The following is a 43,733-nucleotide window of genomic DNA, read 5'->3' as shown; positions in this document are numbered from 1 at the left end:
CCCCCAGCAGCTGTGACTGCTGGGGGCGAGGGCCTTTATTATGTGGTCGAAGTGCGAGGGCCGCGAAGGAGGGCACCTGAGGGATATCCATCAGCAGGCTGAGGGACGTCAGTCCCTCAGCCGAGGGATACCTGTCAGAGAGCTGAGGGGTATCCCTGCCGAAGCTCGCCCTAAGCGATCAGCTCGCCGCGCCTTCGTACAGCGCTTGCTGGCAGGGGCTTGGCCTAGAGCCACAGCTTCCGTGCAAGCAAGCTCATAGTCTAGTAGGACAAGACTCCCGCCTTGCCGAGCACTAGCTTACTTCGCAGCGAAAGCGCGCTAGACAGCGGGGAGATTCATCCCCGTGAGGCGACGATAGAGGTCAAGAGCATAGAGGTCCGTCATACCCGAGATATAATCCAGCGCACACTGCACCTTGCCGTAGAGCGTCGTCTGCGCCGTGTCGTACTGGCTGCTGACGCGGCTCAGGAGCGTACGGCTGTAGAGGTGGTCGGGCTGCTCCATCGCCTTGATCAGTTCGTCCAGCAGGGCAGAGAAGATGCGATGCCCCGCCAGCTCGACATCCACCACCTCGCGGGCACGATAGATACGGGCACGTGCGACCTCCGAGCAAGCCTCGTAGGCACGGCGCGTATGCGGGGAGGTGAGCTGGATGAGCGGCTCGGCGAGCGTGCCCGCCAGCAGCTCCGCTTCACAGTCGAGGAAGGCCGCAGCACACTCCTCGACCAGCAGGTTGATGACCTTACTCCTCAGGTAGCCGAGGCGCTCATTGTCATCCCCTATCGTACGACAGACGGAACGGACGTCTCGGAGCTCCTCATCGGTAAAGAAGGCCTCCAGTAGCGCCGTCGCCTCGCTGTAGGGCAGCAGGTGGAGCTTCGACGCATCCTCTATATCCATGATCTGATAGCAGATGTCATCGGCCGCCTCCACGAGGAAGACCAGCGGATGACGCACGTAGCTGAGCGGCGCGCTGGAGCGCTGGATGAGGCCCAGCGTCCCAGCGACCTCACACATCGTCTCCTCCTCGCTCTGGAAGAAGCCGAACTTACCCTTCGTCCCCGCCTGCTCCGAGCTATAGGGATACTTCACCGTGCTGGCGAGCGTGCTGTAGGTGAGGGCGAAGCCCCCTTCACGGCGACCGTGGAACTGATGCGTCAGGAGGCGGAAGGTATTGGCATTGCCCTCGAAGTGGACAAAGTCCTCCCAGCGCCCACCCTCGGCACGCACCTGATCCTCCAGCCTACGCCCAGCGCCCTCCGTAAAGTAGGCGCTGATGGCACGCTCCCCACTATGTCCAAAGGGCGGATTGCCCATATCGTGCGCCAGTGAGGCCGCGCTGACGATGGCGCTTAGCCCCGAGCGTAGCGGCACCTCGCGCGCCTCGGGATGACGCTCGGCGAGACAGTCGCCGACCAGCGAACCGAGGGAGCGCCCCAGGCAACTAACCTCGAGGCTATGCGTCAGTCTGTTGTGTACGAAGACCTTGCCCGGGAGGGGGAAGACCTGGGTCTTATTCTGCAGGCGGCGGAAGGGCGGCGAGAAGACGAGGCGATCATAGTCGCGCTCGAAGTCGCTGCGGGCGATGGAGCGCGAGGCGGGGCGGCTGCTGGCGCTCGCCCCGAGGCGTCGATCGGAGAGTAACTGTTCCCAAAGCATAAGCGTGTGTTTGAGCGCCTAGCGGCGTCGTGTGAAGAGCTGCTTGGCGTAGTAAATGACGCGCAGGACCAGTGCGGCCGTCCCGAGCGACTGGAAGAGCAAGGGCTGCGTATGGCGGTAGAGGAAGAAGGCCACGAGCGCTCCGCCCGCTAGGATGAAGAACCAGAGGGTGAGCGCCGAGTCTATGCGATCGTGCTGAGGGCGCTGGCTAGGGGTAGGCATAGTATATAGCGGGTGAGATGATGGATACTGGGTAAAGAGCTAGAGCCCACGCTCGGCCGCAGCTCGCTGCGGCGTGAGACGTAGGCTCTAGCACTATAGGGGAGATGGGGAGGACTAGCTGATGCTGTCGAGCGTCTTCTTGAGCTCGATCTCCTCGTAGGCCTCGATGATGTCGCCGACCATGATGTCGTTGTAGCCCTCGATATTGAGACCACACTCCTGGCCCATGACGACTTCCTTGGCGTCGTCCTTGTAGCGCTTGAGCGAGCCGAGCTCCCCAGCATACTTGACGATACCGTCGCGGATGAGGCGAATCTTGTTGTTGCGCTTGATCTTCCCATCGATGACCATACAGCCGGCGATGGTACCGACCTTGGTGATCTTGAAGGTCTGCTGTACCTCGAGGTTGGCCACGATGTTCTCCTTGATCTCGGGCGAGAGCATCCCCTCCATAGCGGACTTGATGTCCTCGATCGTATCGTAGATGATGGAGTAGGTACGGATCTCGACGCCCTCGCGGTCTGCTAGGCGGCGTGCAGCCTGGCTGGGACGCACCTGGAAGCCCAGGATGATCGCCGAGGAGGCAGAGGCCAGCACGACATCGCTCTCGGAGATCTGACCGACGCCCTTGTGGATGACGTTGACCTGGATCTCCTGGGTGGAGAGGCGGATGAGGCTGTCGGAGAGCGCTTCGATCGAGCCGTCCACGTCGCCCTTGATAATGACGTTGAGCTCCTGGAAGTTGCCCAGAGCGCGGCGACGTGCCAGTTCGTCCAGCGTAAGGCCCTTCTTGGTGCGGTTGTCCTGCTCGCGCTTGAGCTGCTCGCGCTTGCTGGCGATGCTGCGGGCCTCCTGCTCGCTCTCCATGACGTTGAAGGTCTCACCAGCCGTAGGTGCTCCATCGAGCCCGAGGATCAGCACGGGTTCGCTGGGTCCAGCCTTCATGACCTTCTGGTCACGCTCGTTGAACATCGCCTTGACACGCCCGTAGTGGGTACCGGCGAGCACGACGTCGCCCTGAGCGAGCGTACCGTTCTGGACGAGGATCTTGGCTACGTAGCCGCGGCCCTTGTCGAGCGAGGACTCGATGATGGAGCCCACGGCACGGCGCTTGGGGTTGGCCTTTAGCTCGAGGAGCTCGGCCTCCAGCAGCACCTTCTCCAAGAGGGCATCGATGTTGAGCCCCTGCTTGGCGGAGATCTCCTGGCACTGGTACTTACCACCCCACTCCTCTACGAGGTAGTTCATCGCAGCCAGCTGCTCGCGGATGCGGTCGGGGTTGGCGGCGGGCTTATCCACCTTATTGATGGCGAAGACGATGGGCACACCTGCAGCGGCAGCGTGGTTGATGGCCTCCTTGGTCTGAGGCATCACATCGTCATCAGCTGCGACGATGATGATCGCGATATCGGTCACCTTGGCACCACGAGCACGCATAGCCGTGAAGGCCTCGTGACCTGGGGTATCGAGGAAGGTGATGCGCTTGCCCCCTGCGAGCGTGAGGGCATAGGCCCCGATGTGCTGCGTGATCCCCCCTGCCTCACCAGCGATGACGTTGGTCTTACGGAGGTAGTCGAGCAGCGAGGTCTTCCCGTGGTCGACGTGTCCCATGACGGTGACGATCGGCGGACGCGTGACTAGGTCCTCTTCGCTATCGGGCTCGTCGTCCTGGTTGACGGCCTCGACGACCTCGGCACTGACGAAGTCGGTCTTGAAGCCGAACTCCTCAGCGACCATCTCGATGGTCTCAGCGTCGAGACGCATATTGATAGAGACCATCAGCCCAATACTCATGCAGGTACCGATGACCTGCGTCACGGGGACGTCCATCATGCTCGCCAGGTCGCTCACGGTGACGAACTCGGTGAGCTTGAGCGTCATGCTCTCCTCCTGGCTACGCTCCTGCGCATCCAGTGCTGCCGAGCGGGCAGCGTCACGCTTGTCACGGCGGTACTTAGCAGACTTGGCCCCCTGCTGGTTCTTGCCCTGCAGGCGTGCCAGCGTCTCCTTGACCTGACGCTGTACGTCCTCATCGGTGACGGGTGCCTTCTGCTGGGGCTGCTGGTTCTGTCGCTTTGCCTTACGGCCTAGCTTCGGCTCTGTAGCACCCTGACCTGGACGATTAGCCCCACGACCGTTGAGATCTGCGGAGCGACCACTCTGAGCACCGGTGCCCTGGGCGGGCTTCTTAGCTCCCTGCGTCTTGGCGCTTAGCTCGGCAGCCTTGGCCGCCTCGGCCTTGACGTCGACGGGATTCTTGCCGACGCGAGCGCGCTTACGGTTCTTGTCGGTCTTGCTCTTCTTGGAGGGACGCGTGTTGTCATTGATCGCGGAGAGGTCGATCTTACCCACGACGTTGAAGCTGATCCCTGCGCTGGGCGTCGAGGGACGGAAGATCTCGGGCTCACGCTCGGTAGGCACTTCGTCGGCGGGCTGCTCTGCGGCGGGCGCTGCAGGGTTGGGCTCGGGCTTCGCCTCCGCCTTAGGCGCTTCCTCTACCTTAGCGACAGGAGCAGCAGGAGCGGGTTGTGCGGCGACGGGCTCGGGCTTCACTTCGGGCTTAGGCTCTGCCTTGGGGGCTTCCTCCACCTTGGCGGCGGGGGCAGCAGGAGCAGGCTGAGGGGCGGGCTCAGGCTTGACTTCGGCCTTGGGCTGCTCTGCCTTGGGTGCTTCCTCCACTTTAGGAGCGGGAGCAGCAGGGGCAGGCTCGGGGGTGGGCTCAGGCTTAGCCTCAGCCTTGGGAGCCTCGACCTTGGGAGCGGGGGCTGCGGGCTCGGACTTCTGGATGGAGCCGTCGGCAGCCAGCTTACCGACGACCTTGAGACCCTGTCGGCGGCTAGGCTCGGGAGCGGGCTGAGGGGCCTCTTCCTTGGCTGGAGCGGCGGGCTGCTCGGCCTGAGGGGCGGGAGCTGCTGCGGGCTCAGCCTTGGGCGCACCACCCTGCAGCTCGGTGATCAGTTCGTCGATCTGCGTCTTGTTCATCCCCTTGCCATGCTCCTGGATGAGCTGAAGGGCGATATCGACAGGGACGCGGCTATTGGGGTTGATATTGTCGGCGCCTGGCACATTGCGCTTCTCGAGGGATGTCCTGAAGGAGGCTATCCCTACGTTGAGCTTCTTGGCCAGGGTGAAGAGCTTAATTTCTTTTGGCATGTATATCTATTCCTCTTGTTATATGGTGACTCATCGGCTGCACTGGGCGGCTCCCCTACTCTCTATGGGTGTCTCTACTCGCGACGGGAGCTAATAGACAGGGCAGCATACGATGACGATATGGGCACTAGGCCTCTTCTTCCTCTCCCTCTTCGGTGGCCTCCTCGGCGAGCTCTTCTTCGGAGAACTCAGCAGCCAGGACGCTCAGGACGTGATCCAGCGTCTCCTCCTCGAGGTCGGTCTTCTCGAGCAGCTCCTCACGGCTAGCACGGAGCACGGCCTTGGCCGTCGTGTAGTCGTTCTCCTTGAAGCGGCCGAGGATCCACGTATCGATCTCGTCGCTGAACTCATCCAGATAGATGTCCTCCTCGGCGTCCCCGTCGCGGAAGACCTCGATGCGGTAGCCCGTCAGTAGCGAGGCGAGCTTGAGGTTGGCTGCATTCTTACCGATAGCCAGGGGCACCTGGTCGGGGCGCATGTAGATCTCGGCCTGCTTGCCCTCCTCATCGAGGGTGATGGCGGTGGCACGTGCAGGGCTGAGGGCGCGCTGGATGAAGAGCAGCGTATTGGTCGTGTAGGTGGTGACATCGATGTTCTCACCACGCAGCTCACGGACGATACCGCGGATACGGGAGCCGTTGACCCCGACGCAGGCCCCTACTGGATCGATACGATCGTCGTAGGACTCGACGGCGATCTTGGCACGCTCCCCTGGGATGCGCGCTACGGCCTTGATGGTGATCAGGCCATCGGCGATCTCGGGGACGTTCTGCTCCAGCAGGCGCTCGAGGAAGCGACGGCTGATGCGGGAGAGGATGACCTTAGGGTTGCCGTTCTCATTCTCCACACGCTCGATGACGGCGCGTACGGTCTCGCCCTTGCGGAAGTAGTCGCCTGGGATCTGCTCGCTCTTAGGCATGAGCATCTCGTTGCCGTCGTCGTCGACGAGCAGCGCCTCACGCTTCCACACCTGGTAGACCTCGGCCGTGACGAGCTCGCCGACGCGGCCAGCAAAGTTGTGGTAGAAGTTCTCCTTCTGCAGGTCCAGCATCTTGCTCGAGAGCGCCTGGCGGAGGTTGATCACCGCACGACGGCCGAAGCTCTTGAAATCCACCTCGTCGACGAAGTCCTCCCCTAGGTCGATGTCGGGGTCTACGGCCTGTGCCTCGCTGAGCGCGACCTGACGGACGGGATCCTCGACCTCACCGTCAGCGACGACGCGACGGGTACGCCAGATCTCGAAGTCCCCCTTCTTCTCCAGGTTGATGATGACAGAGAAGGTGTCATCCGAGCCGAACATCTTGGACAGGACATTGCGAAGGGAGTCCTCCAGCACCTTGATGGTGGTGTTCTTGTCTATATTCTTCTCCTCCTTATACTCCGAGAGGGCGTCGATGAGATTAGCTTGTTCTTTTTTCTTTGCCATTGTTGGGCTTTATTATTGTTGTATGTTCACTTGCTTGATTGGTGGGCTAGAACTTCAGGATACGCTTGGCCTGCAGCACCTCCTCCATAGGGATGACGAGCGCCTCCTCTACGGCCTGCTTGCGCTTAGCCCCCTCGGGGCGCACCATGCGTACAACCGTGAGGGTGATGGCCTCGGCCGTGGCCGCCGTCAGCAGCCCCTTCTCCTTCACGCCACCCTTACGCAGCACCTCCAGCTCCTCTCCTATGGCCCCCTCGTACTGACGAAGCACCTTGAAGGGGCTGGTAAGCCCCGCCGAACCGACCTCGAGCTCGAAGTCCTCGACCTCACGGTCTAGGTGCGCCTCGATATGCTTGGTCAGCACCACGCAGACATCAATGCTGATGCCTTCGTCTGCGCCCAGCTCGACGACAATCCTATTGCCGGGGTGGACGGCTACGTCTACGATGTAATAGTCGGGATGCTCACTGGCACAGAAGTCCGTGACCAGCTGCTCGATGAGGCTCTTTGCGATCATTCCTTTGCTTTCTTTGCTTGCTCCACCCCTGCGCTCAGCGCATGAGGGAGCTTTATAAAATGAGGCGGAGGAAGCTCTTTGCCTCCTCCGCTCTCTCGTTCTGTATCTTACACTACAAAGGTAGCACAAATTAGTCGCATAGCCAAAGGTCTGCTATAGGACAGCCTATTCCCCCTTCGCGATCTCCCCGAATAAGCACCCCAAGTCCAGCCTCAAATACCTCTCCTCACCAAGCTCCCTCTACGTACGACGAGGGCTGTGCTAAGCCCCAGCGAAGCGCTGCTTTAGGCGGAGCCTCCGTGAGGGATATCAGTCAGCGTGCTGAGGGACGCCCATCACGGAGCTGAGGGACGGCAGTCGCGAGGCTGAGGGATATCCCTCACGGTGAGGCCAGCGAGGCTAGCCTAGTCTAATGGCCAAGTCTCCACAGCTTGGTTACGATCGTTCGCTTGCGGGCAAAGGTAGGCGCTTGAGTACCCCGCGCTTGCCCTGAATGACGAGTTCTCCTTGGTCTACGTAAAGCGCCTGGACGATCTTGGCGAAGACCAGTTCGTCAGGCTCCCCAACACACACGACCTGGGCATCCACCAAGGCCTTGCCCTGAAGGAGCGAATACTCGAGGCTGAAGCTATCAGCAGTCAATCGTCCACGTAGCTGCACCTTGAGCTTCCGCTCCTTATCTATGACCTTACTCAAGATACTCCACGTGTTCTCGCAGCCCTCCGAGCGAAACTGACGGAAGCTCTCCAGCACCTCATGCTGTGGCAGTGCGAAGCGATCACCAGCGATCGCGAAGCCCTCCACGAGTATGCGCTCTATGAAGTCATAGTAGTCTCCCATCGTCGTCAAGCTCTGGTAGCCCGCAAGGTCAAAGGGCAAGACGATCATAAGGACGCCAGGATAAACAAGCTCTGCGCTTCGCTCCATATATGGAGCGTCAAAGCCATACCGAGCGTCGATACAGATGGTGTCATAGTCCGCCCGCTGCTTGAGCTTGCTGAGGCAGGTACGCTCGATGAAGTTGAAGAGGTGCCTACTCTTGAGATAGAACTCGTACGCAAAGTGCGGGTGCGGGGTTTTGCTCTGCTCTAGGCTTAGCTTGATAAGAAGTCTCTTGATTACCATTGTTTAGCTTACTTCTGCTGTACCAAGGCTGCAGCCTCTCTACGACTAGCGCTCGGACTACGCCGAGGCAGGAGGGGGATCTACAGGGTTTAGGGGCGGGGAAGCCGTCTAGGGCTTAGGGTTGCGCGGCGGACTGGGTCAGCAGCATGGGCATGTAGAGGCGCAGCTGGAGCTCGGTGAGCCAAGCGGAATGCCCCACGAGGAAGGCCGCCAGGTAGCCCAGCACCCCAGAGAGCACCAGCAGCACAAGCCCGACGCCGCCGAGATAGAGGAAGGAGGACCACAAGACGCCCCGTGAGAGTCCCTTGATGAAGCTCCGCTCGAAGTCCTCGTAGTCGTCCTTGTGCAGCGCGTAGTAGGCCGCTGTGATCGATCCTCCGGAGACCGAAGAGAGTACGTCTACCTTGTCTAGTAGTCCGAGGCGATGCAGGGCGCGCAGCGTACCAATATGATAGGCTGCCGCTCTATAGCCTCCTCCGGATAAGGCCACCCCTACTTTCTTTCCTGCGATGCTCATGGTCTGGCAATAATGAAGGTGATGCGATGCAAGGTGAAGAAATTATGTACGAAGAACTTAGTCTTGGCTAACACAAACATACTACATTATTTCTACTTTACCGCGAGGGGCGTTTCGGAGCGCCGTCGCCCCCTCCACGCGAAGGCGCTCCGAGGCCCTCGGGGGAGCTCTTTCCTTAGTCCCGATAAGGCTCGCTAAGCCCGCCAGCTCTCGGTGGGAAGAGGTGTAGCGAGGCGACAGTCCTGCCCCACCTCCGTGAGGGATACCCCTGGCCTCACTGACCGATATCCTTCAGAGGCCTGATGGGCGTCCCTCAGCACGCCCACTGATATCCCTCAGAGCCCCTCCCCCTAGCCTCTGAGCGCCGCCCGGGTCTCGGCAGCCGCCTTCCTCCCCTTGTCTACACCTCACGGGAGCGGCGAGCCGACGAGCTGGCGGAGCAGCTAAGACAGAGGCATATACCGAGGCTGGGAATTCAGCGACCCCGCTCGCGTGCGCGTTTCATTAGTGGGCACCAAGGGAGCTACGCTGTGATTACGGAGGACTTTACGTACCTTTAAGGGTGATTTTAGGCGAGGGCACAGGGCGCATTGGCCGAGGCTGTCGGTGCCCGCTCTCGCCTCCATGGACCCACTAGACTCCAACACGTGATGACGATCAAGACACCACAAGCCACCCGCCTGGCTAAACGCATCCTGATAGCAGCTGCTGTGGGAGGCCTCTCCTTCGCCTCCCTCGCTGCCCAAGTCTCTACGCTACGTACCGGACGCCTGCCCAACGGACTGACCTACTACATCAGCCGCGACGCTGGCGCCTCCGAGGGTACAGCGAACTTCTTCCTCCTGCAGAATGTAGGAGCCATCCTCGAGGACGAGCAGCAGAATGGCCTAGCTCACTACCTGGAGCACATGGCCTTCGAAGCCACCGAGCACTTCCCCGGTGGCGTGATGAACTTCCTCCGGGCCCGCGGCCTCTATAGCTTCGATGCTCGCACAGGGACGGACGACACCCGCTACAGCATCATGGATGTACCTACGGCGGAGAAGGGACTTACCGACTCCGTGCTCCTCATCCTCAAGGACTGGTGCAATGGGATCTCCATCACCGAGAAGGATACGGAGAAGCAGCGCGGTATCATCATCGAGGAGTGGCGCCAGCGTGGCGGCATCGACAAGCGCCTCAGTGACAGCATCGCAGGCGTCATCTACAACGGCTCGCAGTACGCGAAGCGCAATGTCATCGGCAGCCTCGACGTGCTGAAGACCTTCAAGTATCGCGACATCCAGGACTTCTACAAGACTTGGTATCGCCCCGACCTGCAGTGCGTCATCATCGTCGGGGACATCGACCCTGTGGCCTACGAGCAGCAGGTGCAGAAACTCTTCTCCTCGCTCCCCGCAGCGCGCAAGGCCAAGGAGCGCCCTGTCTTCACCATCGCGGATAACGAGCAGCCCCTCTACTACCGCTTCATCGACAAGGAGAACCGCTCCCACTCCTACGGGCTCTACCAGCGCGTAGCTACCCCCACCAACCGCCCTACGGCAGAGGCAACGAAGGACTACCTCCTCGGTCAGCTCTTCAATGCCCTAGCGCCGCAGTACTTCGCCCGCCTGCGCAATAGCGGCACCGAGGCCTATATCGCCGCCTCGGTCAGCTACTCACCCCTGGTACGTGGCTACAGCCAGTTCGCCTGGGACTTCGTCCCCTACGAAGGGCAGGATCGTAGAGCGCTCCAGCAGATCCTCATTGCGCGTGCCCAGATGCCCTACTACGACTTCTTCACCAACCAGGCCTTCGAGGCTGAGAAGCAGAAGCTCTACGAGGGGATGAAGGAGGTGCTGAGCGACGACAAGGGTCTGGGGACACCGCAGAACTTCATCGACATCTACCGCAACAACTACCTCTACGGGACGCCGATGCGTGAGTTCCGCCAGCAGCTCGAGGACAACCTCGAGGCACTGGTAGAGCTAGAGTCTGACGACCTACGCGCTTGGCTCAAGCAGCGTGCGATGGGAAACCGCAACCTCGCCTTCGTTGCCTATACCAATAGCCCACAGGCGGAGGCGATCTCCGAGGAGTACTTCCGTAAGGCACTCGTCGCTTATAATGGTCCCGTCTTCGAAGCGCAGGCTCCTCAAGCCATCACGAAGCTCATCGACTTCAAGCTCCCGGCAGGGCGCATCGTTCAGGAGAAGAAGATCCCCGCACTCGGAGCTACCGAGTGGACGCTCTCCAATGGCATGAAGGTCCTCTACAAGCATCTGCCTAAGGAGCTCAAGGGCGAAGTCCTCTTCCTCGCCTCCGCCAAGGGCGGGCAGTCCATCGTGAAGCCCGCTGACCTCCCCTCCTTCTCCGCCATGCAGAGCCTCATCATGGCCTCGGGCCTCTACAAGTACGACCGCAATCAGCTCGCCGAGTGGCTGCGTAGCCGCCCTATGGAGGTCAACCTCTCCATCACGGAGTACATCGACGGGATGCAGGCACGCAGCAAGACCGATGGCGTGGATGATCTCTTCTCCTACCTCTACCTCGTGCTGAACAAGCAGCGCTTCGACCAGCAGATCTTCGACAAGTGGCTCCAGCGCAAGCGCTACATCTACGCCTCGCAGCCCCAGCAGGGCCGTGAAGCCGTAGACCGCGAGATCCGCGAGCTGCTGAGCCCCATCACCGAGGCCAACCCGCGTGAGGACGAAGCCTTCTACAGCAAGATGAAGCTGAGCGATCTGCCCCGCCTCTACGCCGAGCACTTCGGCGACGCCTCGCAGCTGGCAGGCTGCCTCGTCGGGGATATCAGCGAGGCCGAGGCCAAGCGTATCGTCACGACCTACCTGGCGGCTCTGCCTGGCGACCCCAAGGCACCACGTCGCAGCTACACGATCCGCGACCACAGCTCCCGTGAGCGTGTCATCGAGCGTACCTTCGAGGTCGACACCGAAGGGGATCTCGGCGAGGTCGAACTCTCCTTCCTCGGCGACAAGAAGCTCAGCGAGCGTGAGCGCCTCGCACTCGGGCTCCTCGAGCCCCTGCTACAGAACCGCCTCTTCGACGAGCTCCGCGAGAAGGAGCAAGGCACCTACAGCATCGCCGTCAAGACGAGCTATACCGACGAGCCTCTAGCGAGCAGCAACCTCTCGATCCACTTCATCACCTCCCGAGCCAAGGCCGACCACCTCAAGGCGCGCACCTATGAGATCCTCCGCTCCATCGCTGCGGGCAAGATCGACCGCGACGAGTACAAGAAGGTGCACATCCCTCAGGTCCTCGACGAAGAGGCCGAGGAGAAGGCTGCAGGCAATGAGCTAGGGCTCGGCGACTGGATCGCGCTGCTGAACGCCTATGCCGAGACGGGCAAGGTGCCCGACCTCTCCAAGAAGGCTACAGGGCAGGAGGTCAAGGTATCGGCGGTCACCGCCCAGGACCTCTCCGCACTCCTGAAGAAGCTCCTCGACGAGGGCAAGCGCCGCGACATCGTGGTCAAGAGCATCGCCCCCGAGGCCAAGACCTGGGAGCACTAGCAGCCTCATCGAGATAGCGAGATACATTATATATATGTATAGCACGACACCGATCGTCTAGCGACGTCCAGTGGAGGCGCCTAAGTGAAGCTGCCCTAGGGTAGCAGTCTAGGCGCCTTCGCTGGAGGCTCGCACTGCTATACATAGTCCCCATCCCCCCGAATAGATAAGTCATAGTCCATACCTATTCTCCATGCGACAACCATTACATAGTACACGTCGGCGCCTAGCCCTTGGGCTGTGCCTCTGTACGCTCGGCCTCTCCACACCGACGGAGAGCTGGAGCCAGAGCCCCACGCCGACCGTCTCGATCTCCTTCAAGGACAAGGAGATCGCCTCTATCCTAGACTTCATCGCCAAGAGCTCAGGCTACAAGATTGACTATGAGCCCGAGCTCCGCACAGCGGGCTACAAGGCCACGGTCTCCTTCGATGAGGTGAGCCCAGAGAAGGCCGTCGAAGGTCTGCTCAAGGGCACGCCTTTCGTCTTCGCCGTAGACGGCAAGACCATCCGCATCTTCCGTCCCCAGCAGCAGGCCACCGCTAAGGGGCAGCTCACGGGGGTCGTCAAGGACGCTCGAGGCGAAGCTGTCATCCGTGCCAACGTCCGCATCAAGGGGACGAAGCTCGGCGCCCAGACCGACATCGAGGGGCGCTTCACCATCCTCACGGACAAGACCTCTGGTGAGCTCCAGGTGAGCTGCGTCGGCTACTACGACGGTAGCGCCTCCTTCTCTGCAGGGCAACCCGTGACCATCGTCCTCAAGGAGAACGTCAAGGCCCTCGACGGTGTCACGGTCATCGCCTACGGACGCCGCAACACGCGCGAGCTCGTCGGAGCCGTCAGCTCGATCAAGGCCGACCAGCTCAAGGACGCCCCCGCACCCAGCCTCCAGTCCCTACTGCAGGGGCAGATGTCTGGGCTCTCGGTGACGAACCAGTCTGGCTCCCCTGGGGGCGGCGGTACGCGCATCAACATCCGTGGGATCAGTTCGCTCAACGATCAGGGGATCAACGATGGCTCGCCCCTCTTCGTCGTCGACGGAGTGCCCCTCTCGAAGGTCTCGGCTGAGTCTACGGGCGGGATCAACGCGCTGGCTGGGCTCGACCCCTCGACCATCGAGTCGGTAGAGGTGCTCAAGGACGCTGCCTCCGCTTCACTCTATGGCTCGCGCTCGGGCAACGGGGTCGTACTGATCACCACCAAGAAGGGGAAGTCGGGTAAGGCAGAGTTCGGTCTGAACTTCTCCCAGTCCATCTCCTTCCTCCCCGCTACACCGCTGCAGATGCGCGGCAACGGCGAGCGCCTCGTGCACAACCTCCTGGCACGCCACCAGCGCATCGGGCACAACGACTACACGACCAACCGCTACACCCTGCCCCGACGCTACGGCCAGTCCTATGGCTGGGAGCCTACGCTGGACGGCGCCTACGACTACTTCTGGGGTAATGGGAATGTACTAGCCAAGGACAACCAGCCCCCCGCCTCGGCACAGGACTCGCTGAATAGCTTCTACAACAATGACACGAACTGGTGGAAGTATATCTTCCAACTCGGCCGTGTCAGCTCAGGCGACCTCTATGCCTCGGGCGGGAACGACAACGTACGCTACCTCGTCAGCGCTGGGCTCTACGATGAGCGTGGAATCCAGATCAACTCGGGCTTCAAGCGTCTGAGCTTCCTCTCCAACCTCGACCTACGCCTCACGCCGAAGGTCAACGCCTTCACGCGCCTCAACCTCGCCTACAACAAGCAGGACGCCATCAGCGGCTCCAACATCCAGGGGCTCGATGTCGACCCCAAGGAGACGCCCTCGGTCTATCCTGGTCGCGGCTCAATCGCTGAGCAGCTCACCCTGCAGAAGATCCGTGATGTGCACGCACGCAACGGGATGTTCAACGCCCGTCTCTCCGTCGGGCTCGACTATGCGCCCATCTCGGGGCTGAAGTTCGCCACCTCGGCCTCAGGGGACGCCTACTTCTCCAACAACCACGTCTTCCGCCCCTCCTACCTCAATAATAATAACCTCTCCTCCGTGGAGGCCTCGCGCTCGATGGTCGCCATGCTGCAGTGGGAGAACATCCTCTCCTATCGCTTCAACCTCCGCGACCGCCACAACTTCGACGTCATGGCCGGGGTCACCACAACCTACGACCTGATGGAGAACATCAAGGGCAAGGCTGCAGGGGGCCCGACGAATAAGATCTACGAGATCGGGGACGGCTGGCCTCAGGCACGCTCGGTAGAGGGACGCGACGAGTACCTCCAGCGCGTGACGACCGACCGCCAGGAGCAGATCATGCTCAGCTACCTGGGACGCGTCGCCTACAACTTCGACAAGCGCTACATGCTCGAGGCGTCGCTCCGCTACGACGGCTCTTCCGTCTTCGGCCGCGATGTACGCTGGGCTGCCTTCCCCTCGCTCGGTGCTGCCTGGGCCTTCTCCAAGGAGCCCTTCATGAAGGACTTCTGGTTCCTCAGCTTCGGGAAGCTCCGCGCCTCCTGGGGTAAGAGCGGGCAGAAGTTCCAGGAGGCCTACCTCGCGCACGGGCTGATGGAGGAGTCTAACTCCTTCCTCGGCCAGCCCGGGCTCCAGCCCAGCGCCATGGCCAATAGCCACCTGACCTGGGAGAAGAGCGACCAGTACGACCTCGGGCTGGACCTCGACCTGCTCAACTACCGCTTCAAGGTCAAGCTCGACTACTACTATAAGCACTCCTACGACCTGCTGATGCAGGTGCCCACCCCAGGGAACTTCTTCATCTCGAAGACGACCTGGACCAATGCCTCCGCCATCTCCAACGAAGGTCTGGAGCTCGACCTCTCGGCCGACGTGATGCGCCGTAAGGACTTCAGCTGGACGCTGCGCTTCAACATCGCACGCAACTGGAACCGCTTCCTCGCCTCCTATGACGGCAAGGACCTCGGGGACAAGGTGCTCGGTCGTCCTATCTATGGGATCTATACCTACAAGGACGAGGGCCTCGTACAGCGTGAGTCCGATATCCCCTACTACTACGACCAGACGGGCCAGCGTGTGCCCCTCTCCTTCGGCTCACTCGCCTATCCGCTGCGTGTCGGTGCCCGCAAGATCAAGGACCAGAATGGCGATGGCTACATCAACAGCGAGGACCTCTACTACGCGGGCAGTGCCATCCCCAAGGCCTACGGGGGGATCACCAATACCTTTACCTACAAGCGCCTTGCGCTGAACGTCCTGCTGACCTACACGCTCGACCAGCGCATGATGAACATGGTGAAGAACGGGGCCTTCCTCTTCAACAAGAAGTTCGGCGTCGTGATGAACGACTTCTCCCGCGCCTCCTTCTGGCAGAAGCCCGGGGACGAGACGCAGTACCCCTCCCTGGAGTTCTCCGATGACGGCTACACGGGGCAGTTCGATGGCGACATCGACAGCAACATCGAGCGTGTGAGCTACCTGCGCCTCAAGCAGCTGAGCCTCTCCTACACGCTCCCCGAGAGCTGGACGAAGCGCCTTCGCCTCAAGGACCTGCGTATCTACTTCGCAGGTGAGAACCTCTTCCTCCTGACCAACTACTCTGGGCTAGACCCCGAGATCGTCGACCCGGCTACGGGTAAGGATACGGGGCGCATGTATCCCCTCAATCGTAAGCTGACCCTTGGTCTCAATCTGAAGTTCTGATGAAACGCTATATCCTACCCGCCCTAGCGATCAGTCTGCTGGCCTCCTCCTGCACGCTAGACCTGACGCCCGAGAATGCCATCACCTACAGCAACGCATTCTCCTCTGAGGCTGAGCTCAACACCACGACGAGCACCATACACTTCTACCTCGACAACTGCATGGATGCCTTCACGCCCCTGACGAAGATCGGCCTCCTCGCCGACGAGACGCAGGACGACGGGCAGCTCCGTGAGGGCAACCCCCGCAGCATCATCGAGGCAGCCGCCGACTGGGAGTACGTCTACCGTATGATCTTCGAGGCGAACCTCCTGCTGGACAACATCGACAAGACCCAGGGCCTCTCCGAGGAGCGCTATGCCTACCATGCAGGGCAGGCGCACTTCGCCCTCGGCTTCGGCTACTTCATGCTCTCCCGCGCCTATGGTCAGGCCGTCGTCACCGACAATGCCAAGGACCTGAAGCTCTACGGGCTCTCCACCCAGCAGCAGGTCATCGATGCGGGGATAGCACATGCCCTCAAGGCCTTCGAGCTGCTGCCTACCTACGACAAGCTCCGTACCGCCTCGGGCAGCCTCGCCAGCTACAAGCAGTACGGCAGCAAGGGGAACTCTGCAACGCTCCTGGCCCACCTCTATGCCTGGAAGGGAAGCATGGCCGAGCTCTACTCCGACAGCTCGGTAGATGCTGCGGCAGCCTACCGCAAGAGCATCGAGTATGCCAGCAAGGTCATCAACGGCGAGGTCGGTGCCTACAGCCTCGTCTCCACGCCCGAGCAGCTCTGCCAGCTACTCTCGGATCCCAGCGCGACCAACCCCGAGGAGATCTTCTCCCTCGTCTATGACAAGAGCCGAGGCAATGAGTCGACCTCCAAGAACGAGGTGGCCAATCTCTTCGCTACCTGGCCCGTCAATAGCACGCTGACGCAGGGGAACCTAGCGCAGGCCTCCTTCCGCCTCAAGAAGACGACCATCGAGAAGCTCTACCCCGATACGGATGATGCACGTCGTACGGCCTTCTTCTATGAGTTCGACACCGACCACGAGGTCTCGGGCGTGAACTATGCCGTGCCCTACAAGTTCCGCTCCGCTGTCTACACCGTAGACCAGAGCTCCGACTCGGGCAAGAGCTTCCTCAGCATCAATGCCAACTATGTCTACTGGCGTCTGGCGGACGTCTATCTGCTGCGTGCCGAGTGCTCCGCCAAGCTCGGCGACAATACGAGCGCTATAGCTGACCTCAACAAGATCCGCTCCCGCGCTGGTGCTGCTAGCTACCCCGCCTCTGGGGAGAGTGACCTGAAGAAGGCCATCTTCCGCGAGCGCGAACGCGAGTTCATCCTCGAGAACGATAGCCGCTACTACGACATCCTGCGCAACGGCTACCACAAGACCGAGCTCAAGGGTAAGTTCCCCATGCTCACCACAGCGGATATCGCCGGCGGTGCGCTCAACCTGCCCATTCCCTCGAGTGCCCAGCGTGACAAGGATGGCAAGGTCATCAACGGCCTCATCCTACAGCGTCCCTACTGGTTCCGCTACATGTAGTACTTACTAAGGATCTATCCATTATGCGTACGATCAAGCACCCTCTCTATCTACTCGCCCTACTCTTCCTCACGATATGCTCCTCCTGTACCAAGTATGACTTCGTCGAGACGGGCAAGGCCAAGGCCTACCACGACACGACGATGTGGGAGTACTTCCAGACCGATAGCTATAACTGGAGCTACCTAGTCTATATGACCAAGCGTGCTGGCCTGGAGGATCTCTTCCAGGGCAAGAGCACCCAGTACGGGCCCAATATCACCTTCCTCGGGATGACCAATCACAGCATCCGTCGCTACCTCTACCGCACCTATGGCATCAAGACCGATGGTTCGGAGTCGCCGGAGAATGCCGTCGATCCCAGCAAGCTCACGGAGGAGGAGACGATGAAGCTTATCGACCGTATGAGCGTCGCTACCTGCCGTAGCCTCATCCTCGACTGCGTCATCCCCAAGGAGAAGATCCTCCTGGAGGACTTCCCTGCTGGCCGTAGAGCGGCCGATGGGAGCGCCGTCGGTACGGGGGGGAAGACCTATACGATGGCCTCAGGCAAGCAGCTATGGCTCTATACCTTCCGCGACACCTATGCAGGGGTAGCGGGCGCTGGGGCCAACCGCCTGCACGTCGTCTCACCCACGACGAGCATCTCTCGCGACATCGCCTCGCACAATATCCAGACGCGTACCGGCGTGGTGCACTCACTCCAGTACGACTTCACGCCTACGGACTTCTAATACATTCTCCTGACCGATGACAGCAAGATCCATCTATAGCCTGCTCCTCGTGACGCTCCTAGCGCTTGCCCTACCCTCTTGCCGCAAGGTGACGGTGGGCTACCTCGACACGACGCACGCCACCTTCGCCACCAAGCAGCTCAAGGTCTACCGCACCGTAGCAGACGACGATCCCCACAGCCTCAAGCAGAAGTACCCAGCTCCCTGGACCTCCCAGCGTATCCAAGGCGTCTCGGGGACGAACCCTGTGAACTACCAGTTCCTCAGCGTCGACGTCGCTGACGGAGGCGACGCGACGAAGTTCGCCGCCGCCGTCCAGGCGGGCAAGATCACCGTCAATGGTGGCACGATCAACCTCTTCCCTGAGGCCGTGCAGAGCCTGCCGAACGGACGCTACACCGTCAATCTCCGCGTCTATAATGAGGGCTACAGCCGTGAGCTGCGTGGCCTCTTCACCTTCATCATCCAAGACGAAGCCTAACACTCCCTCCCTATGAGATACCTCAAGTACATGACCTCCGTGGTCGTCGCGCTCCTTGCCTTTGCTCTGGTCTCAGCTCAGGAGACCGCGGGCATCCGCTTCTTCAAGGGCAGCTTTGCCGAGGCTCAGGCCGAGGCACAGCGTCAGGGCAAGCCCCTCTTCGTAGACTTCTACGCCACCTGGTGCGTCCCCTGCAAGAAGATGGAGAAGACCATCTTCACCCAGCCCGAGGTCGGCGCCTTCTTCAATGCTAAGTTCGTCAACCTCCAGCTCGACGCCGAGGCGCCCGAGAATGTAGAGATCGCCAAGAAGTACAAGATCGAGGCCTTCCCCACCCTCGGCATCATCGCTGCCGACGGCAAGGCCATTCAGATCAACGTAGGCTTCATGAAGGCAGACGAACTCCTCGAGATGGCCAAGACCGCCGTCGGTGAGATCAAGGGCTTCGAGGAGCTGTACAAGGAATACCGCGCTCAGCCCGACGACCTCAAGATCCAGCAGGAGCTCCTCACCATCGCTCCCCGCTTCCTCACCACGCAGGACGGCATGGATGCAGAGAAGTGGGTCGTCCGCGTCCGCAAGCTCTACAAGGAGTACCTGGCGAAGAAGATGGCCGACGGCAGCCTCATCAACAAGAAGGACTACCTCATCATCAGCAACCTCGGTGGCGATGATGCCGACGAAGTAGCCCGCGTCGTCGAGTACATCAATGCCAACCTCGACGCTTGGATCGCTGCCGTCGGTGAGCCCGCCGCCTACTACGTCATCGAGAAGAATGATGAGCGCATGCTCGATCTCGTCAAGAAGGGCGACGAGTCCTACAAGACCTACCTGGAGAAGATCCGCACCGACTACAAGAAGGCCTACGACGTCATCAAGTTCAAGAAGGTCACGCCCTACCAGAAGTCCGTCGACTACTACGGCGCGCTCTACGCCATCTACAAGAGCAAGGACGTAGCCCGCTACATCCAGCTCATGTCCAGCTACCTCAACGGCCTCGGCGAGGACGCCAACGCTGCCGACTACGGCATCGCAGCCCAGTCGCTCTACAATGCCGCGGGCAACAAGCTCACCGCTGCCGACCACAAGCAGGCCATCGCTTGGCTCCAGAAGGCCATCCCCAGCGAACGGACGCTGATGAATAAGATCAACTTCCTCGTCATGGTCGGCGACTCCTACCGCGAGCTCAAGGACTACAAGCAGGCACGTGAGTATTACAACCAAGCCTACGGCGAGTCCCTCCAGATGGGTGAGGCCGAGCAAGCCCAGCAGATGATCCAGGCCTCCATCGTCTACAAGCTCTCCACCCTCGAGCTCCTCGAGAAGTAAGCCACCCGCCCTACTTCGGGCCCTTCCCCACCGAGCCCCGAGCGTCCCTCTTGGGACGCTCGGGGCTTGCTCTTTCTTCGGGCTACCGCTCCCGCCCTTGCCCTGTTTTCGCCGCTCCTTTACTTATCCCTCAGCGCGCTGACTGACGTCCCTCACGGCGTCGACTGGCGTCCCTCGGCTCGCTGACTGATATCCCTCACGACGCTGACTAATCGCTCTCACGAGCCTTCTCCCTAGCTCTAGGTAAAGTTTGCTAAGGCTGTCAAGGCTTTGAACGACCAAAGGACGGACTGCTGAGGGACTTAGCAAGCAAGCTAAGGGAGGCCTCCGAGCGAAGTTCTTAAGCCGTCTGCGGAAAGTACCTTATGAGTCAAGAAAAAGTGGCTAATCTTTTGCGCAAAAGTTTAGCCACTTTTTCCGAAAAGATTAGCCACTTTTGGGAGGAAGATTAGGGACTTCGTCTCGAACCTGCCTCAAGCGCCCTTGCGAAGTCCTTCGACATCGCCAGCGAAGACCTTCGACCTTGCCAGCAAAGACCAGCGACTTCTTTCGTCCTTAGCCTAGTCCAAGGGAATGAAGCGGCTGAAGGAAGGCTTAGAAGCCTCCTTACCTCCGCCACCTAATGACTGGGCTTCGTGGCGTCTTCGCAGCCCAAGCCAAGCGGCGGGCGCTGTCGCGCCTTCGCCTTATCGAGGCTGAGGCAAAGCAAACTTACCATCTTTGCCGTAGGCAGAAGGGCTACAGAGCCTTTGTTGGAGCGCTGGGACCACCATCAGCGCTGACGGATCATGTTGGTCGAAGGACCCACTTGCGTAGCTTTGCTGAGGACTTCGGCGGGATTCGATAGAGACTTCAGCGGGATTTGTTAGTATCTTTGTGCTATATGAATCTAGCACAACTACAGACAGGACAGCGAGCAGTCATCCTACGTGTCGGTGGCTCTGGAGCCTTCCGCAAGCGCATCCTTGAGATGGGCTTCGTCCAAGGCAAGGAGATCATGGCCGTACACAACGCACCGCTCAAGGATCCCATATACTATAAGATCCTCGACTACAACGTATCCCTGCGACGCAAGGATGCCCAGCGTATCGAGATCCGCCCCCTAGAGGGCCTCAGCACAAGCCCCATCAGTGAGCCCGAGGAGGAGCTCTTCCCCGCCCCGGAGCTGCACAGCCTGCAGCGCATGGACGGCCGTGGCTCCGAGGCCAAGAAGCTCCCCACACTGCGCGTCGCCCTTGTGGGGAATCCCAACTGCGGCAAGACCTCGCTCTTCAACCAAGCCAGCGGCGCGCACGAGCACGTGGGCAACTACAGCGGTGTCACCGTCGAGGCCAAGATCGGGCACATCTACTACGAAGGCTACCGACTGGAGCTCATTGACCTGCCCGGTGCCTACTCCCTCTCGCCCTACAGCCCCGAGGAGCTCTACATCCGTCACTACCTGACGGGCGAGGAGCGTCCCGACCTCGTGCTCAACGTCATCGACGCGACCAACCTCGAGCGCAACCTCTACCTGACCCTTCAGCTAAAGGAACTGGGGCTACCCGTCATCGCGGCGCTGAATATGTACGATGAGTTCCTGCAGCGTCGGGAATGGTTCGACTACCCACGCCTAGCTACCCTGCTGGGCGTACCGATGATCCCGACGATCTGCCGTACGGGGCTGGGGCTCGAAGCACTCTTCGACGAAGTCATCAGCCTAGCCAAGGGGCTTAAGGAGGGCGACGAGACGCTGCTCGCAGCAGAGACGGGCAAGCTCCGCCCGCTACGTATCCCCTACGGACCGCTCCTTGAGCCCATCATCGAGGAGCTGACGGAGAAGGTCAAGGAGCACTCCGAGATCAAGGATCCCATCGCTGCGCGCTCGATCGCGATACGCCTACTGGAGCGGGACAAGGATACCGAGCAGGAGCTACTGGCACGCCATGCCCGCGGCGGCTTCCTCCTCTCGGCACGTGACTACGCCCTACACAAGCTGCAGGAGCACGCCAGTGAGGAGGCCGAGGAGCTGATCACGGACGCACGCTACGGCTTCATCTCGGGCGCACTCAAGGAGACCTACCATCCCAAGCACCGAGGCGAGCGCACGCTGACCGACAGGCTGGATGACCTGGCCACAAGTCGTCTGTGGGGCTTCCCGATCTTCCTCGGGCTGATGATCACGATGTTCTTCGTCACCTTCTCCCTCGGGCAGTACCCTATGGACTGGATCGAGGAGGGAATAGGCCTACTCGGCGGCTGGATCGGCAGCCAGATGAGCGAGGGGCCGCTGCGTGATCTGCTGGTCGATGGTATCATCAAGGGCGTAGGCGGCGTCACCGTCTTCCTCCCGCAGATCGTCCTACTCTACCTCTTCATCTCGCTGCTGGAGGACAGCGGCTATATGGCGCGTGCGGCCTTCATCATGGACAGGCTGATGCACCGCATGGGACTGCATGGCAAGAGCTTCATCCCGCTGGTCATGGGCTTCGGCTGCAACGTCCCTGCCGTCATGAGCACGCGTATGATCGAGAGCCGCAAGAGCCGTCTGATCACGATGCTGGTGCTGCCCTTCATGAGTTGCTCGGCACGTCTACCCGTGTACATCCTGCTGGCGGGAGCCTTCTTCCCCGTCCCGTGGCAGGCGACGCTCGTGCTCTTCTCTCTCTATGTCATCGGAGTGCTGGTGGCCGTCCTCTCGGCTCGGCTGCTGAAGACGGTAGCCTTCAAGGGCGAGGATATCCCCTTCGTCATGGAGCTGCCGCCCTATCGCCGCCCCACGCTGCGCTCGGTAGCCATCCACGTATGGATGCGGGCACGGCAGTACCTGCAGAAAATGGGTACCGTCATCCTCGCCGCCTCCGTCATCGTATGGTTCATGAGCTATTACCCCAGGCAAGAGCAGGTACGCCAGCAGGTGGATCACCAGATCGAGCAGCTGAAGCAGAGCGAGCTCGCCCCCGAGCTGCGTCAGGAGCGGATCGACTCGCTGGAGCAGGCCTTCGCCACCTTCCATCAGGAGCAGTCGATCATCGGGCGTATCGGTCAGGTCTGCGAGCCAGTCATCCGTCCGCTGGGCTTCGACTGGAAGATGGGGGTAAGTATCGTATCAGGCTTGATGGCTAAGGAGGTCGTCGTCAGCACCATGGGCGTCATCTACACAGGCGTAGGGGAGGACGACGATGCAGCTATAGCCCAGCTCTCTACACGCATGCAGCAGGAGCAGCGCGCGGATGGTAGTCCGTCCTTCACGCCGCTCATCGCCTACAGCTTCATGCTCTTCATCCTGCTTTACTTCCCCTGTATCGCGACGCTCATCGCCATCGGGAGGGAGTCGGATGACTGGCGCTGGGGGCTCTTCGCAGCCGTGTATTCCTGCGTCGTAGCCTGGCTCGTATGCTTCGCTGTCTACCAGGTGGGACAACTTTTAGCCTAGCTCCGCGCTTTATTTATCATGGTACAGGAATTTATTGTTTTCGCCATCGTCGGCGTCGTCCTCTTCTTCATCTTCCGCTCCCTTTGGCGCATGCTGCGCCCACCCAAGGGAGGGCAGCGCGGCCCAGGATGTACGGGCTGCTCAGGTAGCTGTGGCGGCTCTTGCTAAGCCAAGGAGCTAGCCACAGCGCATGCACACTCTAAGCATTCATAGCCTATGATACTAGATATACTCTACTTCATCCTTGGGGTCGGCCTGATCATCGGAGGAGCAAATTACCTTACCGAGGGCGCCTCGACGCTCGCTCGCCGCTTCGGCGTATCGCCCCTAGTCGTGGGGCTCACCATCGTAGCCTTCGGCACCTCCTCTCCCGAGCTCATCGTCAGCCTTACCTCAGCCCTCAAGGGCAGCGCCGACATCTCGCTGGGGAATGTCGTGGGAAGCAACCTCTTCAACGTCCTAGCCATCGGAGGGGTCACAGCCCTTGTCGCCCCCATCTCCATCACACGCGGCACGCTGAAGCGCGAGATACCGCTGATGCTCCTGGCGAGTTTCGTCCTCTTCTTCATGGTACTGGACAGAGTCTTCGACCCTACGGCGACGGCCAATGTGATCACTCGCAGCGAAGGGCTGACGCTGCTGGCCTTCTTCCTCATCTTCCTGAGCTATACCTTCGCCATCGCCAAGGGACACCCTGGAGATACCCATGCAGTGAGCGATAGCCCGAATAGCTATCCTCTGTGGCTGCAGCTACTCTTCATCTTCGGTGGTCTAGCGGCACTGGTCTGGGGCGGGGATCTCTTTGTCTCCTCGGCCTCGTCGATCGCCAGCGCCCTCGGGATGAGCGAGAGCTTCATCGGGCTGACCATCGTAGCTGCGGGCACCTCACTGCCCGAGCTCGCCACCTCGGTAGTAGCAGCCCTGAAGAAGCAGCCCGAGATCGCCGTGGGGAATATCGTCGGCTCCAACATCTTCAACATCTTCTTCATCCTCGGCACGACGGCCACCGTACAGCCCATCCGTGCTAGCGGCATCGGGGTGCTTGACCTCGTGGTCATGACAGCAGCCGCGCTACTCCTCTATATCTTTGCGCTACTCTTCGGTGATAAGGTCATCAAGCGCGGCGAGGGCCTTATCCTCCTCTCCTGCTATATCGCCTACACCATCTACCTGATCACCCAGCTCTAAGGGTCAAGACAAGCGACACACCACGCACAGGACAGTAGCTATGGAACAGCTCTATACCGCATTCACCCCTGAGGAAGAGGCGCTAATCGAGCGCGAATACCAAGCACTCATCTACGACTACGTCAACTCCCCGCACCGCAAGAAGACGGAGATCATCGACCGAGCCTTCCGCCTGGCGCGGCATGCCCACGGCCTCGTACGCCGCCGCAGTGGCGAGCCCTACATCCTGCACCCCATCGCCGTGGCGCGTATCGTATGCAAGGAGATCGGGCTCGGCTCTACCTCTATCTGCTGCGCCCTCCTGCATGACGTCGTCGAGGACACCGAGTACACGGTGGAGGATATACGCCACCACTTCGGTGACAAGATTGCCCAGATCGTCGAGGGGCTCACCAAGATCTCAGCCCAGCAGGTCACACAGCCGATCGACAGCCTGCAGGCGCAGAACATCCGCAAGCTGCTGCTGACCATAGGCGACGACGCCCGTGTCATCCTCATCAAGATCGCCGACCGCCTGCACAACATGCGTACGCTCGCCTCGATGAAGCCCGAGAAGCAGCTCAAGATCGCAGGCGAGACGGCCTACTTCTACGCTCCGCTGGCCGATCGTCTGGGGCTTTTCTCCATCAAGACGGAGCTAGAGGACCTGTCCTTCCGCTACGAGCACCCCGAGGCCTACCGCGAGATCTTGCGTAAGGTACAGGAGAGCGAGGCGGGGCGCGAAGACCTCTTCCAGCGCTTTGCCGAGCCGCTCAAGGCGCGCTTCGATGCCATGGGGCTCGTCTACGAGATGAAGGCGCGAGTCAAGGGCTGCTTCTCCATCTGGCGCAAGATGCAGACCAAGGGCATTCCCTTCGAGGAGGTGTACGACCTCTTCGCCGTGCGTATCATCTTCGACAGCTCGGACGGCTACCCCGAGAAGAACCGCTGCTGGGACATCTATACCACCATCACCGAGACCTACCGTAATCGCCCTGAGCGTCTACGCGACTGGATCTCCACGCCCAAGGGCAACGGCTATCAGGCCTTACACCTGACCGTCCTCGGCCCCGACGCCCAATGGGTCGAGGTCCAGATACGTAGCCAGCGGATGAACGAGATCGCCGAGCAAGGGCTAGCCGCCCACTGGCGCTACAAGGGCAACGAGGTGGAGGAGGATCGCGAGCTGACCATCTGGCTAGACACCATCCGCGAGGTACTTAATCACCCCGACAGCGAGGGGATGGAGTTCCTCGACACGGTACACCTCAGCCTGCATGCCAACGACATCACGACCTTCACCCCCAAGGGCCGTACCATCACCCTGCCCATTCAGGCCAGCGTGCTGGACTTTGCCTACGCTGTGCACACCGACCTCGGCGACCGCTGTATCGGGGCTAAGGTCAATCACAAGGTCGTACCCATCTCCCAGGTGCTGACCAACGGCGACCAGGTGGAGATCCTGACCAGCCGCAGCGTACGCCCCGAGCCGAGCTGGCTCGACTTCGTCACCACAGCCTACGCCAAGGTCAAGATCGAGACGGCTCTACGCCGCCACCAGCGCGAGCTGGTCACCCGCGGCGAGGAGCTGCTGGAGGCCGCGCTAGCCGAGACAGGACGCCCCCTCTCCTCCGACATCATCAATAAGCTCACGCATCTCTATCGCTTTGACCGTCCCGACACGCTCCTGAGGCATATCGGGGACGGGACCTTCTCCCTCCCCCAAGATATAGACGCCGTACTGCGCGGCAAGAGCGAGGGGCGCCTAGGGCGTATGTCGCGTGCCATCGGAGGCCTCTTCAGCTCGGGGCGCGACAAGGGTGCTAAGAGCGACACCGAGGCCGAAGGTCAGGAGCACATCGACCACAACCACCGCTTCGAGCTCAACGAGGACGACTACGGCATACGCTACCGTATGGCCCCCTGCTGTCACCCCATCCCTGGAGACGATATCCTCGGGGTCGAGGACGGCTCGGGAAAGGTCGTGGTGCACCGCAGCAGCTGCCCCGAGGCGACACGCTACAAGACGACTCAGGGTGACCAGCTACTGGCCCCCGTATGGGGTGCGCAGCACAGCCCCCTCTTCGAGACCAGCATCGTCATCGGCGGGATCGACAGCCGCGGGCTGCTCAACGCGATCACACAGGTACTGCTCGAGGACTTCAAGGTCAGCATCACCGCGATCCAGATGGTAGCGAAGGATGGTGTCTTCGAGGGCGTCATCAGCCTGCGCACGCTAGGCGTCTCCCAGGTCGAGGCTATCTGCGCCCTGCTGCGACGCAACGAAGCCATCCACGAGGCCTACCGCCTCTCTGAGCTCAGCGAGCGTCCCTAGGCCCTCAGCCTAGGGATGCCCTCCCCTCCCCCTATAATACTATGAGCACCGCCCCAGAGCACCGCCCCATACACGTCATGGCCAAGGCCGCAGGCGCTGCCTGCAACATGCGCTGCGACTACTGCTACTATCTCGACAAGGAGCGCCTGTACAAGCAGGACGAAGACCCGACGCCCCGCACGATGATGCCCGAGGACTTCCTCGAGCGCTACATCCGCCAGTACATCGAGGCGCAGCCCAAGGATGTCCCCGTGACCTTTACTTGGCACGGCGGAGAGGCACTGCTGAGGCCACTTTCCTTCTACCGCAAGGCTATCGAGCTACAGCAACGCTACGGCGAGGGACGCCTCATCGAGAACACGCTGCAGACCAATGGGCTCCTCGTCAGCAAGGAATGGTGCGACTTCTTCCGCGAGCATCACTTCCTCGTGGGGATCTCTCTGGACGGGACTAAGGAGATGCACGACCGCTACCGCAGGACGGTCTCGGGCCTCCCGACCTTCGAGCGTGTGATGCGTGGCGTCAAGCTGCTGCAGGACGGAGGCGTAGACTTCAACATCCTCGCCACGGTCAATCACTTCAACGCCGACGAGCCGCTGGAGTTCTACCACTTCCTCAAGGCCATCGGCAATCCCTACATCCAGTTTGCCCCCATCGTCGAGCGCCTACGCCCTGGAGCTAAGCGCCACGCCTTCGTCGAGGCTCCCTTCATCACGGAGCGCCCCGAGGAGCGTGAGCTGCACGGGGATGATGAGGTGATCCTTGCCCCCTACAGCGTCCAGCCCGAGCAGTGGGGCTACTTCATCACCACGATCTTCGACGAATGGGTACGGCAGGATGTGGGGCGCTACTTCATCCAGCTCTTCGACGCGACACTGGCCAACTGGGTGGGCGTCCCTCCTGGGGTGTGCATCTTCACCTCAGAGTGCGGGCACGCTGCCGCCCTTGAGCATAATGGCGACCTCTACAGCTGCGACCACTTCGTCTACCCGCGCTATCGCCTCGGCAATATCGCCGAGCAGCCTATCCGCAGCCTTATGGACCAGCCCGAGCAGCTACGCTTCGGGCAAGCCAAGCGCACAGGGCTCACGCGCCAATGCCAGGAGTGCGAATACCTCTTTGCCTGCTGGGGCGAGTGCCCCAAGAACCGCTTCGGCTACAGCCTCGAGGGCGAGCCAGGGCATAACTACCTCTGTAAGGGTTACTACCAGTACTGGGATCACGTCGCTCCCTACATGGACTATATGAAGGCCTGCCTCATGCAGGAGCTCCCGCCCGCCCAGGTCATGCAGTGGGCGCGAATGCAGGATGTACGCAATACTTAGCCTTACTAAAGCGCAGGATTTGGTACTTTGCGAGAAAGTATTTACCTTTGCAGGGCAAACGAGAGACAAGCACGCTAAAAGGATGCCAAAGTCTCGAGTGCAGCACCGCGGGATGTAGCTCAGCCCGGTTAGAGTACTCGTCTGGGGGGCGAGTGGTCGCTGGTTCGAATCCAGTCATCCCGACTGAAGGCATCGATAGCAATAGCTGTCGATGCCTTCTGCTTTTTAGGCTCAGTATGGCTGCTCCAAAGGTAGCGCCCTCCCCTCCCTTACTTCTCAAGCCAGCCCCAACAAGGCGGGGCGAGCACTTCCGTCCTTAGCACACTCCCTCCCCAAACCAGCAGACAGTCCTTCCACATACGCTTGAGGAGCTCCCCCACCCTACAAATTGTAACAAAATGCTATATCGCAGGAAAGTTTCGTACTTTTGTAGAAAAGGAACCACAGCAAATAGCAAGATTCAGAGTCCCAATGAAGAAGTTGAACGAACTAGACCTAAAGATCCTGCGTCGGCTGACCGTGAACGCTCGTGTCCCCCTACGCAACGTGGCAGAAGGGGAGAACAGCTCGCGCTCCTCCGTCAATCAGCGCCTACAGCGCATGATCGAGAACGGCGTCATCACAGGACTGAAGTACCACGTCAGCCCCAAGATGCTAGGCTACAACACCTGCACCTTCGTCGGCGTTCGCCTCGAGCGCGGATCGCTCTACAAGGAGGTAGCCGCCCTGCTGGAGCGCATCCCTGAGATCGTCGAGTGCCACTATACGACGGGCCCCTACACCCTGCTCATCAAGCTCTACGCTACGGACAATAACGACCTCATGCGCATCCTCAACGGCACCATACAGGAGATCCCTGGGGTCACGGCCACGGAGACGCTCATCTCGCTGGACGTTAGCTTCGAGCGCAGCATCCACATCCCCAATCAGCCGCCCCAATAGTCCGAGATACGATGGAGGATAGCGCGAACCTCCGCTCCTTCAGCCTCAGTGAGCTCCTCCGCTCGGTGCGGCGCTGCATCGAGTACACCTACCCGACACGCTACTGGGTACGTGCTGAGGTGAGCGACCTAAGGCGCTCTGGCGCGGGAGGCCATGGCTACCTCGAGCTCCTAGAGAAGGGAGCTGGGGGCGATATCGTCGCGCGCGTACGTGCTACTATATGGAGTACAGCCTATCAGCAGATCGAGCGGGCATTCGCCCAGCAGAGGCTAGGTAGCCTCAGCTCGGGGATGAACGTGCTGGCTCTGGTTAGCCTCAGCTACCACGAGCTCTATGGACTAAGTCTCAACATCGCCGACATCGACCCCCGCTACTCTCTCGGCGAGCTCGCACGCCTCAGACAGGAGACCATAGCCCGCCTCAAGCGACAGGGGCTCCTCGAGATGAACAAGGAGCTGGAGCTTCCCGAGCCCCTGCAGCGTCTGGCGATCATCTCCTCGCCCACCGCAGCAGGCTACGGGGACTTCATGCGGCAAATCGAGGCCAATAGTTACGGGGTCAAGCTCTATACCGCCCTCTTCCGCGCGCAGATGCAGGGAGAGCAGACGACGGACTCCATCCTCTCGGCCCTCGAGCGCATACTTAGGTACCAGGAGCACTTCGACGCCGTGGTCATCATCCGAGGCGGGGGCGCCGTCAGCGAGCTCCGCGCCTTCGACGACTACCGTCTGTGTGAGAGCTGCGCCCAGTACCCCCTACCCATCATCACCGGCATAGGCCACGAGCGAGACGTCTCCGTCCTCGACCTTGTGGCTCATAGCTCCTTCAAGACGCCGACCGCTGTCGCCAGCTACCTCATCGAGGGGCTTGCGACCGAGCTAGGACGCGTCGCCTACTGCAGCGAGCGCCTCCCCCGACTCCTAGAGCGCCTCTCGCTGGGGCGCGGCCAAAGCCTGCAGCTGCTCAGCAGCCGCCTACAGCAGACCGCACAGCGCAGCATCGCTCGGGCGCAGTACACCCTCACCCAGCAGCAGTCGCAGCTTGGGCTACAGACCCAGTCCACCCTACGTCGGGCAGACTTCCAGCTTGGACAGCTTGGGCGCCGCCTTCCCGATCTGCTACGCCTACGCCTACAGGAGGCACATCAGGAGCTACACCGCCCACTGCTGCGCCTTCCGCTCCTGCTCGAGCATCTACGCGGTCGCAGCTATCAGCAGCTAGTACACTACGAGCAGGCGATACGGCTCTCCCACCCCGACAACATCCTACGGAGAGGCTTCAGCATCGTCAAGCGCGCTGGCCAGATCCAGACCTCGGCAAGCGCACTTCAGGCGGGAGAGGAGCTGGAGCTCTGCTTCTACCAAGACTCCGTGCGGGTACGCGTAGAGGGCTAGCCCCCAAAGCGATACCAGCACTGAGGTCTCGACGCTCCCTCTAACTTTAGGAGGAGCTAAGGGACGCACAAGCCCTAGCAAAGATCCGAGCATAAGGGAAGCGCTCCTGAGGGATATCAATGCGGGTGCTGAGGGCCATCCGTGGCGAGCGTCAGGGATATCCATCACGAGGCTGAGGGACATCCCTCAGGGAGCTGGGGCAAGGCTGTCACTGCTCTGCGCCTTGTCCTGAGCTTTACCCAGGCCCCCTCGCCCACCGAGCTCACAGCCTGCACTTCGAGGCGCCTCCGACAGCTCGCCGCGGGCTAGCGCTTTGCCCTGACCGAAGGGCTCCCCAAAGGGCTACTCCCCCAGCACTTGAGGCAAATGGAGCGTCCCGACTAGAGCTAGCGCTCCAAAGCCTTGTAGTCTCGGCTTTATTGTATACATTTGTGAAGTGATTCGTCACGGAACTCATCGATCGCAAGATCCACACTCACAGCACCAGGATGCATACAGACAACTATTGCGTCATTATGGGCGGCGGCGTAGGTAGCCGCTTCTGGCCCTTCAGTCGCGAGGCGAAGCCTAAGCAATTCCTAGACATCTTCGGCACAGGACGCACGCTCCTACAGATGACCTATGACCGCTTTGCGCGGGTCATCCCTCGAGAGAACTTCGTCGTCGTGACTAACACGCGCTACAAGGCGCTCGTCCTCGAGCAGCTCCCCGAGCTGCAGGAAAGTCAGATCCTACTGGAGCCGATGCGGCGCAACACCGCCCCCTGCATCGCTTGGGCTAGCTACCACATCCAGGCCAAGAACCCTAAGGCGAACGTCATCGTCACTGCCGCAGACCACCTTATCCTCCATGAGGACCTCTTCGTCGAGGCTATCCGCAAGTCACTGGCCTACGTAGCCGCCCACCCCCAGCTGGCAACCCTCGGGATCCGCCCCTCACGTCCAGAGACAGGCTACGGCTATATACAGACCATCGGGGAGCCCGACCAAGAGTTCTACAAGGTGAAGACCTTCACCGAGAAGCCCAACAGCGAGATGGCCCAGGTTTTCTTCGAGAGCGGGGAGTTCCTATGGAATAGCGGGATGTTCGCCTGGAGTATCCCCAGCATCCTCGAGGCCTTCGGGCAGTACCTCCCCAGCCTCACCACCCTCTTCGAGGAGGCCAAGGACTGCTTCGCCACACCTAGAGAGCAGGAGACCATCAGCAAGGTCTTCCCCGAGTGCCCCAATATCTCCATCGACTACGCCGTCCTCGAGAAGGCGAGCAATGTGATGGTGCTGCCCGTGGACTTCGGCTGGGCCGACCTCGGCACCTGGGGCTCGCTCTACAGCCTCAAGGAAAAGGATGAGCAGGCGAATGTAGCCCTACACACCGAGGCGCTCTTCTACGAGGCCAGTGGCAATATCGTCTCTATGGACGGCACCCAGAGCGAACGGCTCGTGGTCGTCCAAGGGATCGACGACTGCATCATCTCCGAGAGCCAGGGCGCTCTGCTCATCTGCAAGCGCGACCAGGAGCAGCGTATCCGAGAGTTTATGAGCGAGATCTCCCTCCGCTTTGAGAAGAAGTTCGACTAAGCTCCTACACCGCAGATCCTACAGCGAAGCCCCCAGCCCCAGCAGCTATACTCCGACGAGTAGAGCCTCCGGGGCTGGGGGCTTCGATCATCATCGCTAAGAGCAAGGCGCAACCGAAGTACCCCGTGCCTTGTTTTGCCTACAGAGGGTTCATTCAGCTCCTGCCCTCACCCTAGCCGCAGCGATCTAGGCTAGAACAAGCCTACTGCGGCCTCTCCCAAGTGGAGCTACACACTATATATAGCTACAAGATCATGATAGCAACAGAGATCAAGGACTTTGGTCAAGTCATCAAGGAAGAACACTTCAAACTCGTACACGTCAACCTCCCCCAGGGGAAAGTGATCCCCGCACACGACCACCTCGACCACGAGATATATTTCACCATCGTCCGCGGTGAGGTCAAGACTATACTAGACGGCGTAGAGGAGCACCACCTCAGCCCAGGGACCGTACTCAGCTTCCCTGGCGAGGCGACCATCTCCATCGAAGCGCTCGTAGATAGCGAGTTCTTCGTATCCCTAGTCAAGCGCCCCTAAGAGCAGCGAGCATGGAAGATATGAGGAAGCACCTCCCTGAGGTGGATATGGAGAAGCTCAAGCGCGTCCTCGACATCAAGGCTCGCTATCTAGCGGGGCAGCTGAGCCTCTCGGAGGCACAGGCCGAGCTACGCCAGCAGGTCAAAAAGATCCGCCCCTATGAGCTAGCGCTGGCGGAGCAGGAGCTGAAGACCTTCGAGGAGGATGAATGCCGCAAGGAGGACATCCAGCAGATGATGCTACTCTTCGACGGGCTGCTCGACACGGGGCGCCCCGAGCTCGACCCCGAGCACCCCATCATGTGCTACTACCGCGAGAATGACGAGATGCGCAAGTGGCTCAAGGAAGTCGAGCGCCTCGCCCCCTATCCCGTCATCAAGAACGAGTGGCTAGGGCTCTACGACGAGCTGCAGAAGTGGCGCACGCACCTCTCACGCAAGCAGAACCAGCTCTACTCGATCCTAGAGCGCAAGGGCTTCGACCGCCCGACGACGACCATGTGGCTCCTCGACGACTTTGTCCGCGATGAGATCCGTGATGCGCGCCGCCTGCTGGAGGAGGACCAGGATGAGGCCTTCATCGCACAGCAGAAGACCATAGTGGCCGACGTACTCGACCTGATGCAGAAGGAGGAGACCGTCCTCTACCCCACTTCGCTGGCAATGATCAGCCCTCGGGAGTTCGAGGAGATGAAGGCTGGCGACCGAGAGATCGGCTTCGCCTGGATCACAGTGGGAGCCAGTGAGCAGCCCAAGACCAGCGCTCCTACGCAAGGGGCGGAGGCTGCAGGCTTCGCAGGCGAACTGGCTCAGCTCCTCGGCAAGTATGGCTTCGGCGGCGGCTCCAGCCCCGATCAGCTACTCGAGCTAGCTACGGGACAGATGACCCTCGAGCAGGTCAACCTCGTCTACAAGCACATGCCCGTGGACTTCTCCTACGTCGATGAGCAGGAGATCGTACGCTTCTACACCGATACGGAGCACCGCGTCTTCCCCCGCAGCAAAAATGTCATCGGCCGCGACGTCAAGAACTGCCACCCCCGCACCAGCGTGCACCTGGTCGAGGAGATCATCGAGAAGTTCCGCAGCGGGGAGCAGGACTCGGTAGACTTCTGGATCAATAAGCCTGGGTTCTTCATCTACATCTACTACGTCGCTGTGCGCGATGCCGAGGGACGCTTCCGTGGCGTCCTGGAGATGATGCAGGACTGCACACGTATCCGTAGCCTCGAGGGCTCGCGCACGCTGCTAACTTGGGACAAGAGCAATAAGGAGGCAAGCAAGGGCCAGGCTGAGACAACTTCCGCAGCTGCGCCCGAGGTAGTCCAAGAGCCAGAAGAAGGCAGCCCCGAGCCCACGCCTTCGGCCTCCGAGCCCCTAGAGCTAGGCCCCGAGACACGCCTCAAAGCCCTGCTCGAGGCCTATCCCTGGCTCAAGCAAGCTCTCCCAGAGATCAACCCAGCCTTCAAGATGCTCTCCTCTCCCCTGGCACGCATCATGATCCCCAAGGCAACTCTAGCGATGATGAGTGAGCGCAGCGGCATGCCGCTCGAGGAGCTGCGTGCAGCCATCCTCCAGCGTATCACCCAGCATCAGGGCTAGGCTCACCTTGCCTCTCCCTAAACGACCATCGCCCCCTGCGACCATCGGGTCACAGGGGGCGATGCCTTATCGAGACGCTGCGCGCAGCGTACTTTACTAGCGTAGATTAGAACTGATAGCCTACAGAGATATTAGTCGTGAAGAAGCGCGAGGTACCGACATTGACCAGTGCCTCGTGTGCGCCCTTGACCTGACCCATAAGGCTCGTGTCGAAGCCCACACGCAGGAAGGCCTTGCGATACTTGTAGAGGAGACTCACCCCAGCACCGACGTCCATGCGGCGGAAGATCTTCTGCTTGTAGAGGTTGACGCTCTCGCCATGACCAGAGAGCTTAGCGCTCAGGCCATAGGCTACGTAGGGAGCAGCGTTGATATAGAGGTGCTGCTTCTCGTCGAACTCAGCCAGCATCAGCGAGACTTCGAGAGGAAGCTGCAGCGCATAGCTACTGACTTCGTAGGGATCCTTCTGAGTAGCCAGCAGCGAGCCCTGCTTCTCACCACGCCCCAAGAGATAGAGCCCAGGGTTGAAGCTCAAGGCAGTACCCTCGAAGGGCATCACGACGCTACCCCCGACGCGGAAGCTGACAAACTGCTTCCCCTTGTCCCCGTTCATCCCAAGGCCAAGAGCAGAGATCTTAGAGAACGTAGTACCGACCTCAGCACGGTAGCTCAAGGGGCCCAGGACCTGGGCGGACATGCTGGAAGCCCCGATGAGGAGGCCAAGGGCTAGGAGCCCTAGTTTCTTAACACTTACCATTTGCATATTGTTACGATTACACTTACCTGGTGCAAAGGTAGCTAAAAGTCCCCTTGCTATCAAACAGATAGCCTGCCGACTCCAAAACGAAGTCTTACGAATACTAGTCAAAAATCATTATATTTGCTCCATCACAAGCAGGAGGGCAGGGCTCTCCAGTCAGACGACAGCGTATGAGCAAGCATGCATTCCGTGGGCTAGGAGTAGCCCTCGTCACCCCCTTCGACGGGCGAGGAGAGGTAGACTATCAGAGCCTACGCACTCTACTCAACCACCTACTGAAGAATCAAGCGACGGATTTTATCGTCGTCCACGGGACGACGGGCGAATCTCCCTGCTTGACACGCGAGGAGCGTGATCAGGTCACCCGCTTCGTAATAGAGGAGGTGGCTGGACGCTGCCCCATCATGATCGGCCTTGGGGGGAACAACACCCGAGAGATCGGGCAACGCATTGCAGACCTCGACACCGAGGGTATTCAAGGAATACTCTCCGTAGTCCCATACTACAACAAGCCTTCCCAGGAGGGCATCTATCAGCACTTCGCCCACCTGGCTCGCTGCAGCCGTCTCCCCATAGTCCTATATAATGTACCCGGGCGCGTAGGGGTCAATATGGCCTCTGACACAGTCGTACGCCTAGCTCGTGACTTTGACAATATCATCGGGGTCAAGGAGGCCTCGGGCTTCCCTCAGCAGGCAGGACAGATTACCTCAGCTGAGCTTCCCGAGGACTTCGTAGTCCTCTCAGGGGATGACGCCCTCAGCGTCGCCTTCATGCAGCAGGGTGCCCAAGGAGTCATCTCTGTAGTCGGTAACGCCTTCCCCCAGCTCACCTCGGAGCTCATCCATCTGGCGATGGAGCAGAAGTATCCCGAGGCGGACATGATACAGACCGAGATGCAGCAGATCAACACCCTACTCTTCCAGGAGGGGAACCCCGCAGGCATCAAGGCTCTTCTCCTAGAAATGGGGCTCATCGCAAGTGAGCAACTGCGCCTTCCTCTAGTTCCCGTCAGCGAGGAGCTCAAGGCCAAGCTAGGCCAAGCAGCCCAGAGCTTGATCCACTACGAACAAGGGCGGAAAGGCTAGCACGAGGTAAACCGTGAGCGAAGAGCTAATCGAGATAAAGGATAGCTACTGGACGATAGCGGGCGAATCAGAGGGCAACTACTCCGAGAAGCGGAGTAAGTTCCTCTCCTTTGCCTACCCCGTCACGACCGAGGAGGAAGCGCTGGGGCACGTTGCCGCAGTCCGTAGCCTCTACTACGATGCCCGCCATGTCTGCTGGGCCTATCGGCTAGGCCCGGATGGCAGCACAACCCGCGCCAACGATGATGGAGAGCCCTCAGGGACGGCTGGGAGGCCCATCCTAGGGATCATCACCTCCCTAGGGCTGACGGAGGTCATCGTACTGGTGGTTCGCTACTTTGGTGGAGTCAAGCTGGGGACCAGCGGACTGATCGAGGCCTATCGCGAGGCTGGACTGGCCGCCCTCGAGCCCGCCGAGCGAAAGGAATGCATCCTCACCGAGGAGGTTGAGCTCTACTTTGGCTATGAGCTCATGGGTCTCGTGATGCGTCACGTCAAGGAGCTCGAGGCCGAGGTAAAGGCTCAAGATTTCCGCGAGAGCTGCATCCTCCACCTCCAGCTGCGCAAGGCCAAGATTCCAGAGCTAGAGCAGCGGCTCGGAGCTATCTACGGCCTCACTATCAAGCAATCAAGCAAAGACTAACCTCACAGCGATCGGCCCTGCTTCGTGCTCCCGCATCCCATACTAGGCTTACATGGCAAGCAACAAAGAAGAAGAACTTAAGGAGATCCTCTACGACACCGAGGCCTTAAAGCGTAAATCTGTGACAGGCTTTGGCTGGGCAGTACTACAGCAGGGCTTGGGGCGTATCATTAGCTTCACGGTCATGCTGCTCCTAGCTCGCTTCCTGACGCCAGAGGACTTCGGAGCCTTGGCAGCCGTGGCTATCCTGACCGACATAGCACGCGTCCTATCGGATGGGGGCTTCGGAGCCTCGCTTATGCGATCACCTGAAATCGACGAGCGCGATATCAACAGCATCTTCTATTTCAACCTCACGATGAGTGGCGTCTGCTACCTCATCATCTTCGTCGCAGCCCCCTGGATCGCCGATTTTTTCCATGCTCCAAACCTTGTTCCACTGATGCGCGTCCAGTCGCTCAGCCTATTTCTAGGTTCCCTTGGAGTAATTCAGGGGATACTAATATGGCGAGATATGAACTTCCGTGCGCAAACTTGGTCGAGTACCAGCTCAGCACTCATCGGCGGGATTATAGGCTGCACCATGGCCTATCTAGGATATGGGCCTTGGGCCCTAGTTGCCCAAGAATTAGCTAGGGCTTCTACATTCATGATCGTCAACTGGTATATCTCATCGTGGCGTCCCAAGCTGATCTTCAGCGTACCACACTTCAAGAAGCACTTCGCCTTCGGCTCGCGCATCGCAGCAACAAAAATTTTAGGGGTCATCTATGAGAAGCTCTCGACGATCCTGATTGCGCGCTTCTTTAGCCAGAGAGATCTAGGACTCTTCAACCAAGCAAAGACCTTCGAGCTCGTCCCCGTCTCCATCCTCTCGGATCCTATCACTCAGACCACGAGCCCTGTCTTCATGCGTGTACAGGACGACATTGAGCGCCTAAAGGCTGGCTATCGCCGTGCCCAGCGCCTACTCTTCCAGCTGTCCACGCCAGTCATCCTTGCCCTGATCATCCTATCCAAGCCCCTATACCTTTTCCTCTTCGGGGAGAAGTGGATGGAGGCTGCCCCCCTCTTCCAGGTCCTCTGCGTCAATGGTCTGCTGTACCCCATAAACTCCTATAATGCGAACATCGTCCAGCTCAAGGGCCGCAGCGACCTCTACCTCAATATGGACATCGCACGCAAGGTACTCGAGTTCATCGCTATGATCATCGGCCTATGGGCTGGGGGGATCTATGGGCTCGCGTGGGCACTGGCCGTAGCGCAGGTCTTCAACCTCTTCATCAATACACGCTACTCGGGGCAGCTCCTTCACTTCCCGCTGCGCGAGCAGCTCGGCGAGCTCTTCCCACTCTTCCTCCTGGGGCTCGTCTCTGGAGCCCTAGTCTGGCTCCTCGACACCTTCCTCATGGCAGGCTGGGCACCCTTCTGGCGCCTAGCTCTAGGCGGAGTAACTATGGCCGCAAGCTACGTCTCGCTGCTGTGGCTCTTCTCTCGCGAGGATCTACTCTACATCTGGGACTACGCATACCATCATATCCTCAAGCGTCCTAGCAAGGCCTCCACAAGCACGCCCAATGAAGACTAAAGAAAGCAAAGACAAGGTAGGATCCATCCCCGAGCCCACCCTAAGGCGCCTGCCCTGGTACCTATCCTTCGTCAAGCTCCTCCAGACCGAGGGGCATCGCTATGTATCCTCCCCCCGCATTGCCTCTGGTGTCGGCGTCGATGCCGCACTTGTCGCCAAGGATCTCTCCTATGTCAAGCTCCAGGGACGCACCCGCGTCGGCTATGAGACGACGGCCCTTATCGAGTACCTCGAGGAATTCCTAGGCTTCACCCAGCGTCACCGTGCCTTCCTCATCGGCGTCGGGAGCCTCGGCTCTGGGCTGCTCGCGGACAAGGGCCTGAATCAGTTCGGGCTCGAGGTACGGGCAGGCTTCGACGTTGCCCAGGAGCTCATCGGCACAGAGGTCGCAGGCGTCCCCGTCCATCACATTGACGAGCTAGCCTTGCGTATCCAGGCCGAGGAGATCAAGATCGCCATCCTCACCGTACCCATCCTGCAGGCGCAGCTCATGACCGACCGCCTTGTACGGGCGGGCATCAAGGCGATCTGGAACTTCACCCCCTTCCGCATCCAGGCACCAGCTGACGTCGTCGTACAGAACACCTCCATGTACGCACACCTCGCCCTCATGTTCACCCGGATGAAGGCTGCTGGCGAGCGCCAGGGACAAGGCGAGGCATGAAGATCCTAGGCGTAGGCTTCAACTATCGGGAGCACAAGGCCGAGGCGCCAGACCTAGGGATAGATCTTCCTCATCAGCCCGAGCCTCTCTTCTTCCACAAGGGCGATGCGCTGCTCAAGCAGGGTATGCCCTTCTTCCTGCCCGACATGGGCTCTAGGATCGACTACGAGGCTGAGCTCGTGGTACAGATCTGCCGCGTGGGCAAGTGCATCGCCGAGCGCTTCGCCCACCGCTACTACCAGCACATCACCTTAGGGATAGACTTCACCGCACGCGATCTGCAGCGAGCAGCCATCGCGGAGGGGAAGCCTTGGCTTAGCGCGAAGGTCTTCGACGGCTCTGCGGTCGTCGGGCGCTGGATCGACAAGGAGACCTTCGGCTATCCCGAGCGCCCTATTCCCTTTGCCCTAAGGCATAACGGCCTCGAGGTACAGCGCTCCGACTCCAGCTATATGATCCACAGCATCGACCAGCTGATCGCCTACATCAGCCGCTACCAGACGCTGCGCATGGGCGACCTCATCTACACCGGCACCCCTGCGGGCACAGGCCCCGTAGCCATCGGGGATCGCCTCGAGGGCTACCTAGGGGAGGAGCGCGTGCTGGAGCTCGCGATCAAGTAGTGCACTTTTCGTATCTTTGCGCCGTAGTCTAGAGCGCCTTAGCCCTAAGTTATGGGTAAGGGGAGACCGCTCTCGAGCTACATCAGAGTGCAACATTCAGTAATCATATAGACTTTTAAGACCTAGCCTATGGGAAGAGTGCTCATTATCGGTGCCGGCGGTGTCGGCACGGTAGTAGCCAAGAAGGTGGCGCAGAACAGTGACGTCTTCACCGAGATCATGCTCGCTAGTCGCACCAAGAGCAAGTGCGACAAGATCGCCTCCGAGATCAAAAACGTCAAGATACAGACCGCAGCTGTGGACGCCGACAACGTCCCCGAGCTGGTGGCGCTGATGAAGTCCTTCAAGCCTGAGCTCGTCATCAACGTAGCCCTGCCCTACCAGGACCTCCATATCATGGACGCTTGCCTAGAGGCTGGCGTCAATTACCTCGACACGGCCAACTATGAGCCGCTGGACGAGGCTAAGTTCGAATACAGCTGGCAGTGGGCCTACAAGCAGCGCTTCGAGGAAGCAGGCCTGACGGCCATTCTCGGCTGTGGCTTCGACCCAGGGGTGACGGGGGTCTTCACGGCCTATGCAGCCAAGCACTACTTCGACGAAATCCATTACCTCGATATCGTAGACTGCAACGGCGGCGACCACCACAAGGCCTTCGCCACCAACTTCAACCCCGAGATCAACATCCGTGAGATCACGCAGAAGGGTAAGTACTACGAGGATGGCCAGTGGCGCGAGACCGAGCCTCAGGAGATCCACAAGCCGCTGACCTACCCCAACATCGGCGTACGTGAGTCCTACCTCCTCTACCATGAGGAGCTCGAGTCGCTCGTCAAGAACTACCCCACCATCAAGCGTGCACGCTTCTGGATGACCTTCGGGCAGGAGTATTTGACGCACCTGCGTGTCATGCAGAATATCGGGATCACCCGCATCGACCCCGTCCTCTACAACGGCGTAGAGATCGTCCCCATCCAGTTCCTCAAGGCCATCCTCCCCAACCCCGGTGAGCTCGGCGAGAACTACACGGGCGAGACCTCCATCGGCTGCCGCATCCGCGGGATCAAGGATGGCAAGGAGAAGACCTACTACGTGTGGAACAACTGCAGCCATCAGGCCGCCTATCAGGAGACGGGTGCTCAGGGTGTCAGCTACACGACGGGCGTACCAGCGACCATCGGCGCACTGATGTTCTTCAAGGGACTGTGGCGCAAGCCTGGGGTCTACAACGTCGAGGAATTCGATCCAGATCCCTTCATGGAGCAGCTCATGACGCAGGGCTTGCCTTGGCACGAGCAATTTGACCTCGACCTCGAGCTCTGATGTATACAGACAATTAGCCAAGCATACAGGCGGTCGTTTCCTCGCCGAGGGGACTACCGCCTGTATGCTTATCCCCCTCCTCCTATATCCTACTCCCTCTGGGGAGACTCAATCCTAACTACAGCCTCAAAGACACATGAACGTACTCCTCATCATCGATCCGCAGATCGACTTCATCAGCGGCAGCCTCGCTGTCCCTGGCGCTACGGAAGCTATGGACTTCCTGACCCACTGGGTCGAGCAGCACGAGCAGGACTACGACGCTATCGTCGTGACTATGGACCAGCATCCTGCCGACCATTGCAGCTTCGATCGTATGGGCGGCCCTTGGCCCCCGCACTGCGTCCGCTACACCTACGGCGCGGCGATCTACCCACCTCTGGCCGAACTCCTCGGGCGCATCAAGTGCAGCCACCGTATCCCGCTGCTCTACATCCCCAAGGCAATGTCGCAGCATCGCGACTCCTATAGTGCCTTTGCCGACACCATCCCCGAGCTGCTGATCGCGGCCAGCCGCATTGATGTCGCGGGCTTGGCAGGCGACTACTGCGTCAAGTGCTCGATCCAGGACATCCGTCGTCAGCTCTCGATGACAGAGATCCACACCTTGGACGAAGGCATCGCGTGGATAGGCACTCCCGAGCCCCTCATCCCCTCCGCAGCCTTGAAGCAGAAATAAGCCCACAGGCCCTCGCAAAGAGGTCAAGGAGTCTCAAGCTCCCCTCTTTGTAGCCCAAGCAAGAAGCCCAGCCAGCTGTCAGACGATCGTCCGACAGCTGGCTGGGCTTTCTTACTGATACCCCTCAGCGTGCTGACTGATATCCCTCGCGGCGCTGACTGCCGACCCTCGGCTCGCTGACGGATATCCCTCAGCACGCCCCCATTCCGTAGCGGCTTCCTCGAGCTCTGATGAGGGGTCCAAGGCAAGGTCTAGGGGCAAAGACCGCTCCCACTCCTTGGAGCAAACTAAGCAGCTGGGCCATCAAGTCGCTTAGCCTATGCCCTCCAAGGACTCCCGGCCTACGCTTCCTTAAAGAGCGCCCTATATTGGCCTAGTCTGACACCAAGCATCAATAAAAAGAGAGCAGGAACAAGACAAATGGCAGGGAAGAAGCGATAGAAGGGATAGCGCACGGCTCCCCATCCGAAGGCACAAAGGTATCTGCTCCTCACGAATAAGAGCGGCGGCAGATGGAGCAGCAGAATGAGTATACTGATAGCGTAGAAGCTAGACTCAGCTCCTTAGGCTGGAGCTGATCTAGTAGCCCAAAGGCACGCTCTATCTTTTCCGCCCAATAGGCATCATAGACGAAGCCATTAAGTATCGTCACATAGCCTGTAAGACAATACCTTTTAAGGAACTTTCCCTATCTTCGCATCAGCAGGAAACAGAAACTTCGATTTGGTCGCTGCCTAAAGGATAGACAGCGCACATAACAATCAGCAGAATCAAATAAGATGGAAAGAGCAGAGAGACAAAGGCTCACCTTAGAGCGTATCGATGCGGTCCTGAAGCCGAGAGGATACAAAGCTCGGATAGCCGATGGAATACGATACTATCTACCCCAAGATGGCGTAACTACCGCATGGGCGATTGTCTTCCTCAACTTGGGGTGGATAAACTCAAGAGAAGCTATGGTTACCCATGACGAGGTAGAACTGATACTACAGAGGGTTGCAGATGAGAACTATCCTTTCCCTTGGCAGACACATAGAGGGACAATACTAACCCCAACAATAAGTCACAGCACGTTCGTTGATGAGTATCAAACGGCAGATATGGATACCGAGGAACAGATAGAGGATTACTGTAACTGGTACCTCGGCTATATCAATGGCGAAGGTGCGGACTTCGTACAGCACTACTCCTACCTGCCGAATGTCCTCAAGCGCATGGATGAATTGGTCGAAGCTGGGTTAACTTGGCAATACCCTGACAAGGGAATACTCTCAGGGACTTTGGATGCAAGGTTTCGAGGGCTAATCATCTCGAAACTGTGCAATGACCCAAACTTTGAGAAGAAGATCGCTTGGTGCGACGAGCGCTTTTACGATGGGACAAATAACGAGTGGCTTCCCTACTACGAGAAGCTAAAGGCCGAGGTGCTCCCAATCATCGAACCCAAGTACAATATTTAGGGCTATAAAAACCTCCACCTACTTAAAAGACTTCGCCCCGAGCGGCCACGGACGGCTGCTCGGGGCGAGGGCTTTTAGTGCAGGACGAAGCCCTTATAGTCCGCTGTTGTGGGACTCGTCCTTGGGCTTAGGAGCGGACTCGCTTGCTTTGGGCTTGGCAGGCTTGGCCGCTTTGGCGGGCTTTGCCTCGGTCTGCTCGTAGCTGACACCCGTGAGCGTGAAGTACTTCTTGGAGGGCTGGAGCAGCACGACGGGCTTCTCGATGTGGACGTTGGCGTTGAACTTGGTGCCCTGCTCGACGGCTTTGCTCTTGAATGAAGGCATCAGCGTGCCGAGATCTCCGAATTCGACGATATCGCCATTGGCGACGATGTCCTTGGCGATCTCGGTGGCGTAGTTCAGGACGGCCTCGACCTCCTGGCGGTTGAAGGTCGTGGACTTGGCGACACGCTCGCAGAAGTTGCGGAAGTCGATGCGATGGCGGCCCGTAGGCTTGGCGATCTGGACGAGCTTTCCTGCGTTTTTGCCGACATTGAGCTTGCGCTCGACGACTACGAATTGCAATGGTTTGTTGGCCATGACATGATTTAGATTTAGTTCCCTCAGGTGAACCTCAAGGAAGGAGGAGGGGCTTTGCGATGAGGTATTAGATGCTTCGAGGACAAAGTTACTAATCTTCCCAGAAAAAGTGGCTAATCTTTTGCGCAAAAGTTTAGCCACT

The 43,733-nt window shown here is 59.8% G+C and carries 33 protein-coding genes and 1 tRNA gene; 25 read left to right on the top strand and 9 right to left on the bottom strand.

The genetic code is table 11. The features are described 5' to 3' along the window. Positions 1 to 318: 318 nt before the first annotated feature. From dgt to Q0248_RS00260, 7 genes are all read right to left on the bottom strand, one after another. A complete protein-coding gene (dgt, locus tag Q0248_RS00290) occupies positions 319 to 1,659 on the bottom strand; it encodes a dGTP triphosphohydrolase (protein WP_299318420.1) in 1,341 nt (446 codons plus the stop codon). 18 nt (positions 1,660 to 1,677) lie between these two features. Continuing rightward, positions 1,678 to 1,881, bottom strand: a complete 204-nt coding sequence (locus Q0248_RS00285) for a hypothetical protein (protein ID WP_299318418.1) — start codon at positions 1,879 to 1,881, stop codon at positions 1,678 to 1,680. Between the two features lie 114 nt (positions 1,882 to 1,995). Then, positions 1,996 to 5,034 (bottom strand): translation initiation factor IF-2, encoded by a 3,039-nt coding sequence (infB, locus tag Q0248_RS00280; protein WP_299318415.1) that lies wholly within the window; start codon positions 5,032 to 5,034, stop codon positions 1,996 to 1,998. Positions 5,035 to 5,161: 127 nt separating this feature from the next. Next, the gene (gene nusA / locus Q0248_RS00275; RefSeq protein ID WP_299318413.1) at positions 5,162 to 6,460 is read right to left on the bottom strand and encodes a transcription termination factor NusA; all 1,299 of its coding nucleotides are present in this window, start codon (positions 6,458 to 6,460) and stop codon (positions 5,162 to 5,164) included. A 46-nt stretch (positions 6,461 to 6,506) separates the two neighbouring features. Then, positions 6,507 to 6,977 carry a ribosome assembly cofactor RimP gene (gene rimP, locus Q0248_RS00270; RefSeq protein WP_299318412.1) on the bottom strand — a complete coding sequence of 157 codons (471 nt, stop codon included), beginning with the start codon at positions 6,975 to 6,977 and terminating at the stop codon, positions 6,507 to 6,509. Positions 6,978 to 7,412: 435 nt separating this feature from the next. Then, on the bottom strand, positions 7,413 to 8,102 hold the full coding sequence (locus Q0248_RS00265; RefSeq protein ID WP_299318410.1) for a hypothetical protein: 690 nt from the start codon (positions 8,100 to 8,102) through the stop codon (positions 7,413 to 7,415). A gap of 115 nt (positions 8,103 to 8,217) precedes the next feature. Beyond that, a complete protein-coding gene (locus Q0248_RS00260; protein ID WP_299318407.1) occupies positions 8,218 to 8,619 on the bottom strand; it encodes a patatin-like phospholipase family protein in 402 nt (133 codons plus the stop codon). A 650-nt stretch (positions 8,620 to 9,269) separates the two neighbouring features. Here Q0248_RS00260 and Q0248_RS00255 point away from each other — a divergent pair. From Q0248_RS00255 to Q0248_RS00175, 17 genes are all read left to right on the top strand, one after another. After that, positions 9,270 to 12,134 (top strand): insulinase family protein, encoded by a 2,865-nt coding sequence (locus tag Q0248_RS00255; protein ID WP_299318406.1) that lies wholly within the window; start codon positions 9,270 to 9,272, stop codon positions 12,132 to 12,134. 193 nt (positions 12,135 to 12,327) lie between these two features. Further along, positions 12,328 to 15,798, top strand: a complete 3,471-nt coding sequence (locus tag Q0248_RS00250) for a SusC/RagA family TonB-linked outer membrane protein (protein WP_299318403.1) — start codon at positions 12,328 to 12,330, stop codon at positions 15,796 to 15,798. Then, a complete protein-coding gene (locus Q0248_RS00245; protein ID WP_299318402.1) occupies positions 15,798 to 17,345 on the top strand; it encodes a RagB/SusD family nutrient uptake outer membrane protein in 1,548 nt (515 codons plus the stop codon). The genes Q0248_RS00250 and Q0248_RS00245 overlap by 1 nt, the downstream gene beginning before the upstream one ends. 23 nt (positions 17,346 to 17,368) lie before the next feature. Continuing rightward, on the top strand, positions 17,369 to 18,079 hold the full coding sequence (locus Q0248_RS00240) for a fasciclin (protein WP_299318400.1): 711 nt from the start codon (positions 17,369 to 17,371) through the stop codon (positions 18,077 to 18,079). Positions 18,080 to 18,095: 16 nt separating this feature from the next. Next, entirely contained in the window at positions 18,096 to 18,560 is a 465-nt protein-coding gene (locus Q0248_RS00235; RefSeq protein WP_299318398.1) for a hypothetical protein, read from the top strand. 12 nt (positions 18,561 to 18,572) lie between these two features. Further along, a complete protein-coding gene (locus Q0248_RS00230) occupies positions 18,573 to 19,889 on the top strand; it encodes a thioredoxin fold domain-containing protein (protein WP_299318396.1) in 1,317 nt (438 codons plus the stop codon). Positions 19,890 to 20,772: 883 nt separating this feature from the next. Continuing rightward, a complete protein-coding gene (gene feoB, locus Q0248_RS00225; RefSeq protein ID WP_299318394.1) occupies positions 20,773 to 23,304 on the top strand; it encodes a ferrous iron transport protein B in 2,532 nt (843 codons plus the stop codon). Positions 23,305 to 23,322: 18 nt separating this feature from the next. Further along, positions 23,323 to 23,472, top strand: a complete 150-nt coding sequence (locus Q0248_RS00220) for a FeoB-associated Cys-rich membrane protein (RefSeq protein ID WP_211789136.1) — start codon at positions 23,323 to 23,325, stop codon at positions 23,470 to 23,472. Between the two features lie 48 nt (positions 23,473 to 23,520). Further along, positions 23,521 to 24,492 carry a calcium/sodium antiporter gene (locus Q0248_RS00215; RefSeq protein WP_299318389.1) on the top strand — a complete coding sequence of 324 codons (972 nt, stop codon included), beginning with the start codon at positions 23,521 to 23,523 and terminating at the stop codon, positions 24,490 to 24,492. 40 nt (positions 24,493 to 24,532) lie between these two features. Further along, positions 24,533 to 26,806, top strand: coding sequence for a RelA/SpoT family protein (locus tag Q0248_RS00210; RefSeq protein ID WP_299318387.1), 2,274 nt, complete (start codon positions 24,533 to 24,535; stop codon positions 26,804 to 26,806). A 41-nt stretch (positions 26,807 to 26,847) separates the two neighbouring features. Then, positions 26,848 to 28,131 carry an anaerobic sulfatase-maturation protein gene (locus Q0248_RS00205; protein ID WP_299318385.1) on the top strand — a complete coding sequence of 428 codons (1,284 nt, stop codon included), beginning with the start codon at positions 26,848 to 26,850 and terminating at the stop codon, positions 28,129 to 28,131. A 108-nt stretch (positions 28,132 to 28,239) separates the two neighbouring features. Further along, positions 28,240 to 28,314, top strand: a tRNA-Pro gene (locus Q0248_RS00200). Positions 28,315 to 28,602: 288 nt separating this feature from the next. Next, positions 28,603 to 29,073, top strand: coding sequence for an Lrp/AsnC ligand binding domain-containing protein (locus Q0248_RS00195; protein ID WP_299318383.1), 471 nt, complete (start codon positions 28,603 to 28,605; stop codon positions 29,071 to 29,073). An 11-nt stretch (positions 29,074 to 29,084) separates the two neighbouring features. Next, positions 29,085 to 30,467, top strand: coding sequence for an exodeoxyribonuclease VII large subunit (gene xseA, locus Q0248_RS00190; RefSeq protein WP_299318381.1), 1,383 nt, complete (start codon positions 29,085 to 29,087; stop codon positions 30,465 to 30,467). Positions 30,468 to 30,955: 488 nt separating this feature from the next. Beyond that, a complete protein-coding gene (locus Q0248_RS00185; RefSeq protein ID WP_299318379.1) occupies positions 30,956 to 32,044 on the top strand; it encodes a mannose-1-phosphate guanylyltransferase in 1,089 nt (362 codons plus the stop codon). Positions 32,045 to 32,298: 254 nt separating this feature from the next. Next, positions 32,299 to 32,583 (top strand): cupin domain-containing protein, encoded by a 285-nt coding sequence (locus Q0248_RS00180; RefSeq protein ID WP_299318378.1) that lies wholly within the window; start codon positions 32,299 to 32,301, stop codon positions 32,581 to 32,583. Positions 32,584 to 32,594: 11 nt separating this feature from the next. After that, the gene (locus tag Q0248_RS00175) at positions 32,595 to 34,184 is read left to right on the top strand and encodes a PAS domain-containing protein (protein WP_299318375.1); all 1,590 of its coding nucleotides are present in this window, start codon (positions 32,595 to 32,597) and stop codon (positions 34,182 to 34,184) included. A 106-nt stretch (positions 34,185 to 34,290) separates the two neighbouring features. Here the strand turns inward: Q0248_RS00175 and Q0248_RS00170 are convergent, their stop codons facing one another. After that, complete coding sequence (locus Q0248_RS00170; protein ID WP_299318374.1) at positions 34,291 to 34,947, bottom strand: outer membrane beta-barrel protein; 657 nt, start codon at positions 34,945 to 34,947, stop codon at positions 34,291 to 34,293. Positions 34,948 to 35,114: 167 nt separating this feature from the next. On the opposite strand from Q0248_RS00170, the gene dapA reads away from it, so the two are divergent. The 8 genes from dapA (at position 35,115) to Q0248_RS00130 (ending at position 43,012) form a co-directional block, all read left to right on the top strand. Beyond that, positions 35,115 to 36,032 carry a 4-hydroxy-tetrahydrodipicolinate synthase gene (gene dapA / locus Q0248_RS00165; RefSeq protein WP_299318372.1) on the top strand — a complete coding sequence of 306 codons (918 nt, stop codon included), beginning with the start codon at positions 35,115 to 35,117 and terminating at the stop codon, positions 36,030 to 36,032. A gap of 13 nt (positions 36,033 to 36,045) precedes the next feature. After that, positions 36,046 to 36,675: a YigZ family protein gene (locus tag Q0248_RS00160; RefSeq protein ID WP_299318369.1), complete on the top strand. Its 630-nt coding sequence runs from the start codon at positions 36,046 to 36,048 to the stop codon at positions 36,673 to 36,675. A gap of 52 nt (positions 36,676 to 36,727) precedes the next feature. Next, positions 36,728 to 38,263 carry a lipopolysaccharide biosynthesis protein gene (locus tag Q0248_RS00155; RefSeq protein ID WP_299318368.1) on the top strand — a complete coding sequence of 512 codons (1,536 nt, stop codon included), beginning with the start codon at positions 36,728 to 36,730 and terminating at the stop codon, positions 38,261 to 38,263. Beyond that, on the top strand, positions 38,253 to 38,927 hold the full coding sequence (locus Q0248_RS00150) for a redox-sensing transcriptional repressor Rex (protein WP_299318365.1): 675 nt from the start codon (positions 38,253 to 38,255) through the stop codon (positions 38,925 to 38,927). Before Q0248_RS00155 ends, Q0248_RS00150 begins: the two co-directional genes overlap by 11 nt. After that, the gene (locus Q0248_RS00145; protein ID WP_299318363.1) at positions 38,924 to 39,550 is read left to right on the top strand and encodes a fumarylacetoacetate hydrolase family protein; all 627 of its coding nucleotides are present in this window, start codon (positions 38,924 to 38,926) and stop codon (positions 39,548 to 39,550) included. The genes Q0248_RS00150 and Q0248_RS00145 overlap by 4 nt, the downstream gene beginning before the upstream one ends. Before the next feature lie 129 nt (positions 39,551 to 39,679). Beyond that, positions 39,680 to 40,873 (top strand): saccharopine dehydrogenase family protein, encoded by a 1,194-nt coding sequence (locus Q0248_RS00140; RefSeq protein ID WP_299318360.1) that lies wholly within the window; start codon positions 39,680 to 39,682, stop codon positions 40,871 to 40,873. 136 nt (positions 40,874 to 41,009) lie between these two features. Continuing rightward, complete coding sequence (locus tag Q0248_RS00135) at positions 41,010 to 41,552, top strand: isochorismatase family protein (RefSeq protein WP_299318358.1); 543 nt, start codon at positions 41,010 to 41,012, stop codon at positions 41,550 to 41,552. 779 nt (positions 41,553 to 42,331) lie between these two features. Further along, complete coding sequence (locus tag Q0248_RS00130) at positions 42,332 to 43,012, top strand: hypothetical protein (protein ID WP_299318356.1); 681 nt, start codon at positions 42,332 to 42,334, stop codon at positions 43,010 to 43,012. A gap of 93 nt (positions 43,013 to 43,105) precedes the next feature. Here Q0248_RS00130 and Q0248_RS00125 read toward each other — a convergent pair whose 3' ends face one another. After that, positions 43,106 to 43,591, bottom strand: coding sequence for a histidinol phosphate phosphatase (locus Q0248_RS00125; protein ID WP_299318354.1), 486 nt, complete (start codon positions 43,589 to 43,591; stop codon positions 43,106 to 43,108). Positions 43,592 to 43,733 lie beyond the last annotated feature (142 nt).

The sequence above is a fragment of the uncultured Porphyromonas sp. genome, assembly GCF_938046015.1.
Classification (GTDB): Bacteria; Bacteroidota; Bacteroidia; order Bacteroidales; family Porphyromonadaceae; genus Porphyromonas.
The sequence above is the reverse complement of the archived record's forward strand: the minus strand, read 5'-3'. Positions and strand labels throughout refer to the sequence as shown.

Bases quoted from the DNA above. Each gene is read 5' to 3' on its own strand.
- Q0248_RS00130 (WP_299318356.1), top strand. From the start codon at position 42,332: ATGGAAAGAGCAGAGAGACAAAGGCTCACCTTAGAGCGTATCGATGCG.
- Q0248_RS00155 (WP_299318368.1), top strand. From the start codon at position 36,728: ATGGCAAGCAACAAAGAAGAAGAACTTAAGGAGATCCTCTACGACACC.
- Q0248_RS00285 (WP_299318418.1), bottom strand. From the start codon at position 1,881: ATGCCTACCCCTAGCCAGCGCCCTCAGCACGATCGCATAGACTCGGCG.
- Q0248_RS00230 (WP_299318396.1), top strand. From the start codon at position 18,573: ATGAGATACCTCAAGTACATGACCTCCGTGGTCGTCGCGCTCCTTGCC.
- Q0248_RS00170 (WP_299318374.1), bottom strand. From the start codon at position 34,947: ATGCAAATGGTAAGTGTTAAGAAACTAGGGCTCCTAGCCCTTGGCCTC.
- Q0248_RS00215 (WP_299318389.1), top strand. From the start codon at position 23,521: ATGATACTAGATATACTCTACTTCATCCTTGGGGTCGGCCTGATCATC.
- nusA (WP_299318413.1), bottom strand. From the start codon at position 6,460: ATGGCAAAGAAAAAAGAACAAGCTAATCTCATCGACGCCCTCTCGGAG.
- Q0248_RS00245 (WP_299318402.1), top strand. From the start codon at position 15,798: ATGAAACGCTATATCCTACCCGCCCTAGCGATCAGTCTGCTGGCCTCC.
- xseA (WP_299318381.1), top strand. From the start codon at position 29,085: ATGGAGGATAGCGCGAACCTCCGCTCCTTCAGCCTCAGTGAGCTCCTC.
- Q0248_RS00220 (WP_211789136.1), top strand. From the start codon at position 23,323: ATGGTACAGGAATTTATTGTTTTCGCCATCGTCGGCGTCGTCCTCTTC.
- dgt (WP_299318420.1), bottom strand. From the start codon at position 1,659: ATGCTTTGGGAACAGTTACTCTCCGATCGACGCCTCGGGGCGAGCGCC.
- infB (WP_299318415.1), bottom strand. From the start codon at position 5,034: ATGCCAAAAGAAATTAAGCTCTTCACCCTGGCCAAGAAGCTCAACGTA.
- rimP (WP_299318412.1), bottom strand. From the start codon at position 6,977: ATGATCGCAAAGAGCCTCATCGAGCAGCTGGTCACGGACTTCTGTGCC.
- Q0248_RS00150 (WP_299318365.1), top strand. From the start codon at position 38,253: ATGAAGACTAAAGAAAGCAAAGACAAGGTAGGATCCATCCCCGAGCCC.
- Q0248_RS00250 (WP_299318403.1), top strand. From the start codon at position 12,328: ATGCGACAACCATTACATAGTACACGTCGGCGCCTAGCCCTTGGGCTG.
- Q0248_RS00145 (WP_299318363.1), top strand. From the start codon at position 38,924: ATGAAGATCCTAGGCGTAGGCTTCAACTATCGGGAGCACAAGGCCGAG.
- feoB (WP_299318394.1), top strand. From the start codon at position 20,773: ATGAATCTAGCACAACTACAGACAGGACAGCGAGCAGTCATCCTACGT.
- Q0248_RS00185 (WP_299318379.1), top strand. From the start codon at position 30,956: ATGCATACAGACAACTATTGCGTCATTATGGGCGGCGGCGTAGGTAGC.
- Q0248_RS00265 (WP_299318410.1), bottom strand. From the start codon at position 8,102: ATGGTAATCAAGAGACTTCTTATCAAGCTAAGCCTAGAGCAGAGCAAA.
- Q0248_RS00235 (WP_299318398.1), top strand. From the start codon at position 18,096: ATGACAGCAAGATCCATCTATAGCCTGCTCCTCGTGACGCTCCTAGCG.
- Q0248_RS00205 (WP_299318385.1), top strand. From the start codon at position 26,848: ATGAGCACCGCCCCAGAGCACCGCCCCATACACGTCATGGCCAAGGCC.
- Q0248_RS00140 (WP_299318360.1), top strand. From the start codon at position 39,680: ATGGGAAGAGTGCTCATTATCGGTGCCGGCGGTGTCGGCACGGTAGTA.
- Q0248_RS00125 (WP_299318354.1), bottom strand. From the start codon at position 43,591: ATGGCCAACAAACCATTGCAATTCGTAGTCGTCGAGCGCAAGCTCAAT.
- Q0248_RS00175 (WP_299318375.1), top strand. From the start codon at position 32,595: ATGGAAGATATGAGGAAGCACCTCCCTGAGGTGGATATGGAGAAGCTC.
- Q0248_RS00135 (WP_299318358.1), top strand. From the start codon at position 41,010: ATGAACGTACTCCTCATCATCGATCCGCAGATCGACTTCATCAGCGGC.
- Q0248_RS00180 (WP_299318378.1), top strand. From the start codon at position 32,299: ATGATAGCAACAGAGATCAAGGACTTTGGTCAAGTCATCAAGGAAGAA.
- Q0248_RS00240 (WP_299318400.1), top strand. From the start codon at position 17,369: ATGCGTACGATCAAGCACCCTCTCTATCTACTCGCCCTACTCTTCCTC.
- Q0248_RS00260 (WP_299318407.1), bottom strand. From the start codon at position 8,619: ATGAGCATCGCAGGAAAGAAAGTAGGGGTGGCCTTATCCGGAGGAGGC.
- Q0248_RS00195 (WP_299318383.1), top strand. From the start codon at position 28,603: ATGAAGAAGTTGAACGAACTAGACCTAAAGATCCTGCGTCGGCTGACC.
- Q0248_RS00255 (WP_299318406.1), top strand. From the start codon at position 9,270: ATGACGATCAAGACACCACAAGCCACCCGCCTGGCTAAACGCATCCTG.
- dapA (WP_299318372.1), top strand. From the start codon at position 35,115: ATGAGCAAGCATGCATTCCGTGGGCTAGGAGTAGCCCTCGTCACCCCC.
- Q0248_RS00210 (WP_299318387.1), top strand. From the start codon at position 24,533: ATGGAACAGCTCTATACCGCATTCACCCCTGAGGAAGAGGCGCTAATC.